49 protein-coding genes, 1 tRNA gene and 1 pseudogene (1 of these 51 running past the window's edge) are annotated in these 57062 nt (G+C 71.6%); 33 read left to right on the forward strand and 18 right to left on the reverse strand.

Annotated features, from left to right (window positions below):
- The first annotated feature begins 542 nt into the window (after positions 1–542).
- Positions 543–881: a transcriptional regulator WblA gene (gene wblA, locus ACFCZF_RS30130; RefSeq protein ID WP_375923958.1), complete on the forward strand. Its 339-nt coding sequence runs from the start codon at positions 543–545 to the stop codon at positions 879–881.
- 60 nt (positions 882–941) lie between these two features.
- Here the strand turns inward: wblA and ACFCZF_RS30135 are convergent, their stop codons facing one another.
- The gene (locus tag ACFCZF_RS30135; RefSeq protein ID WP_376674309.1) at positions 942–2387 is read right to left on the reverse strand and encodes an ArsA family ATPase; all 1446 of its coding nucleotides are present in this window, start codon (positions 2385–2387) and stop codon (positions 942–944) included.
- Positions 2384–3361 (reverse strand): ArsA-related P-loop ATPase, encoded by a 978-nt coding sequence (locus ACFCZF_RS30140; RefSeq protein ID WP_375923954.1) that lies wholly within the window; start codon positions 3359–3361, stop codon positions 2384–2386. The genes ACFCZF_RS30135 and ACFCZF_RS30140 overlap by 4 nt, the downstream gene beginning before the upstream one ends.
- A 106-nt stretch (positions 3362–3467) precedes the next feature.
- On the opposite strand from ACFCZF_RS30140, the gene ACFCZF_RS30145 reads away from it, so the two are divergent.
- From ACFCZF_RS30145 to ACFCZF_RS30165, 5 genes are all read left to right on the forward strand, one after another.
- Complete coding sequence (locus ACFCZF_RS30145; RefSeq protein WP_003975360.1) at positions 3468–3629, forward strand: DUF4177 domain-containing protein; 162 nt, start codon at positions 3468–3470, stop codon at positions 3627–3629.
- The gene (locus tag ACFCZF_RS30150; RefSeq protein WP_210964067.1) at positions 3626–4093 is read left to right on the forward strand and encodes a RidA family protein; all 468 of its coding nucleotides are present in this window, start codon (positions 3626–3628) and stop codon (positions 4091–4093) included. Before ACFCZF_RS30145 ends, ACFCZF_RS30150 begins: the two co-directional genes overlap by 4 nt.
- A gap of 180 nt (positions 4094–4273) precedes the next feature.
- Positions 4274–5302 (forward strand): alpha/beta fold hydrolase, encoded by a 1029-nt coding sequence (locus ACFCZF_RS30155; RefSeq protein ID WP_376674310.1) that lies wholly within the window; start codon positions 4274–4276, stop codon positions 5300–5302.
- 59 nt (positions 5303–5361) lie between these two features.
- On the forward strand, positions 5362–6333 hold the full coding sequence (locus tag ACFCZF_RS30160) for an NUDIX hydrolase (protein WP_375923946.1): 972 nt from the start codon (positions 5362–5364) through the stop codon (positions 6331–6333).
- Complete coding sequence (locus tag ACFCZF_RS30165; RefSeq protein ID WP_376674311.1) at positions 6330–7172, forward strand: MBL fold metallo-hydrolase; 843 nt, start codon at positions 6330–6332, stop codon at positions 7170–7172. The genes ACFCZF_RS30160 and ACFCZF_RS30165 overlap by 4 nt, the downstream gene beginning before the upstream one ends.
- A gap of 64 nt (positions 7173–7236) precedes the next feature.
- On the opposite strand, the gene ACFCZF_RS30170 is transcribed toward ACFCZF_RS30165, so the two are convergent.
- A complete protein-coding gene (locus ACFCZF_RS30170) occupies positions 7237–7911 on the reverse strand; it encodes a Crp/Fnr family transcriptional regulator (RefSeq protein ID WP_003975365.1) in 675 nt (224 codons plus the stop codon).
- 348 nt (positions 7912–8259) lie between these two features.
- Between ACFCZF_RS30170 and nth the strand changes: the two genes are divergently transcribed.
- From nth to ACFCZF_RS30185, 3 genes are read left to right on the forward strand one after another with little or no spacing between them, the layout of a single operon-like run.
- Positions 8260–9186 carry an endonuclease III gene (gene nth / locus ACFCZF_RS30175; protein WP_376674312.1) on the forward strand — a complete coding sequence of 309 codons (927 nt, stop codon included), beginning with the start codon at positions 8260–8262 and terminating at the stop codon, positions 9184–9186.
- Between the two features lie 52 nt (positions 9187–9238).
- Positions 9239–9946 (forward strand): NUDIX hydrolase, encoded by a 708-nt coding sequence (locus ACFCZF_RS30180; protein WP_376674313.1) that lies wholly within the window; start codon positions 9239–9241, stop codon positions 9944–9946.
- Positions 9947–9993: 47 nt separating this feature from the next.
- Entirely contained in the window at positions 9994–11193 is a 1200-nt protein-coding gene (locus ACFCZF_RS30185; RefSeq protein WP_376674314.1) for a MarP family serine protease, read from the forward strand.
- Between the two features lie 43 nt (positions 11194–11236).
- Here the strand turns inward: ACFCZF_RS30185 and ACFCZF_RS30190 are convergent, their stop codons facing one another.
- The 6 genes from ACFCZF_RS30190 to ACFCZF_RS30215 all read right to left on the reverse strand — a co-directional run bounded on the left by ACFCZF_RS30190 (position 11237) and on the right by ACFCZF_RS30215 (position 19608).
- Entirely contained in the window at positions 11237–11428 is a 192-nt protein-coding gene (locus ACFCZF_RS30190; protein ID WP_121748302.1) for a hypothetical protein, read from the reverse strand.
- A gap of 127 nt (positions 11429–11555) precedes the next feature.
- The gene (locus ACFCZF_RS30195; RefSeq protein ID WP_376674315.1) at positions 11556–12581 is read right to left on the reverse strand and encodes an alpha/beta fold hydrolase; all 1026 of its coding nucleotides are present in this window, start codon (positions 12579–12581) and stop codon (positions 11556–11558) included.
- Positions 12578–13066 (reverse strand): phage holin family protein, encoded by a 489-nt coding sequence (locus tag ACFCZF_RS30200; RefSeq protein ID WP_375923934.1) that lies wholly within the window; start codon positions 13064–13066, stop codon positions 12578–12580. Before ACFCZF_RS30200 ends, ACFCZF_RS30195 begins: the two co-directional genes overlap by 4 nt.
- Positions 13067–13179: 113 nt before the next feature.
- Entirely contained in the window at positions 13180–14610 is a 1431-nt protein-coding gene (gene nhaA, locus ACFCZF_RS30205; protein WP_376674316.1) for a Na+/H+ antiporter NhaA, read from the reverse strand.
- A gap of 239 nt (positions 14611–14849) precedes the next feature.
- Entirely contained in the window at positions 14850–16805 is a 1956-nt protein-coding gene (gene acs, locus ACFCZF_RS30210) for an acetate--CoA ligase (protein ID WP_376674317.1), read from the reverse strand.
- Between the two features lie 226 nt (positions 16806–17031).
- Positions 17032–19608: a SulP family inorganic anion transporter gene (locus ACFCZF_RS30215; protein WP_376674318.1), complete on the reverse strand. Its 2577-nt coding sequence runs from the start codon at positions 19606–19608 to the stop codon at positions 17032–17034.
- A 349-nt stretch (positions 19609–19957) separates the two neighbouring features.
- Here ACFCZF_RS30215 and ACFCZF_RS30220 point away from each other — a divergent pair, with 349 nt between their 5' ends.
- On the forward strand, positions 19958–21241 hold the full coding sequence (locus ACFCZF_RS30220) for a hypothetical protein (RefSeq protein WP_376674319.1): 1284 nt from the start codon (positions 19958–19960) through the stop codon (positions 21239–21241).
- A gap of 29 nt (positions 21242–21270) precedes the next feature.
- Here the strand turns inward: ACFCZF_RS30220 and ACFCZF_RS30225 are convergent, their stop codons facing one another.
- Complete coding sequence (locus ACFCZF_RS30225) at positions 21271–22251, reverse strand: ATP-binding protein (protein ID WP_376674320.1); 981 nt, start codon at positions 22249–22251, stop codon at positions 21271–21273.
- 111 nt (positions 22252–22362) lie between these two features.
- Between ACFCZF_RS30225 and ACFCZF_RS30230 the strand changes: the two genes are divergently transcribed.
- Complete coding sequence (locus ACFCZF_RS30230; RefSeq protein WP_376674321.1) at positions 22363–23187, forward strand: oxidoreductase; 825 nt, start codon at positions 22363–22365, stop codon at positions 23185–23187.
- A gap of 391 nt (positions 23188–23578) precedes the next feature.
- Here ACFCZF_RS30230 and ACFCZF_RS30235 read toward each other — a convergent pair whose 3' ends face one another.
- The gene (locus ACFCZF_RS30235; protein ID WP_376674322.1) at positions 23579–24436 is read right to left on the reverse strand and encodes an HAD family hydrolase; all 858 of its coding nucleotides are present in this window, start codon (positions 24434–24436) and stop codon (positions 23579–23581) included.
- 672 nt (positions 24437–25108) lie between these two features.
- Here ACFCZF_RS30235 and ssd point away from each other — a divergent pair.
- The 7 genes and pseudogenes from ssd to ACFCZF_RS30270 all read left to right on the forward strand — a co-directional run.
- Complete coding sequence (ssd, locus tag ACFCZF_RS30240; RefSeq protein ID WP_376674323.1) at positions 25109–26233, forward strand: septum site-determining protein Ssd; 1125 nt, start codon at positions 25109–25111, stop codon at positions 26231–26233.
- Between the two features lie 422 nt (positions 26234–26655).
- Complete coding sequence (locus ACFCZF_RS30245) at positions 26656–27828, forward strand: TadA family conjugal transfer-associated ATPase (protein WP_376674324.1); 1173 nt, start codon at positions 26656–26658, stop codon at positions 27826–27828.
- On the forward strand, positions 27825–28700 hold the full coding sequence (locus ACFCZF_RS30250) for a type II secretion system F family protein (protein WP_376674325.1): 876 nt from the start codon (positions 27825–27827) through the stop codon (positions 28698–28700). Before ACFCZF_RS30245 ends, ACFCZF_RS30250 begins: the two co-directional genes overlap by 4 nt.
- Positions 28697–29494 (forward strand): type II secretion system F family protein, encoded by a 798-nt coding sequence (locus ACFCZF_RS30255; protein WP_376674326.1) that lies wholly within the window; start codon positions 28697–28699, stop codon positions 29492–29494. The genes ACFCZF_RS30250 and ACFCZF_RS30255 overlap by 4 nt, the downstream gene beginning before the upstream one ends.
- Positions 29495–29599: 105 nt before the next feature.
- On the forward strand, positions 29600–29812 hold the full coding sequence (locus ACFCZF_RS30260; RefSeq protein WP_376674327.1) for a DUF4244 domain-containing protein: 213 nt from the start codon (positions 29600–29602) through the stop codon (positions 29810–29812).
- A complete protein-coding gene (locus ACFCZF_RS30265) occupies positions 29799–30200 on the forward strand; it encodes a TadE family type IV pilus minor pilin (protein ID WP_376674328.1) in 402 nt (133 codons plus the stop codon). Before ACFCZF_RS30260 ends, ACFCZF_RS30265 begins: the two co-directional genes overlap by 14 nt.
- A 449-nt stretch (positions 30201–30649) precedes the next feature.
- Positions 30650–30997 (forward strand): annotated as a pseudogene (locus ACFCZF_RS30270) (Rv3654c family TadE-like protein); the annotation flags it as partial.
- A 301-nt stretch (positions 30998–31298) separates the two neighbouring features.
- Here ACFCZF_RS30270 and ACFCZF_RS30275 read toward each other — a convergent pair.
- The gene (locus ACFCZF_RS30275) at positions 31299–33863 is read right to left on the reverse strand and encodes a DEAD/DEAH box helicase (RefSeq protein WP_376674329.1); all 2565 of its coding nucleotides are present in this window, start codon (positions 33861–33863) and stop codon (positions 31299–31301) included.
- A gap of 83 nt (positions 33864–33946) precedes the next feature.
- Between ACFCZF_RS30275 and bldG the strand changes: the two genes are divergently transcribed.
- From bldG to ACFCZF_RS30335, 12 genes are all read left to right on the forward strand, one after another.
- Positions 33947–34288, forward strand: coding sequence for an anti-sigma factor antagonist BldG (gene bldG / locus ACFCZF_RS30280; RefSeq protein WP_003975386.1), 342 nt, complete (start codon positions 33947–33949; stop codon positions 34286–34288).
- Positions 34289–34405: 117 nt separating this feature from the next.
- Positions 34406–34837 carry an ATP-binding protein gene (locus tag ACFCZF_RS30285; RefSeq protein ID WP_376674330.1) on the forward strand — a complete coding sequence of 144 codons (432 nt, stop codon included), beginning with the start codon at positions 34406–34408 and terminating at the stop codon, positions 34835–34837.
- Between the two features lie 361 nt (positions 34838–35198).
- Complete coding sequence (locus tag ACFCZF_RS30290; protein ID WP_376674331.1) at positions 35199–37604, forward strand: sodium-translocating pyrophosphatase; 2406 nt, start codon at positions 35199–35201, stop codon at positions 37602–37604.
- Between the two features lie 205 nt (positions 37605–37809).
- Positions 37810–38400: a small secreted protein gene (locus ACFCZF_RS30295; RefSeq protein ID WP_376674332.1), complete on the forward strand. Its 591-nt coding sequence runs from the start codon at positions 37810–37812 to the stop codon at positions 38398–38400.
- A gap of 49 nt (positions 38401–38449) precedes the next feature.
- A complete protein-coding gene (locus ACFCZF_RS30300) occupies positions 38450–39967 on the forward strand; it encodes a class I SAM-dependent methyltransferase (protein WP_310872041.1) in 1518 nt (505 codons plus the stop codon).
- A gap of 299 nt (positions 39968–40266) precedes the next feature.
- Positions 40267–40464 carry a hypothetical protein gene (locus tag ACFCZF_RS30305; RefSeq protein ID WP_310872040.1) on the forward strand — a complete coding sequence of 66 codons (198 nt, stop codon included), beginning with the start codon at positions 40267–40269 and terminating at the stop codon, positions 40462–40464.
- A 270-nt stretch (positions 40465–40734) separates the two neighbouring features.
- Positions 40735–43590 carry a type I DNA topoisomerase gene (gene topA, locus ACFCZF_RS30310; protein WP_376674333.1) on the forward strand — a complete coding sequence of 952 codons (2856 nt, stop codon included), beginning with the start codon at positions 40735–40737 and terminating at the stop codon, positions 43588–43590.
- Between the two features lie 146 nt (positions 43591–43736).
- A complete protein-coding gene (gene tmk, locus ACFCZF_RS30315; RefSeq protein WP_376674334.1) occupies positions 43737–47276 on the forward strand; it encodes a dTMP kinase in 3540 nt (1179 codons plus the stop codon).
- 190 nt (positions 47277–47466) lie between these two features.
- The gene (locus ACFCZF_RS30320) at positions 47467–48672 is read left to right on the forward strand and encodes a DNA polymerase III subunit delta' (RefSeq protein WP_376674335.1); all 1206 of its coding nucleotides are present in this window, start codon (positions 47467–47469) and stop codon (positions 48670–48672) included.
- Positions 48673–48762: 90 nt separating this feature from the next.
- Positions 48763–50424, forward strand: coding sequence for an alpha/beta hydrolase (locus ACFCZF_RS30325; protein ID WP_376674336.1), 1662 nt, complete (start codon positions 48763–48765; stop codon positions 50422–50424).
- Positions 50425–50542: 118 nt separating this feature from the next.
- Positions 50543–50616 (forward strand) — tRNA-Thr (locus ACFCZF_RS30330).
- Positions 50617–51055: 439 nt separating this feature from the next.
- Positions 51056–51178 carry a hypothetical protein gene (locus ACFCZF_RS30335; protein ID WP_376674337.1) on the forward strand — a complete coding sequence of 41 codons (123 nt, stop codon included), beginning with the start codon at positions 51056–51058 and terminating at the stop codon, positions 51176–51178.
- A 238-nt stretch (positions 51179–51416) separates the two neighbouring features.
- On the opposite strand, the gene ACFCZF_RS30340 is transcribed toward ACFCZF_RS30335, so the two are convergent.
- The 6 genes from ACFCZF_RS30340 to ACFCZF_RS30365 form a co-directional block, all read right to left on the reverse strand.
- A complete protein-coding gene (locus ACFCZF_RS30340; RefSeq protein ID WP_376674338.1) occupies positions 51417–51635 on the reverse strand; it encodes a hypothetical protein in 219 nt (72 codons plus the stop codon).
- Complete coding sequence (locus ACFCZF_RS30345; protein WP_376674339.1) at positions 51632–52222, reverse strand: hypothetical protein; 591 nt, start codon at positions 52220–52222, stop codon at positions 51632–51634. The genes ACFCZF_RS30340 and ACFCZF_RS30345 overlap by 4 nt, the downstream gene beginning before the upstream one ends.
- Complete coding sequence (locus ACFCZF_RS30350; protein WP_376674340.1) at positions 52219–52527, reverse strand: hypothetical protein; 309 nt, start codon at positions 52525–52527, stop codon at positions 52219–52221. The genes ACFCZF_RS30345 and ACFCZF_RS30350 overlap by 4 nt, the downstream gene beginning before the upstream one ends.
- Complete coding sequence (locus tag ACFCZF_RS30355) at positions 52524–52736, reverse strand: hypothetical protein (protein ID WP_376674341.1); 213 nt, start codon at positions 52734–52736, stop codon at positions 52524–52526. The genes ACFCZF_RS30350 and ACFCZF_RS30355 overlap by 4 nt, the downstream gene beginning before the upstream one ends.
- Positions 52733–53086 carry a hypothetical protein gene (locus tag ACFCZF_RS30360; RefSeq protein ID WP_376674342.1) on the reverse strand — a complete coding sequence of 118 codons (354 nt, stop codon included), beginning with the start codon at positions 53084–53086 and terminating at the stop codon, positions 52733–52735. The genes ACFCZF_RS30355 and ACFCZF_RS30360 overlap by 4 nt, the downstream gene beginning before the upstream one ends.
- Positions 53087–54034: 948 nt before the next feature.
- Positions 54035–54586: a Uma2 family endonuclease gene (locus ACFCZF_RS30365; RefSeq protein ID WP_376674343.1), complete on the reverse strand. Its 552-nt coding sequence runs from the start codon at positions 54584–54586 to the stop codon at positions 54035–54037.
- Positions 54587–54862: 276 nt separating this feature from the next.
- Here ACFCZF_RS30365 and ACFCZF_RS30370 point away from each other — a divergent pair, with 276 nt between their 5' ends.
- The 3 genes from ACFCZF_RS30370 to ACFCZF_RS30380 form a co-directional block, all read left to right on the forward strand.
- Positions 54863–55159, forward strand: coding sequence for a hypothetical protein (locus ACFCZF_RS30370; RefSeq protein ID WP_376674344.1), 297 nt, complete (start codon positions 54863–54865; stop codon positions 55157–55159).
- Positions 55160–55389: 230 nt separating this feature from the next.
- On the forward strand, positions 55390–56295 hold the full coding sequence (locus tag ACFCZF_RS30375; RefSeq protein WP_376674345.1) for a glycosyltransferase family 2 protein: 906 nt from the start codon (positions 55390–55392) through the stop codon (positions 56293–56295).
- A gap of 255 nt (positions 56296–56550) precedes the next feature.
- On the forward strand, positions 56551–57062 hold the beginning of the coding sequence (locus tag ACFCZF_RS30380; RefSeq protein ID WP_376674346.1) for a BTAD domain-containing putative transcriptional regulator. 2914 nt of this gene lie beyond the right edge of the window; 512 of the gene's 3426 nt are visible here — the first part of the coding sequence; its start codon is at positions 56551–56553; its stop codon lies beyond the right edge, outside the window.

A 57062-nucleotide genomic window follows, 5' to 3' on the forward strand; every position in this document is an offset into this window, starting at 1 on the left:
ATGCCGGGATTCTCTCCAAGCCCGGTCAGAACTGTTCGAAGGCCCCCGGCCTCGCGGCCGACCGACTTGACGGCATAGCAACGTGAGGTGTCTACGTTCTCATTCGCCGGACACGCGTATATGCCTTGGCCTAAGCTGCACTCAACTGTCACAGCAGTGAGGCCACGTATCAATACGTCCGGCGACCCCGAATCGTTCCGGATCCGCTCGACTTTTTTCTGAGAGGCCCCGCTGGGGGGCGCGTTGGTGTGTACGGGCGCGTGCCACGGCGTGTGGGATGCGTGTCCGAATCCGCCTTGTGTGTCAATTGGTGTCCGTTGCGGCGCAACTGAAACGACTCGTATGCCGGGATCGTCGCGTATGTCGCCAGCTCACTCCCCCGGGTGATCTGCCGCTTACCCATAGTCCGTTCGGGCCATTCAAGATTGGGCCCGAAGGGGGTGTTGCGCTGTGCCCACCTTCCGTAACGTCCTCAACTGGCGGCGGTGAATATGCCGCTGCCGCCGTGGGGGAGCCTCGATTCGGGAGAGGACGGCGCCGGTATGGGCTGGGTAACCGACTGGAGTGCGCAGGCCGCCTGCCGCACTACCGATCCGGACGAACTGTTCGTTCAGGGAGCAGCGCAGAACAGGGCCAAGGCGGTGTGCACCGGATGCCCGGTGCGGACCGAGTGCCTGGCCGACGCGCTCGACAACCGCGTCGAGTTCGGCGTGTGGGGAGGCATGACGGAGCGGGAACGCCGCGCACTGCTGCGCCGGCGGCCCACCGTGACCTCCTGGCGCCGACTTCTGGAGACGGCGCGCACGGAGTACGAGCGAGGGGCCGGCATCGTGTCCCTCGACGACGACGAGATCTACGAGAACTACGCGGCCGTGGGCTGAGCCGGCCCGGGGATCGTTCCCCGGACACGGATGTGCCGGGGCGCGGATGGCCCCGTCGGGTCAGACACCCGTCTCGGGCAGCTCGGGCCGGTCCGTCGCGAGACGGACGCCGATGTCCCGCAGGCCCGCGAGGTCGTGCACGTCGCCGGGCAGCGCGGCCACTTCGGTGACCGCCACCTCGGGATGGCGCGCGGTGAAGCGGTCACGCGTGCGCTGCTCGCGGGCGAGCAGATGCATCCGGTCCGCGTGCAGTCTCAGCAGGCCCGCGGTGAGCTGGTCGACGGATCGCTCCGGTGTGTCGTCCGGCGCGCCGGCCGTGCTCGGAGTGCCGTCTGTCGAACTGTCCGTGCTCGGTGTGCCGTCCGTTGTGCCGTCCGTTGTGCCGTCCGTTGTGCCAGGAGCCTCGGGAGAGGGCTCGGGAGGAGACTCGGGGGAGTCTGAACTGCCGTACGTGTCGGGAGAGTTACGAACTCCAGCTTTCCCGCCGTCCTGATCCACAATGCGGGGCTCCTCAAGATTTTCCCCGGCGAGATTCTCCGCGGCGGCGAGCGCCCGCTCGGCCGACAGCCGGTCGGCGCCGCTGCCGTGGACCCGGTTGAGCACCAGACCGGCGAGCGGCATGTCCTCGGCCGCCAGCCGCTCCACGAAGTACGCGGCCTCGCGCAGTGCGTCCCGCTCCGGGGCCGCGACCACCAGGAACGCCGTGCCGGGCGCCTGGAGCAGCTTGTACGTCGCGTCCGCGCGCGTACGGAAGCCACCGAACATCGAGTCCATCGCGGCCACGAAGGTCTGCACGTCCTTCAGGAACTGTCCGCCCAGCACCTTCCCCAGGACGCCCGTCATCATCGACATGCCGACGTTCAGGAACTTCATGCCGGCCCGGCCGCCGACCTTCGCCGGGGCCAGCAGGACGCGGATCAGCTTGCCGTCCAGGAAGGACCCGAGACGCTTGGGGGCGTCCAGGAAGTCCAGCGCCGAGCGGGACGGCGGCGTGTCGACGACGATGAGGTCCCAGTCGTCCCGCGCCCTCAGCTGACCCAGCTTCTCCATCGCCATGTACTCCTGCGTGCCCGCGAAGCCCGCCGAGAGCGACTGGTAGAAGGGGTTGCCCAGGATCGCCGCCGCGCGCTCGGGATCCGCGTGCGCCTCGACGATCTCGTCGAAGGTGCGCTTCATGTCGAGCATCATGGCGTGCAGCTCACCGCCCGCCGAGTCGTCGACGCCCTTCACCCGGCGCGGGGTGTTGTCGAGCGAGTCGATGCCCATGGACTGGGCGAGCCGCCGGGCCGGGTCGATGGTGAGGACGACCACCTTGCGGCCGCGCTCGGCAGCGCGCAGCCCCAGGGCCGCCGCCGTGGTCGTCTTGCCGACCCCGCCCGAGCCGCAGCACACCACGATGCGGGTCTTCGGGTCCTCCAGCAGCGGGTCGACGTCGAGCACACGCGCGGGGGAGAGGCGCCGCGCGCCCTCCTGGTGACGCGCGGCCGGGTCCGGGCTCGGGCTCATGCGATCCCCTGCTTCCGCAGCTCGGTGGCCAGTTCGTACAGGCCCGCCAGGTCCATGCCCTCGGCGAGCAGCGGGAGTTCGTGCAGCGGCAGGTCCAGCTCGCCGAGGGCACCCCGCTGCTCCTCCTCCAGCGCGTACCGCTCGGCGTACTCCTCGGCCTGCGCCAGCAGCGGATCCACCAGCCGCTCGGCGTGCCCGCCCCGCCGCGCCCCGCCGAGCCCGGCACCGGACAGGGACCGGGCGAGTGCCGTACGCGGTGTGCTCCGTACGAGTTCCAGTTCGGTGGCGTCCAGCACCTCGGGCCGGACCATGTTGATCATGACCCTGCCCACCGGGAGCCGCGCCGCCCGTAGCTCGGAGATGCCGTCCGCGGTCTCCTGGACCGGCATCTCCTCCAGCAGTGTCACCAGGTGCACAGCGGTCTCCCGCGATTTCAGCACCCGCATCACGGCCTGCGCCTGATTGTGTATCGGGCCGACCTTCGCGAGACCGGCCACCTCGTCGTTGACGTTGAGGAACCGCGTGATGCGGCCGGTCGGCGGGGCGTCCATGACGACGTAGTCGTACGCGAACCGTCCGCTCTTGTCCTTGCGCCGCACCGCCTCGCACGCCTTGCCGGTCAGCAGGACGTCTCTGACACCCGGCGCGACGGTGGTCGCGAAGTCGATCGCCCCGAGCTTCTTCAGCGCCCGTCCGGCGCTGCCCAGCTTGTAGAACATCTGGAGGTAGTCCAGAAGCGCCAGTTCGGGGTCGATGGCGAGGGCGTACACCTCCCCGCCCCCGGGAGCGACGGCGATCTTCCGCTCCTCATAAGGCAGCGCTTCGGTTTCGAAGAGCTGCGCGATGCCCTGGCGACCCTCGACCTCGACGAGAAGCGCGCGCTTCCCCTCGGTGGCCAGGGCCAGCGCGAGGGCCGCGGCCACCGTGGTCTTGCCGGTTCCGCCCTTGCCGCTGACGACCTGGAGCCTGCTCACGTATTCGAGCGTAACCAGTCCGCGCGCCGAGTACGCCCGCGGCTGTGGACAACGTCGCCGCGGTCGGCCCGCGGAGGGGCTCCGGGCAACGGCTAGAGTCGGCCACATGACCAAGTGGGAATACGCAACCGTGCCGCTGCTCGTCCATGCCACGAAGCAGATTCTGGACACCTGGGGCGAGGACGGCTGGGAGCTCGTCCAGGTCGTGCCCGGGCCGAACAACCCCGAGCAGCTCGTGGCCTACCTGAAGCGGGAGAAGCAGGCATGAGCGCCGTCGAGGCGAAGCTGGCCGAGCTCGGCCTGACGCTGCCCGAGGTCGTCCCGCCGCTGGCCGCGTACCAGCCGGCCGTGCAGTCCGGCCCGTACGTCTACACCTCGGGCCAGCTGCCCATGGTGGAGGGCAAGCTTCCGGTCACCGGCAAGGTGGGCGCCGAGGTCACGCCGGAGGAGGCCAAGGAACTGGCGCGCACCTGCGCGCTGAACGCCCTGGCCGCCGTGAAGTCCGTCGCCGGTGACCTCGACCGCATCGCGCGCGTGGTGAAGGTCGTGGGCTTCGTCGCCTCCGCGTCCGACTTCACCGGCCAGCCGGCCGTGATCAACGGCGCCAGCGAACTCCTCGGCGAGGTGCTGGGCGACAAGGGCGTCCACGCCCGCAGCGCGGTCGGCGTGGCGGTACTGCCGCTGGACGCGCCGGTGGAGGTCGAGGTCCAGGTGGAGCTCGTCCAGGCGTAGGCGCGAGGGCGAGGGCGAGGGCGCCGGGCGAGGGCGCGTTGCCGGGACGGCAACAAACCTCGCCCTCCTCGCTCCGCCCCCGCAGGATCGGGTTCGGCGCCCCGTACGGGACGCGGCCGGCCGTGTTCGCCGGCTCCGCCCCGTACGGACGCCGAACCGACCGCGTGCGCAGGAGGAGCCATGCCGCAGGAGCCCGTGACCGCTCGACACCCTCTGACCCCTCACCGGCCCGTGCACCGTACGGTGCCCTCGCCGGCCGGCCGGATCCACCTGGTGGAGCAGGGCAGCGGGCCGCTGGTCCTGCTCGTCCACGGCTTCCCCGAGTCCTGGTACTCCTGGCGCCGCCAGCTCCCCGCGCTGGCCGCCGCGGGCTTCCGCGCCGCCGCGATCGACGTGCGCGGCTACGGACGCTCCTCCAGGCCCGACGCGGTGGCGGCGTACCGGATGCTCGACCTGGTGGCGGACAACGTCGCCGTGGTGGAGGCGCTGGGCGAGCGGTCCGCCGTGATCGTCGGCCACGACTGGGGCTCGACCATCGCCGCGCACTCCGCGCTGCTGCGGCCCGACGTGTTCCGCGCGGTCGGCCTGCTGAGCGTGCCGTACACCCCGCCCGGCGGGCCGAAGCCCAGCGAGGTCTTCGCCGGCATGAGCGACCCCGCCGGCCCCTTCGCCGGGCAGGAGTTCTACGTCTCCTACTTCCAGGAGCCCGGCCGGGCCGAGGCGGAGATCGAGCCCGACGTACGCGGCTGGCTCGCCGGCTTCTACGCCGCCCTGTCCGCCGACACCATGCCCGCCCCCGAGGCACCCGACCCGCACTTCGTCGCCCCCGGCGGCAGACTGCGCGACCGGTTCCCGTCCGGCGGACGGCTGCCGTCCTGGCTGACCGAGGAGGAGCTGGACGTGTACGCCGGGGAGTTCGAGCGCACCGGTCTGACCGGCGCCCTCAACCGCTACCGCAACATGGACCGGGACTGGGCCGACCTCGCCGATCACCGGGGAGCCCCGATCACCCAGCCGTCCCTGTTCCTCGGCGGCGGCCGGGACGCCTCCACCACCTGGCTGTCCGACGCGATCGAGGCGTATCCCACCACCCTGCCCGGCCTGACCGCCGCGCACCTCCTCGACGGCTGCGGCCACTGGCTCCAGCAGGAGCGTCCGGAGGAGACGAACCGGCTGCTCACCCAGTGGCTGACCGCCCTGCCCTCCTGACGCCCGTACGGCCCCGGGAGCCACTCGAACATCCGCCCGTCACCGGATAGCCTCCGGCCATGGCGAACGGTCAGGCGAATGATCAGGCGGGTGCTCGGGCGGGTGCTCGGGCGAACGGTCAGTGGTACCCACCTGAGTGGCCGGACCGCATCCGCGCACTGGCGGCCGGCGAGCTCACCCCCGTCACCCCCAAGCGCGCGGCCACCGTCATGCTTCTGAAGGACGCCGGTACCGGCCCCGCCGTGCACATGCTGCGGCGCCGGACCTCCATGGCGTTCGCCGGGGGCGCGTACGCCTATCCGGGCGGCGGGGTCGACCCGCGCGACGACGACCGTGACATCGGCTGGGCGGGTCCCACGCGCGCGTGGTGGGCGGACCGGCTCGGCGTCGACGAGGCGGGCGCCCAGGCGATCGTCTGCGCGGCCGTACGGGAGACGTACGAGGAGGCGGGCGTCCTGCTCGCCGGCCCGACCGGCGACTCGGTGGTCGGCGACACGACCGGCGCGGACTGGGAGGCGGACCGCGCCGCCCTGGTCGACCGTGAGCTGTCCTTCGCGGAGTTCCTGGACCGCCGGGGCCTCGTCCTGCGCTCCGACCTGCTGGGCGCCTGGGCCCGCTGGATCACCCCGGAGTTCGAGTCCCGGCGCTACGACACCTGGTTCTTCGTGGCCGCCCTCCCCGAGGGGCAGCGCACCCGTAACGCCTCCACGGAGGCCGACCGCACGGTGTGGGTCACCCCGGCCGAGGCGGCGGCCGGGTACGACAAGGGCGAGCTGCTGATGATGCCGCCGACCATCGCGACACTGCGCGCCCTCGCGGCGTGCGGTACGGCGGCCGAGGCGCTGGCGTCGGCTCCGGACCGCGACATGACGCCCGTGCTGGCCCGGGCACGGCTCGTCGGCGGCGAGATCGTGCTCTCCTGGCCGGGGCACGACGAGTTCACCAAGCACGTACCGAGCACGGATACGGCCGCGCCTTCCGGTCCGGCGCCGGCGACACCTTCCGACCCGACCGGGGGAGCCCCCGCATGACGGACGCAGCAGCACTGCCCGGACAGCCGCGCGGCGGCGTCCTGTCGGGCCCGGCGACCGCGCGCGCGGTGAACGTCCTGGCGCCCAACGCCTCCGCGATGACCCTGGACGGCACGAACACCTGGATCCTCGCCGAACCCGACTCCGACCTGGCCGTCGTGGTCGACCCCGGCCCCCTGGACGACATCCACCTGCGGCACGTCGTGGACACGGCCGAGCGGGCGGGCCAGCGCGTCGCGCTGACGCTCCTGACGCACGGTCACCCGGACCACGCGGAGGGCGCCGCGCGCTTCGCCGAGCTGACGCGGACGAACGTACGGGCCCTGGACCCGGCGCTGCGGCTGGGCGGCGAGGGGCTGGCCGCCGGTGACGTGATCGAGGTCGGAGGTCTGGAGCTGAGGGTCGTACCGACCCCCGGGCACACGGCCGACTCCCTGTGCTTCCATCTCCCGGTCGATCAGGCGGTCCTGACGGGCGACACCATCCTGGGGCGCGGTACGACGATGGTGGCCCACCCCGACGGCCGTCTCGGCGACTACCTGGACTCCCTGCGCAGGCTCAGGTCGCTCGCGGTCGACGACGGGGTGCACACGGTGCTTCCGGGCCACGGCCCCGTCCTGGAGGACGCGCAGGGCGCCGTGGAGTACTACCTCGCGCACCGCGCCCATCGCCTCGCCCAGGTCGAGACGGCCGTCGAGGACGGCTACGGGACGCCGGGCGAGGTCGTCGCCCACGTGTACGCGGACGTCGACCGCTCACTGTGGCCGGCGGCGGAACTGTCGGTGCGGGCGCAGCTGGAGTACCTGGGCGAGCACGGGCTCATCCAGCTGCCCGACTGACGTCTGCCCTACTGAGGCCTACCCGACCGAGGTCGCCCGATCGAGGTCGCCCGATCGAGCCGCGTCAGCGGGAGCGCTTGGCCAGCCGCTCCACGTCCAGCAGGATCACCGCGCGGGCCTCCAGACGGAGCCAACCGCGCTGGGCGAAGTCCGCGAGCGCCTTGTTGACCGTCTCGCGGGACGCGCCGACCAGCTGGGCCAGCTCCTCCTGCGTCAGGTCGTGCACGACGTGGATGCCCTCCTCGGACTGCACGCCGAAGCGGCGGGACAGGTCCAGCAGGGCGCGGGCGACACGGCCGGGGACGTCCGAGAAGACGAGGTCGGACATGGCGTCGTTGGTCTTGCGCAGGCGGCGCGCGACGGCGCGCAGCAGTGCGGTGGCCACCTCGGGGCGGACGTTCAGCCAGGGCTGGAGGTCGCCGTGCCCGAGGGCCAGCAGCTTGACCTCGGTCAGCGCGGTGCCGGTCGCCGTGCGCGGGCCCGGGTCGAACAGCGACAGCTCGCCGATCAGCTCGCTGGGGCCGACGACGGCCAGCATGTTCTCGCGTCCGTCGGGGGACGTGCGGTGAAGCTTGACCTTGCCCTCGGTGACCACGTAGAGGCGGTCTCCCGGGTCCCCCTCGTGGAACAGTGTGTCGCCGCGGGCGAGGGTCACCTCGCTCATGGAGGCGCGGAGCTCCGCGGATTGCTCGTCGTCGAGCGCCGCGAAGAGCGGGTTGCGCCGCAGAACGTCGTCCACGAGTTCTCTCCTTGTCGACCGGCTCAGAGGATCATGTTCCCCCGGTGTACCAGGGGTCCGTGGTGCCCATTTTGCCGGACAGTCCAAACAGTGTGATCTGTCACAAGGATGCCGCACTGGTGTCCTGGGGTACGCGGCAGGGGTCCAATTGGACGCCGATCTTCGGGGTCCGGGGCAGATGTCGGTGCCGGGCCGTAGGCTGGCCGGGTGTCCAAATCGCCGGTGAGAGCACAGGCCGAGGGGGCTGCGCGGGTGGGTGTACGTCGCGATTCCGCTGTGGGCGAACAGGGCCCTGATGGCGGTAGGAAAACGGCGAAAGCGACAAAGAAGGCGGCACCTGCCAAGAGGGTGACCGCGCAGGAGGGTGCCGTGAAGAAGACCGAGAAGAGCCTCAAGAAGCAGGCGCCCGCCAAGAAGCCCGCCGTCGCCCCGAAGAAGGCCGCCGCCGCCGTCAAGGGCGTCGACCCGGCGAAGACCGTCGCCCCGAGCACGCCGCGCGGCGAGTCGCGCACCGCGCTGGTCCGCCGCGCCCGCCGTATCAACCGCGAGCTCGCGGAGGTCTACCCGTACGCGCACCCGGAGCTGGACTTCGAGAACCCGTTCCAGCTGGTCGTGGCCACGGTGCTGTCCGCCCAGACCACCGACCTGCGCGTCAACCAGACGACACCCGCCCTCTTCGCCAAGTACCCCACCCCCGAGGACCTGGCCGCCGCCGACCCCGAGGAGGTCGAGGAGATCCTGCGCCCGACCGGCTTCTTCCGGGCCAAGACCAAGTCGGTCATAGGCCTGTCCAAGGCCCTGGCGGAGGACTTCGGCGGCGAGGTCCCCGGGCGCCTCGAAGACCTCGTCAAACTGCCCGGCGTCGGCCGCAAGACCGCCTTCGTCGTGCTCGGCAACGCGTTCGGCCGGCCCGGCATCAGCGTGGACACGCATTTCCAGCGCCTGGTGCGCCGGTGGCAGTGGACCGCCGAGACCGACCCGGACAAGATCGAGGCCGCCGTCGGCGCGCTCTTTCCCAAGAGCGACTGGACGGACCTCTCCCACCACGTGATCTGGCACGGCCGCCGGATCTGCCACGCCCGCAAGCCCGCCTGCGGTGCCTGCCCCATCGCCCCGCTCTGCCCGGCGTACGGCGAGGGCGAGACGGACCCGGAGAAGGCGAAGAAGCTGCTCAAGTACGAGAAGGGCGGCTTCCCCGGCCAGCGTCTGAACCCTCCGCGGGCCTACCTGGAGGCGGGCGGGAAACCGGCGCCGCCGCTGGGGGCGGCCGGGTGACGGAACGATCTCGGTGGCGTCGGGCGTTGGAATCGGCAGAACGGGGGTGGCTATGACGCGGGCGAGCGACACACAGGGGCACATCCGGGGCGGGATCCTCAGCAAGGAGGGTCTGCCGGGCTGGCTGAATCCGGTGGTGCGGGCGGTCGAGACGGTGCGCCCCGACCAGTTGAGCCGCTTTCTGCCACCGGAGGACGGAGCCGGGCGCCAGTCCGCCGTCCTGATCCTCTTCGGCGAGGGCGAGGCCGGCGGCGGCCCCGAGCTGCTGCTCATGGAGCGGGCCGGCTCCCTGCGCTCGCACGCCGGTCAGCCGGCCTTCCCGGGCGGCGCCCTCGACCCCGAAGACGGCGATCCGCTGGGCGACGGGCCGCTGCGGGCCGCCCTGCGCGAGGCCGAGGAGGAGACCGGACTCGACCCGGCCGGCGTGCAGCTCTTCGGTGTCCTGCCCAAGCTCTACATCCCGGTCAGCGGCTTCGTCGTCTCACCGGTCCTGGCCTGGTGGCGCGAGCCCACCCCGGTGGGCGTCGTCGATCCGAACGAGACGGCGCGCGTCTTCACCGTCCCCGTGGCGGATCTCACGGACCCCGCCAACAGGGTCACCACCATCCACCCGAGCGGTCACCGGGGTCCGGCATTCCTGGTCGAATCGGCGCTCGTGTGGGGCTTCACCGCCGGCATCATCGACCGGTTGCTGCACTTCGCGGGCTGGGAGCGGCCCTGGGACAGGGAGAAGCAGGTCCCGCTGGACTGGCGGTCATGACAGGGTGACCGGTGTGAGCGTAGGACGACAAGGCGGGGCCTGAATCGGTGAACGTGCTGGACATCCTGTTGCTGCTGGCCGCCGTCTGGTTCGCGATCGTCGGCTACCGCCAGGGCTTCGTCGTCGGCATCCTGTCGGTGACCGGTTTCCTCGGCGGCGGGCTCATCGCCGTCTATCTGCTCCCGGTGGTCTGGGACGCCCTGACGGACAACGCGGAGGTGAGTACGACCGCGGCCGTCGTCGCGGTCGTCGTCGTCATCGTCTGCGCCTCCGTCGGCCAGGCCCTGACCACGCACCTCGGCAACAAGCTGCGCCGGTACATCACCTGGTCCCCGGCCCGCGCCCTGGACGCCACCGGCGGCGCCCTGGTCAACGTCGTGGCGATGCTCCTGGTCGCCTGGCTGATCGGCTCCGCCCTCGCGGGCACCACGCTGCCGACACTCGGCAAGGAGGTCCGCAGCTCCACCGTGCTGCAGGGCGTCTCCAGGGCGCTGCCCGCACGGGCCGACACCTGGTTCGCGGACTTCTCCTCCGTCCTCGCGCAGAACGGCTTCCCGCAGGTCTTCAGCCCTTTCTCCAACGAGCAGATCCCCGAAGTCCAGCCGCCCGACCCGGCGCTGGCGAACAGCCCGGTCGCCACCCGTGCCAAGCGCTCCATCGTCAAGGTGATGGGCACCGCCCCCGACTGCGGCAAGGTACTGGAGGGCACCGGCTTCGTCTTCGACGACCGCCGCGTCATGACCAACGCCCATGTCGTGGGCGGCGTCGACGAGCCCACGGTGCAGATAGGCGGCGAGGGCAGGAAGTACGACGCGACGGTCGTCCTCTACGACTGGCGGCGCGACATCGCCGTACTGGACGTGCCGGAGCTGAACGCACCCGCGCTGCGGTTCACCGACGAGGACGCGGCCCGCGACGACAGCGCGATCGTCGCGGGCTTCCCGGAGAACGGGGCGTACGACGTCCGGGCCGCGCGCGTGCGCGGGCGCATCACGGCCAACGGCCCGGACATCTACCACCGCGACACCGTCCGCCGCGACGTCTACTCGCTGTTCGCGACCGTCCGTCAGGGCAACTCCGGCGGCCCGCTGCTGACGCCCGAGGGCGAGGTCTACGGCGTGGTCTTCGCCAAGTCCCTGGACGACGCCGAGACCGGCTACGCGCTCACCGTGGACGAGATCCGCGAGGACATCGCCAAGGGCCGCACCGCGAACCAGCAGGTGGACAGCGACAGCTGCGCTCTCTAGGAACGGGAACGCTGGGGCGCGTGTCGCGCGGGCGTCGGCTCGGTCAGCTCACGCCGCGTGGATGGCGCAGGCGCACGGAGACCCAGCGGGCCCGGCGGCGCAGGATGCGCGGAATGCCCACCCGTAGGTCCGCACCCGCCAGTTGCGGGGTGCCTCCTCGTCGGTGGGTGCTGCTCACGCCGCTCGTGGAGCGGCCGTCGCGTGCTACGTCACTGTAGTCGTGCGTCCAGCCCATAACCGGACGTGTGCCCCCGCCTGAAGGTCGATAACCGTTCTCAGGGCGCCCAATTGGCCTATGCGTCGGGCAAGTGGCCGTTCATAGGACAAGCGTTCAAGTTGGGATACCGGGAGCGTTCGTTCGGTCACCGATCGGGTTCGGGATCCTTCAGCCAATTGATCAGTTCGGTGGAGAACGCGACCGGATCCTCTTCGTGCGGGAAGTGCCCGAGACCGTCGAACAGCCGCCAGCGGTAGGGCGCTTCGACATACTGCCCGGACCCGGCCGCGCTCCGCGTCCGCATCACGGGGTCCAGCGAACCGTGCAGATGCAGGGTCGGCACGCGCACCGGCCGCTTCATCCGGCGGTAGAACTGGATGCCGTCCGGACGCGCCAGGGAGCGCACCATCCAGCGGTACGGCTCGACGGAGCAGTGTGCCGTGGAGGGGATGCACATGGCCCGGCGGTAGATCTCCACCGCCTCGTCGTCCAGGGGACGCGGCCCCGACCAGTCGTGGATCAGCCGGCCGACCAGCGCGCCGTCGTCCGCGGTCAGTTGGCGCTCCGGGATCCAGGGGCGCTGGAAGCCCCAGATGTACGACCCCGCCCGGGTCTGACGGACGTCCCCGAGCATCGCCGAGCGCCAGCGCCGGGGATGCGGCATGGACGAGACCGCGAGCCGCCGCACGAGCTTGGGCCGCATCGCGGCGGCCGTCCAGGCCAGGTAGCCGCCCAGGTCGTGGCCGACCAGCGCGGCGTCCGGCTCGCCGAGCGAGCGGACCACGCCGGTGATGTCGAGGGCGAGGCCGGCGGGGTCGTAGCCGCGCGGGGTGCGGTCGCTGCCGCCGACGCCGCGCACGTCCATGGCGACGGCGCGGAAACCGGCGTCCGCGAGTGCCACCAGCTGGTGCCGCCAGGTCCACCAGAACTGGGGGAAGCCGTGCAGCAGCAGTACCAGCGGCCCGTCACCCAGTTCGGCGATGTGGAAGCGGGCGCCGTTGGCGGCGACGTCCCGGTGGGTCACCTCGCGCCCGCCCGGGATGTCGTGCCGTACGACCGAGGTGGGTTGTTGCGCCGAGGGGGATTGTCCCGAGGGGTGCCCCGAGGAGGAGTGCCCCGAAGGGGACTGTTCCGAAGGGGACTGTCCCGGAGGGATGGAGGAGCCCGTCATGAGGACGAGCGTGCCACAGCCTCGATGGCTTCGGGGGACCGGTCCGCGGGCAGTTCCGGCCGCGGGTGCGGCTTGGCGTTCTGCAGGACGCCCGCCGACTGCTTCACGGACGCGGCGACCTTCTGCGGGCCCTTGCCCTTCTTGGCCTTCTTCGCGAAGACGATGCCGATCAGCGCGAGGAGGGCCGCGAGGAGGACGTTCGCCGCGAAGGACAGCAGGAAGCAGACCGCCAGGTTCCAGTCGCTCCAGGTCCGGATGGCGTAGGCCAGCGCGAAGCTCAGCATCGGCAGCGAGAACAGGAGAACGGCCCCGGCCAGCGAGAACGCGCCGCCGCTCGTCGCCCCGCGCTTGACGTCCTGCCTCAGCTGCGCCTTGGCCAGCGCGATCTCGTCGTGCACGAGCGCCGACATTTCGGTGGTCGCCGAGGCGAACAGCTGTCCGATGCTGCGTTCGGTGCCGACCGGGCTGCCGTCGGGTGCGCTCATCGCGGTCTCCCTCTTCTACTGGCTCATCTGCGTACGGTTCCGTGGCGCTCGTGTGCCGCCCGCCTACTGCGGCCCGACCGCGTCCGGTCCGTCTTTTGTACCGTCTCGTCAGATCATGCCGGACGGTCGCCCTCATCGCCTGCCCCGCCGGTCACTTCGGCAAGCCCGTGGCGTTCCTGGGTCTTCTCCTGGGCGAGCCGGCGGTGCTCGGCGGCCTTCTTCTCGTGGATGGCGGCCATGCGCAGGTGGTACGCCGGGTCGTCCTCCTCGTAGATGTCCGGGATGCCGCTGAGGTCCTCGTCGCGCTCCTCGGCCTCGGTCATGCGCCGGTACTTGGCGTTCCGTACCTTCAGCAGCACCGTGGCCAGGAGCGCCGCCATCAGGGAGCCGGTCAGGACGGCGGCCTTGACCTGGCCGGTCATCGCCGCGTCGCCCTCGAAGGCCAGCTCGCCGATGAGCAGCGAGACGGTGAACCCGATGCCGGCCAGGGTCGCCACCGCGAAGACGTCGGCCCATTCCAGGTCATCGCTGAGCGAGGCCCGGGTGAAGCGCGCCGTCAGCCAGGTGCCGCCGAAGATGCCCAGTGTCTTGCCGACCACGAGCCCGAGCACGACGCCGAGGGTCTCCGGCTTGGTGAACACGTCGGCGAGCGCGCCGCCCGAGAGCGCGACACCCGCGCTGAACAGTGCGAAGAGCGGTACGGCCAGGCCCGCCGACAGGGGGCGCACGAGGTGCTCGATGTGCTGGCCCGGGGAGTGCTGCTCGCCCTCACGGGTGTGGCAGCGCAGCATCAGGCCCATCGCGACGCCGGCGATGGTGGCGTGGACGCCGCTGTTGTACATCAGTCCCCAGATCACGAGGCCGAGCGGCACGTACACGTACCAGCCGCGTACGCCCTTGCGGAGCAGCAGCCAGAAGACGCCGAGACCGACGACCGCGCCGCCGAGCGCGGCGAAGTTGAGCGACTCGGTGAAGAAGACCGCGATGATCAGGATCGCGAACAGGTCGTCGACGACGGCGAGGGTCAGCAGGAAGGCGCGCAGGGCGCTCGGCAGGGACGTACCGATGACGGCCAGTACGGCGAGGGCGAACGCGATGTCGGTGGCGGTGGGCACGGCCCAGCCGGCCAGCGAGCCGCCGCCGGCGGTGGCGGTGACGGTGTAGACGAGCGCCGGTACGGCCATGCCGCACAACGCCGCCACCACCGGGAGCGCGGCGGCCTTCGGGTCCTTCAGGTCACCGGCGACCAGCTCGCGCTTCAGCTCGATGCCGGCGACGAAGAAGAAGACCGCGAGCAACCCGTCGGCGGCCCAGTGCGCGACCGACAGGTCCAGGCCGAGGGCCTCGGGACCGAAGTGGAAGTTGCTGACGCTCTCGTAGCTGTCGCTCAGCGCCGGTATGTTCGCCCACACCAGCGCGGTGACCGCGGCGATGAGCAGCAGGACACCGCCGACCGTCTCGGTGCGCAGCGCTTCCGCGACGTAGTTCCGCTCCGGGAGGGACAGACGCCCGAAGGCTTTGCGGGGGGTGCGGGGCGCGGTCACGGGGAGAACCTCCGGTTGGTGGGCAGCACGAAACGCTTGCCGACCAGACTTCCCGGCACACCATGAGGATCTTCGAGAGGGGTTTCTTCGAGGATCTTGTTGAGTCTCTTACGCGTTCCTTAGCCTACCTAACCTGCGGCACGGGCGCCGGGTGATCTCCGCGACGGTGCGTAATGGGGCACTCCGCGCGAAAAGGGCACCCGGCGTGGTTCTCGCCGGGTGCCCTCGGAGCAGGTGGCTCAGTCTTCGCTGGACGCCGTCGGGAGCTTCGTCTGGATGAGGTCCATGACGGTGGAGTCGGTCAGGGTGGTGACGTCTCCGAGCTGCCGGTTCTCTGCGACGTCGCGCAGCAGGCGGCGCATGATCTTGCCGGAGCGGGTCTTGGGCAGTTCGGCCACCGGCAGGATCCGCTTGGGCTTGGCGATGGGGCCGAGGGTGGCGCCGACGTGGTTGCGCAGGTCGGCGACCAGGTTCTCGGTCTCCGCGGCCGAGCCGCGCAGGATCACGAAGGCCACGATGGCCTGCCCGGTCGTCTCGTCCGCCGCGCCGACCACGGCCGCCTCGGCGACCGACGGGTGGGAGACGAGGGCGGATTCGACCTCGGTGGTGGAGATGTTGTGCCCGGAGACGAGCATCACGTCGTCGACGCGGCCCAGCAGCCAGATGTCGCCGTCGTCGTCCTTCTTGGCGCCGTCGCCCGCGAAGTACTTGCCCTCGAAGCGCGACCAGTACGTGTCGATGAACCGCTGGTCGTCGCCCCAGATGGTGCGCAGCATCGACGGCCACGGCTCGGTGAGGACCAGGTAGCCGCCACCGCCGTTCGGCACTTCGCCTGCCTCGTCGTCGACGACGGTGGCACAGATGCCGGGCAGCGCGCGCTGGGCGGAGCCCGGCTTGGCCTCCGTGACGCCGGGCAGCGGTGTGATCATCATCGCGCCGGTCTCGGTCTGCCACCAGGTGTCGACGACCGGGGTGGCGTCGGCGCCGATGTTCTTGCGGTACCAGACCCAGGCCTCGGGGTTGATCGGCTCGCCGACCGAGCCGAGGACGCGCAGGGACGACAGGTCGAACTTCGCGGGGATGTCGTCGCCCCACTTCATGAACGTCCGGATCGCGGTGGGCGCGGTGTAGAGGATGGAGACCTTGTACTTCTGCACGATCTCCCAGAAGCGGCCCTGGTGCGGGGTGTCCGGGGTGCCCTCGTACATGACCTGCGTCGCGCCGTTGGCGAGCGGGCCGTAGACGATGTACGAGTGCCCGGTGACCCAGCCGACGTCGGCGGTGCACCAGAAGACGTCGGTGGCCGGCTTGAGGTCGAAGACCGCCCAGTGCGTGTACGCCGTCTGCGTCAGGTAGCCGCCGGAGGTGTGCAGGATGCCCTTGGGCTTACCCGTCGTACCGGACGTGTACAGGATGAACAGCGGGTGCTCCGCCTCGAACGCCTCCGGCGTGTGCTCGGCGGACTGCCGCTCGACGGTCTCGTGCCACCACTTGTCGCGGGAGTCGTCCCAGGCGACGTCCTGGCCGGTGCGGCGGACGACGAGTACGTGCTCGACGATGCCGGCGCGCTCGGCGGCCTCGTCGACGGCCGGCTTGAGCGCGGACGGCTTGCCGCGCCGGTAGCCGCCGTCGGCGGTGATGACGACCCGCGCGTCGGCGTCCTGGATGCGGGTGGCGAGGGCGTCGGCGGAGAAGCCGCCGAAGACCACCGAGTGGGCGGCGCCGATCCGGGCGCAGGCCAGCATCGCGATCGCCGTCTCGGGGATCATCGGCATGTAGACGGCGACTCGGTCGCCCTTGCGCACGCCCAGCTCCAGCAGGGCGTTGGCGGCCTTGGAGACCTCGTCCTTGAGCTGGGCGTAGGTGAGGGCGCGGCTGTCGCCGGACTCGCCCTCGAAGTGGATGGCGACCCGGTCGCCGTTCCCGGCCTCCACGTGCCGGTCCACGCAGTTGTAGGCGACGTTGAGCTTGCCGTCCTTGAACCACTTGGCGAACGGCGGGTTCGACCAGTCCAGGGTCTCGGTCGGCTCCTCGGCCCAGCTCAGCCGGCGGGCCTGCTCGGCCCAGAAGCCGAGCCGGTCGGCCTTGGCCTGTTCGTACGCCTCCGCCGTGACGTTGGCGTTCGCGGCCAGGTCGGCGGGGGGCGCGAACCTGCGCTCTTCCTTGAGCAGGTTGGCCAAGGATTCGTTGCTCACGACATCTCCCATTCTCAGGGTTGTCCGTTGTGTCCCAGGCCACAGCTCATCAGACCCGGGGGGCCGATGACAAGGGTCGACGGGCAATTGGTTTAGACCTGTCTGACACTCGCCTGACTTCGTGGCCAGTGGTCATCCGTACCCACGGACGCCGACGGCGCGGGGTTCAGTGTCTGTAACACCGCTCACACTCCCCGCGCCTCGGCTCGCCGTAGTGCTCAGGCGGTCAGGCGGTCAGGTCGGTCTCCAGCACCAGCTCGAACACCCCGTCCCCGGCGTCCTCGGAAAGCAGGTACGCCTGGGCCTCGCCCACGTGGAAGTACATGCCGTGCAGCTCCAGGTCGCCCGCGCCCAGTGCCCGGGACACCGCGTCGTGGGCACGCAGGTGCTCCAACTGCTGGACCACGTTGGCCAGGCAGAGCTGCTCGGCCGCGTCGGCGGGCCGGCGTCCGGCCAGGCGGGTCCGGGGCGTCTCGTCCTCAGGCATGCGTTGCAGGCTCGGCAGCCCGTGCCGCAGCCACCGCTTGAGCGGGGTCTGCGCGCCCCCGGGCTCGGCGCTGAGCAGCGCCTGCATGGCCCCGCAACCGGAGTGCCCGCACACCGTGATGGACCGAACCTTCAGGATGTCCACCGCGTACTCGATCGCGGCGGCCACCGAGTCGTCGCCGCTCTCCTCGCCGGGCAGCGGCACGAGGTTGCCCACGTTGCGCACGACGAAGAGGTCACCGGGGCCGCTGGAGGTGATCATCGACGTGACCACCCGGGAGTCGGCGCAGGTCAGGAACAGCTGGGAGGGCTGCTGTCCTTCGCGGGCCAGCCGGGCCAGCTCACCGCGCACCAGCGGGGCGGTGTTGCGCTGGAACGCGCTGATGCCACGGGCCAGTTCCCGTCCGCTGGGTCCGTTGGGGCTGCTCGGTCTGCTGGGCGCGCCGGCCGTGCCGGCCGTGCCGGCCGTGCCGGGCGTGCCGGGCGTACCGGCCGTGCCGGGCGCGTTGGGCCGTCCGGCAGGTCCGTTGGTTTCGTGGGATCCGTGGGATCCGTGGGATCCGTGGGATCCGTGGGATCCGTGGGATCCGTGGGGTCCGTTGGTTCCGCTCGGTCCGGTCGCCGCGTCGGCGTTCGCGCCGGAGGCGTCCCGCCGGTCCGTGCCGGGCGGGGGTGCCGACTGCTGGGGTGCCGGCCGCGGGGGCTCGCACTGGTGATTGCGCCAGGGTGTCCAGGGGCGGCAGCGGCAGCCGTCCAGGTCGGCCGGTTCGGAGATGCGGGTGCCGGGCCGGCGGCCGGTGATGTCGACGGAACCGCCCTGCGCGGTGTGCGTCCGCTGCCAGTCCTGCAGCGTCTCGTACGCCGCGTGGTCCATGAACGAACCGTCCAACGCCACGACGGCATCGGCCCCTTGGGGCACATGGTGCAGGACCCGGCTGAGCCTCGGCACCGCGAGGAAGGTCAACTGGCCTCGGACGTGTACGTGATGGACTCCTTCCGTCTCGTCGTGCGTGATCCGGGTGCGGGTCAGGCGGTGCAGGGCGACGCCGACGGCCACGGCGATGCCCAGCGCGACGCCCTCCAGGACCCCGAGGAACACCACGCCGCAGGTGGTGACCGCGTAGACCAGCACCTCACGGTGGCGGGTCACCGTGCGGATGTGGTTCAGCGACACCATCTTGAGGCCGACGGCCATGACCAGGGAGGCGAGCGAGGCGAGCGGGATGAGCTCCAGGGCCGGGACCATCAGCAGTGCGGCGATCACTACGAGAACGCCGTGCAGCATCGTGGAGTTCCGGCTGACGGCGCCCGCGGCCACATTCGCGGAACTGCGCACGGCCACACCGGCGATGGGCAGCCCGCCGAGCGATCCGGAGACGATGTTGGCGGCGCCCTGGCCGAGCAGCTCGCGGTCCAGGTCGGAGCGCTTGACGCGCCCGGTCAGACCGGGCCGGGCGGCGGCCAGCTTGTCCACGGCGACCGCGCCGAGCAGGGACTGCACACTGCACACCAGCGTGGTGGTGAGGACGGCCGCGACGAGTCCGAGCACCGGGCCGTCGGGCAGCGTGGCCAGAGCGTGGCTGCTCCAGGACGGCAGGTCGACCTTGGGCAGGCGGAGCCCGGCGAAGGCCGCGACCGCGGTGGCGCCGGCGACGGCGATCAGGGCGGCGGGGAGCTTGCCCAGGAGCCGGCCGGCCCGGCCGGGGACGCGCGGCCAGAGCAGCAGCAGGGTCAGGGTCAGCACGCTCACCGCCACGTCGGCGGGGCGCAGGTTCGCCAACTGGGCGGGCAGCGCGACCAGGTTGTCGGGCACGGAACTCTGCGGGGTGCCGCCGAGGACGATGTGCAGTTGGGCGACGGCGATGGTGACGCCGATGCCGGCAAGCATGCCGTGCACGATGGCGGGGCTGACGGCGAGCGCGGAGCGTGCCACGCGCAGACAGCCGAGGCCCAGCTGGGCGAGCCCGGCGAGAACGGTGATGGCACAGGTCGTACGCCATCCGTAGCGCACGATGAGGTCGGCGGTGACCACGGTGAGTCCGGCGGCGGGGCCGCTGACCTGGAGCGGGCAGCCGCCGAGCCGGCCGGCGACGATCCCGCCCACGGCGGCGGCGACGAGGCCGGCCTGGAGCGGGGCGCCGGTGGCGAGGGCGATGCCGAGAGAGAGGGGCAGGGCGATCAGGAAGACGGCGATCGACGCCGAAAGGTCGGCGCCGGCGACGCGGAAGCGCCGGGGGCCGCCGGGCGGCGGGCTGTGAGGTGGGTGGACGTGCTCGGTGCGGGCCGAATCGGCGCGGGCGGGGACGCAGGCAGACATGTTTTCCCGTCTCCTCCGGGGCTGCGCGGTCGCGGTCATGGTCGGTCCCCCGCTGGACGGGGGCGGTTCGCGGCCGTGGGTCACGGCGTACAGCGGCGGGATGCCCGAGCGCTCGGTTGTTGCGCTCTGTAAACAGATCGTAATGCAGAGTAAAGAAGAGGCATAGACATTACCCGCGAATGGAGTAATAGACCGCTCAACGGGGTGAATCGAGCTTTTCATCGGCTTGTCGTACTAATTCCTTCTCGCATTCGTGCCACCTTGACGGCGCTGACGGCACGTCCCGGCTCAGCACCCGACATCGCCCTCGTCGGCGTTGGCCCGAGAGAAGGAAGAAGGTGGGCGGAACATGGCCGCCACCCGCAGGATCGCCGCGCGCACCGCGATCGCCGTCGCGGTCTGCGCCGCGTCGCTCGCCGGTTGCGCGATCGGCAGCAGTAACGGTTCCGGCGAAGGGACGCACGGTCCGCAGAAGGAGAAGGGGAAAGCGGCACCGGCGCCCAAGAACGCGGTCCGGCTCATCGGCGACGGATCCACCGCCTACACCGGAGCCCAGCCGCACCTGCCCCGCCCCGAACGCCTCAAGCCCGGGCAGAAGCCCCCGCAGTTCGTGGTGTTCTCCTGGGACGGCGCGGGCGAGGACAGCCAGCAGCTGTTCTCCCACTTCCGTGAAGTGGCCAAGGAGAACGACGCGACGATGACGTACTTCCTGAGCGGCGTGTACATGCTGCCGAAGGAGAAGCGGGACCTGTACCGGCCGCCGCAGCACTCCCCGGGCCGCTCCGACATCGGCTTCAACGACGAGGAGGGCATCGCCGACACCGTCAAGCAGCTGCGGCTGGCGTGGCTGGAGGGCAACGAGATCGGCACCCACTTCAACGGCCATTTCTGCGGGCCCGGCGGCGGGGTCGGCGAGTGGTCCGTCGAGGAGTGGAAGGACGAGATCAACCAGGCCAAGCAGTTCGTGAAGACCTGGAAGACCAACACCGGGGCGAAGAACGCGGCACCCCTGCCCTTCGACTACGACAAGGAGCTGATCGGCGCCCGCACCCCGTGCCTGGAAGGCCAGAAGAACTTCGTGCGGGCCGCGAGTGAGATGGGCTTCCGCTACGACAGCAGCGGCGTGAACAACCAGGTCTGGCCGAAGAAGAAGCAGGGGCTGTGGGACCTGTCGATGCAGCTCGTGCCGTTCCCCGGGCACACCTTCGAGCAGCTCACCATGGACTACAACTTCATGGTCAACCAGTCGGGCACCACCACCCAGGGCGACCCGGACAAGCACGAGCTCTGGGGCGACCAGATGCGCGACGGCCTGCTCCAGGGCTTCCAGCGGGCCTACGACGGCAACCGTGCGCCTCTGATCATCGGCAACCACTTCGAGTCCTGGAACGGCGGCACCTACATGCGTGCCATCGAGGAGGTCATCGAGGGGGTGTGCACCAAGGACGAGGTGCGCTGCGTCTCCTTCCGGCAGCTCGCGGACTGGCTGGACGCCCAGGACCCGAAGGTGCTGAAGAAGCTGCGCACCCTGGACGTCGGTGAGGCCCCGAAGAAGGGCTGGGCGTCCTTCCTCTCGGCCGCCCCCGCACCGGCGCCGAAGGGCGTGCCCGGGGCGCCGGCCGCCAAGCAGTAGCCGAGGCGGCGGGAGCGGTGAGGGCGCCGTCACGCCGGGGCGACGACTCCCTCGCCGAGGACGAACCCGGGGTCGACCTGCGCCGCCAGGTCGGCCCCGGTGCGCTCGTTGCCCCAGCTGTGGGCGTTCTTCACGTGGAAGTGGACCATCTGGCGCGTGTAGCGCTCCCGGTCCCGCAGCTCGTACGTCGCGTCGACGGCCGTGTGCAGGACGCCGAGCGCACGGCGGTTGGCGTCCTCCAGGAGCTCGAACCGAGGTGGCCGGCCCTTCTCCATGGCACGCACCCAGTCCGAGTGCCCGACGGTCACCAGCAGGTCGTCCCCCACCTGTTCACGGAGGAAGTCGAGGTCGTCCGGCCCCTGCACCTTGTTGCCGACGACCTTCAGGGCGACACCGAAGTCGCGGGCGTACTCCTTGTACTGGCGGTAGACGGAGACCCCCTTCCGGGTCGGCTCGGCGACGAGGAACGTGATGTCGAAGCGGGTGAACATGCCGGAGGCGAACGAGTCCGAGCCGGCGGTCATGTCGACCACGACGTACTCGTCACGGCCGTCGACCAGGTGGTTCAGGCACAGCTCCACCGCTCCCGTCTTGGAGTGGTAGCAGGCGACTCCCAGGTCGGCGTCCGTGAAGGGCCCGGTGACCATCAAACGGACGGCCCCGCCGTCCAGTTCCATCGGCCGGGCGCAGGCGTCGTAGACCGGGTTGTCCTCGCGTACCCGCAGCAGGCGCGAGCCCTCGCCGGGTGGGGTGGTTTTGATCATCTTCTCGGCGGAGGCGATGCGCGGGTTGGTGCCGCGCAGGTACTTCTTGATCAGCGGGAGGTGCTCGCCCATCGCGGGCAGCCCGGCCGCCTCCGCCTCGTCGAGCCCCAGCGCGGCCCCCAGGTGCTGGTTGATGTCGGCGTCGATCGCGACGACGGGTGCCCCGGTGGCGGCGAGATGACGGACGAACAGGGAGGACAGGGTGGTCTTGCCGCTGCCGCCCTTCCCGACGAAAGCAATTTTCATGTTCACCAAGCGTAGTAGCGCGGTAGCTGTAGGTCGCACGAGAGTCCGTGGCTACGTGAAGAAGACCACTCGTTCGTGGGGTGTGGCGCCGGGATGCGTAGGGTCGTACTCATGAGTACGACAGGCGCGACCGCCGATCCGCTCGCGGCCCTGGGCGCACTGCCCGGCGTGGCCGAGTCCGTGGAGTCCGTACGCAAGGCCGTGGACCGGGTCTACGGCCACCGGGTCATGCGGCGCCGCAGCAACGAGATCACCTCCGAGGCGGCCCTGCGCGGCGCCCGGGGCTCGGCGGCGCTGTCCGGGGCGGACTGGGCCCTGGAGGAGGTGCGCAGGCGGACCGACTTCAGTGGCGACGACGAGGCGCGTGCGGTGGGTGCGGCCCTGCGGCTGACCGCCGAGGCGGGCCAGCTGCTGTCCATCTGGCGGCAGTCCCCGCTGCGGGTTCTGGCCCGGCTGCACCTGGTGGCGGCCGCGGACAAGGCCGACCAGGTGGGACGGCCCCGCCAGGAGGGCGAGCCGGTGGACGAGCCGCTCGTGGAGCTGCCGCTGCCCGGCGCCGAGGAGGCGCACGGCCGCCTGGACGGCCTGGCCGCGCTGGTCATGGCGGGCGGGTCCGCGCCGGCGCTGGTGACGGCGGCCGTCGTGCACGGCGAACTCATGGCGTTGCGTCCCTTTACGACGCACAACGGTCTGGTCGCGCGCGCGGCCGAGCGCATTGTTCTGATCAACAGCGGTCTGGACCCGAAATCGGTCTGTCCGGCCGAGGTCGGCCATGCCGAGCTGGGACGCGCGGCCTACTTGGCGGCGCTCGACGGCTATGTCTCCGGGACCCCGGAGGGCATGGCCGCCTGGATCGGCCACTGCGGCAGGGCGGTCGAACTGGGCGCGCGCGAGTCGACGGCGGTGTGCGAGGCGCTCCAGCGCGGAGCGGCGTAAGAGGGCGCGAGAGAGGCGTACGGGAGCGCAGGAGAGGCGTACGAGCGGCGTACGAGACGGAGAAATGCGGCGGTACGACTGCTCGTACCGCCGCTGGCACGGCCACCGGGTTACCAGGCGTCCTCGATGTGTTGCCCATCAGGTCGGGAACTTTGCCCGTCACCTGGTGCGGCTGGCCCGTAATCGACGGGTCGACGTCGCGTGGGTGCCCGATGTTCATGCTCGGTCCGTGGGGCCAAATGCGTTCTTAAGGTGATCCTTTCGGATGTCCCTGGTCTCGCGGGCCGTTGATTCCTTTGTACTCCTGCCCCGAAGCAAGCGGAAGTGCCGACCGCACTTCTTTACTTTTGCGCTCATACGCGGGTGAAAGGGTGGATCCGCTTCGGCGGGTTCAGGCCGCTGCGGACCGCCGTCGGCTCGCGTACCAGACGAGGCCCGCGGTGGCCGCGGCGGCGCCTATCGCGGCGGCGGCGACGAGCGCCGGGCGCGGGGGCACCGAGAAACCACGGATCCGTTGCTTGAGCCGTACCGGACGGTGGAAATCGAGAATCGGCCACTCGCGCGCGAGAGCCTCGCGGCGCAGAGCCCGGTCCGGGTTCACCGCATGAGGATGTCCGACTGACTCCAGCATCGGCAGGTCGGTCGCCGAGTCGCTGTAGGCGTAGCAACGGGTCAGGTCGTACCCCTCGGACTTGGCCAGCTCCCGGATCGCCTCCGCCTTGGTCGGGCCGTACGCGTAGTACTCCACCTCTCCCGTGAAGCAGCCGTCGTCGCCCACGATCATGCGGGTCGCCACCACCCGGTCCGCGCCGAGCAGCTCACCGATCGGCTCGACGACCTCGGCGCCCGACGTGGAGACGATCACGACGTCGCGGCCGGCGGTGTGATGCTCCTCGATCAGTGAGGCGGCCTCGTCGTAGATGATCGGGTCGATCAGGTCGTGCAGGGTCTCGGCGACGAGTTCCTTGACCAGCTGGACGTTCCAGCCGCGGCACAGCGCGGAGAGGTACTCGCGCATCCGCTCCATCTGGTCGTGGTCGGCTCCGCCCGCGAGGAAGACGAACTGGGCATATGCGGTACGCAAGACTGCCCTGCGGTTGATCAGCCCGCCTTGGTAGAACGACCTGCTGAACGTGAGCGTGCTCGACTTCGCAATGACCGTCTTGTCCAGGTCAAAGAAGGCGGCTGTGCGGGGCATGGAGTGCCGCAAGGAGTGGGGCAAGGAGTGGTTTTCCACGACCCCGAGCATAGGCGCAGCCCATTCGGCGTAAGGTGGGGCGCGTGGGTTTGCCTGAGATGGCTCTCGGGTACACCATGGAAGTCACGGATCGTTCGCGACCGTGCTAACCCGGTCCGACTCCTCCCCCCCCGAGTCGGCCGTGGAGACGACCCCCGCTCTCCCCCCCGGCGGGGGTCGTCGCATGTCCGGGTGGGTTTTTCCTCTCCTCCTGTCCCCGGTTTCGGGTTGTGGTGCCGCGAACTCGCGGCGATATGTCATGTGCATGACTGCCTACGCAGAGTAGTTGTCGGACTGCTCTGCGGAAGTCGTACACGGGGTGGAGCGGAGCGCGTCGGGGCTCACCGGTTTGAGTGACGCGATATTCACAATCGTTGAGTTGTCCACAGTTTTTGACCAAGATCCACACGATTTTCCGGATCGCTGCACCGTGATTCCCATGCGTCCGGGCGCGGCACCGACTTCCACGGCCGGTTTCGTTTGCCGGATGCGTATGGCCGGGTTCGACCGATGTTCAAGCCGACGTGCAAGTCGGTGTCCAAGTCGGGCGTTCACGTCGGCCGTTCATGTGGGGACCGTTTGCCGGTTCTTCACACGGTTGGGAATCGCGGGGCCGCAAGGGCTGCGCGAGGTCACAGAAGTCGGGCGCGACCGCGGGAGTCGCGGCGAAGGGGGACGCGAGTCATGACCGGAACCATCACCCACGATCCGCCGCCCGCCGCCGGAGGGCGGCAGAGCGGACCACTGATCGTCACCGAGGACAACGAACTCCTCGACGACCTGCTGCGCCTGTGCGCGGCGGCCGGCGCCACGCCGGAAGTGCACCACTCGGTGCCCGCGGTGCCCTCTGCCTCCGGACCGCGGGGTGGCTGGGAAACCGCGCCGCTCGTGCTCGTCGGCGACGACGCCGCGCGACGTGTACGCGGGGCCGTGCGGAGACGAGGAGTGGTCCTCGTGGGCCGTGACCAGGACGATTCGGGGGTCTGGCAGCGGGCCGTCGAGATCGGCGCCGACCACGTCCTGATGCTGCCCGACGGCGAACAGTGGCTGGTCGACCGTATCGCCGACGTCGCCGAGGGCGTCGGCCGGCCCGCTCTCACCGTCGGCGTCATCGGCGGCCGAGGCGGCGCCGGAGCGTCCACGCTGGCCTGCGCACTCGCCGTCAGCTCCGCACGAGAGGGGCTGCGCAGCCTCCTGGTGGACGCCGACCCGCTGGGCGGCGGCCTCGATGTGCTCCTCGGCGGGGAGACGGCCGAGGGGCTCAGGTGGCCCGCCTTCGCGGCCTCGCGGGGGCGGGTCGGCGGTGGCGCCCTGGAGGAGTCGCTGCCCGAGCTGCACTCACTGCGGGTGCTCAGCTGGGACCGGGGCGACTGCGTCGCGGTGCCGTCCCAGGCCGTACGGGCGGTGCTCGCGGCGGCCAGGCGCCGCGGCGGCACGGTCGTCGTCGACTTGCCGCGCCGGATCGACGACGGCGTCGCCGAGGTCCTCGCCCAGCTCGACGTCGGACTCCTCGTCGTCCCGGCCGAATTGCGGGCCGTCGCGGCGGCCGGCCGGGTGGCCACCGCGGTCGGCATGGTCCTGCGCGACCTCCGGGTCGCGGTACGCGGGCCGTACGCCTCCGGACTCGACGACCGCGAGGTGGCCCGGCTGCTCGGACTGCCCCTGGTCGGCGAGGTGCCCGTCGAGTCCGGGCTCCTGCGCGCCACCGAGAGCAGGCGCCCCCCGGGAGCGTCCGCACGCGGGCCGCTCGCGCGCTTCTGCAGGGAGTTCTGGGAGCGGGCGCTGGTGGAGACGGGAGGGGACGCATGAGGGCGCTGACGGGATCTGAGAGGGCGACCGGTGGCGTGTGGGCCGGCGCGGCGAGCGGTGAGAGGGGGGTCGACGTGGGTGCGGGGGTGTCTGCCCGGGCCCCCGGGGCGCCCGAAGGGCGGTCTGCGGGAGAGGGCCCGGGCGGCCGGACTTCCGGGACGCCCGCGGGGTCGGCTGCGCGGATGGTCCCGGGCTGGGTTTCTCGGGCGTCCCCTGGAGGGGCTTCCACTTGGTCCGCGGGGTCGGCTGTTGGACGGTTTCCCGGGACGGCCGTGGGACGGTTTCCCGGGACGGCCGTGGGACGGTTCCCCGGGACGGCCGTGGGACGGTTTCCGGGTTCGGCTGTTGGACGGTCCCCGGGGGCGGCTTCCGGACGGACGTCGACGGCGACCTCCGGAAGGGGGCCGGGCCCGGCTGCCGGGATGCTCGACGGCGTCCGGCGGTGGCTCGCCGAGAGCGGGGCCGAACCGACGCCCGCGCGTGTGGCGCAGGCCCTGCGGGAGCAGGGGCGCGTGCTCGGGGACGCGGAGATCCTCGGCGCCGCCGAGCAGTTGAGGTCGGAACTCGTCGGCAGCGGGCCACTGGAACCGCTGCTCGCCGACCCGTCGGTGACCGACGTACTGGTGTCCGCACCGGACCGGGTCTGGGTGGACCGGGGCGGCGGCCTCGAACTGACGACGGTCTCCTTCCCGGACGCCGGTGCGGTACGGCGGCTCGCGCAGCGCCTCGCCACTGTCGCGGGGCGCCGGCTGGACGACGCCAGGCCGTGGGTGGACGCCCGGCTGCCCGACGGCACCCGGCTGCACGCGGTACTGCCTCCGGTCGCCGTCGGCTGCACATGTCTGTCACTACGGGTGGTGCGGCCGCGCGCGTTCACCCTCGACGAACTCGCGGCGGCGGGCACCGTGCCGCCCGGCGGTGACCGCGTACTGCGCGCCCTGCTGGGAGCACGGCTGTCCTTCCTCGTCAGCGGTGGCACCGGCAGCGGCAAGACGACACTGCTGAGCGCGCTGCTCGGGCTCGTCGGACCGGACGAGCGCATCGTGCTCGCCGAGGACTCGGCGGAGCTGCGGCCGGACCATCCGCACGTCGTCCGCCTGGAGACCAGACCCGCCAACCAGGAGGCCGCGGGCCTGGTGACCCTGGAGGACCTGGTGCGGCAGGCGCTGCGCATGCGACCGGACCGGCTGGTCGTCGGCGAGGTGCGCGGCCCCGAAGTGGTCCATCTGCTCGCGGCGTTGAACACCGGCCACGAGGGCGGCTGCGGGACGGTGCACGCCAACGCCGCCGCCGACGTACCGGCCCGGCTGGAGGCGCTGGGCACGGCCGCGGGCCTCGACCGGGCGGCCCTGCACAGCCAGCTCGCGGCTGCCCTGTCGGTGGTCCTGCACTTGGTACGGGACAGGTCCGGACGGCGCCGGATCGCCGAGGTGCACGTACTGGAGCGCGACCCGTCGGGGCTGGTGCGGACGGTGCCGGCGCTGCGGTGGGGAGCGGAGGCCTTCGTGGCCGAGCGCGGGTGGGAGCGGCTGCGGGAGCTGCTCAGCGGTGACGGGCTCGACACGCGAGCCGTCGGACGGGAGGTGTACAGGTGACGGGGACGGTTGGGCTGTCGACGGGCGTGGCCCTGGTGTGTCTGGGGGCGGCGGCGTGGTCGGCCGGGAGCGGGTGGCACTCCGGGGCCCGGCGCGCGCGGCTGGTGCTCGCCGACGGCGTGGCGGCCGGCACCGGGCCACCCGCACTGCGCCGGGTGACGGACGGGCTGCGGCGTGTCCGTGGCCGGCTGCGGCCCGAGTGGTGGTCGTTCGCGGCCGGGCTGCTGTTGGCGGTGCTGGGGAACTCGGTGCTGCCGGTCATCGCGGGGGCGGCCGGGGTGCCGGTGCTGCGGCGGACGCGGCTGGCCGGCCGGGCACGGCGGGCCCGGGAGCACCAGCGGGACGGGGTGATCGCGTTGTGCGGGGCGCTCGCCGGGGAGGTGCGCGCGGGGCGGCAGCCGGGCGAGGCGCTGTTGTGTGCCGCCCACGACTCCGGAGGGCTCGGTGAAGCGCAGGCGACGGTGCTGGCGGCGGCCCGGTTCGGCGGGGACGTCCCGGGGGCGCTCGCGGCGGCGGCGCGGCAGCCGGGTGCCGAGGGGTTGCGGGGGCTCGCGGCGTGCTGGCGGGTCGCCGTGGACCAGGGTGCCGGGCTGGCGGCCGGGCTCGACCGGCTGGAGGGCGCACTGCGCGCCGAACGGGACCAGCGCTGCGACCTGCGGGCCCAGTTGGCGGGCGCTCGCGCCACGGCGGTGATGCTCGCCGGCCTGCCGGTCCTTGGCCTCCTGCTCGGCTTCGCCCTCGGTGCCGACCCGCTGCACGTGCTGCTGCACACCGGAGCCGGGCTGGGCTGTCTGCTGGCCGGCGGGGTTCTGGAGGGCCTGGGCGTGTGGTGGGTGACGCGGATCGTGCGGGCTGCGGAGGCGGTGTCGTGAACGGGGAGGTTGTCCACAGGCTGGGGGCAGTGGTGGGGACGCTGCTGGTGGCCGGATGGCTGGCGCGCACGGTCGGGGCCGCACGGCGGGAGCGGAAGGTACGCGGGCGACTCACCGCGCTGCTGACCCCGCGACCGGACCGCGCCGTCCCACGACGCGCCGAGGTGCTGGGCGCCGTGCGCGGATGGCTGCCGCTGGTGGGCACGGTGGGTGCCGGCTGGGCCCTGGTCGGGGGTGGTGCCGGAGTCGTGGTGGGGCTGCTGGGCGCGGCAGCGCTGTGGCGTTGGCGCTCCCGACGGTCGGCCTCCGGTACGGCCGCTGCGGAGACCGTTGCCGCGGAAGCCGCTCGCCAGATGCCGTTGGCGGCCGATCTGCTGGCCGCGTGCATCGCGGCGGGTGCCGGACCGGTGGCCGCGGCCCAGGCGGTGGGCGACGCCCTCGGCGGGCCCGTCGGAGAAGCGTTGGGGCGCGGCGCCGCCGAGGTCCGGCTCGGCGGTGAACCGGGCGGTTCCTGGCGGGGCTTGGCCGCGATTCCGGGCGCCGGGCCGCTGGCGCGGCTACTGGAACGGGCCGACGTGTCCGGCCTGCCCGCGGCCGGTCCGGTCGCCCGGCTCGCCGCCCAGGCCCGTGCCGACTGGGGTCGCGCCACGACCGCCCGAGCCCGCCGGGCGGCCGTCATGGTCACCGCGCCGGTGGGGCTGTGCTTCCTGCCCGCGTTCATCGCGGTGGGCGTACTGCCGGTGGTGATCGGGCTCGCGAGCGGGGCGCTGGGAGACGGAGGACGTGGCGGCTGACGGAACGGAGAGGGCGGGCGGGCGCCGGGCCCGCGAGTGAGTCGACCGACGACGGGACGACGGGACGAGCAAGTGGCAACGGGAACGGACCTTACGGGGGTTGCGATGTATCAGGCGGTACGGGCACGGCTGAGTGCCCTGGTGCGCGGAGCAGTACGGGTGGCGCGGCGGGACGGCGGGATGGTCACTTCGGAGTACGCGATGGGGATCGTCGCCGCGGTGGCGTTCGCCGTGGTCCTCTACAAGGTGGTGACGAGCGGCGCGGTCAGCGCGGAGCTGCAGGGCATCGTGAAGCAGGCACTCGATGCGCGGATGTGAGCGGGCAGCGAGGGCGGGAGCCCGCAGAGGCCTCGCCGGCCATTCCGACAGGGGATTCGTGACGGCGGAGACGGCCGTGGTGCTGCCGGTGCTGGTGGTGTTCGCGATGGCGCTGGTGTACGGGCTGCTTGTGGTGGCCGCTCAGATCCAGTGCGTGGACGCGGCCCGGACGGGCGCCCGCGCGGCGGCCCGTCAGGATCCGGCCGACGCGGTCGTCGAGGTCACGAGAGAGGCGGCACCGCGCGGGGCGCGGGTCACGGTCAGCCGGGAGGCGGGCCAGGTCCGCGTGACCGTGGTGGCCGAGCCACCGGCGTTGCAGGGGCTGCCCTTCGAGGTCCGGGAGGAGGCCGTGGCTTCGGTGGAGCAGACGGCGGGGGCGGGGCCATGACGGGCGGTGTCCTGCCCCGGTCGGAGCCCGGCCGATGCGTTGACGCTGGCGCTGGCGCTGGCGCTGGCGCCGGCTCGGGCGCCGGCTCGGGCACTGGATCCGGCGCTGGCTCGAGCACTCGGTCCGGCTTGGTCTCGGGCTCGGGCTCGAACTCGTGCTTGGGCACTGTCTTCGGCTCGGGCTCTGCCCCGGGCTCTGGCTTCGGTTCGGACTCGGGCTTCGGCTTCGGTTCGGACTCGGGCTTCGGCTTCGGTTCGGGCTCTGCCCCGGGCTTCGGCTTCGGTTCGGGCTCCGGCTCCGGCTCCGGCTCCGGCTCAGGGTCCGGCTCGGGCTCCGGGTCCGGGTCCGGCTCGGGCTCAGGGACCGGGACCGGCTCAGGGTCCGGGCCCGGGTCGGGCTCTGCCTCGGGCACTGGCTCCGGCTCCGGGTGTGGTTCCGGTTTCGGGGGCGGCTCCGACAGAGGGTCCGCAACGGTCTGGAGCGTCGGCGCCGTCGCCGTTCTGTGCCTGGTGTTCGGCATCGTGCTGGCTCTGGGACAGGCCGTCGTAGCCCGGCATCGCGCGGCCGGCGGCGCCGATTTGGCGGCGCTCGCGGCGGCGGACCACTGGGCACGGGGCGGCACGGCCGCGTGTGCCAGGGCGGACCAGATCGCGCGGGCCCAGGGGACGCGGCTGGTGCGGTGCGTGCTCACCGGTCAGGTCTCGGACGTGACGGCGGCGTCCGGCCGAGGTCCGTTCGCGGCGGAGGTCCGGGCGAGAGCGGGGCCGGCGACGGACGTACCGGGGACGGACGTACCGGGGACGGGCGCCCCGGTCGCGGGTGCCCCAGGGGAGGTCGTCTCGCTGGCGGGTGTCCCGGGGGCGGGCGCCCCTCTAGCGGGTGTCCCAGGGGTGGTCGTCTCACCGGCGGGTGCCCCGAGGGAGGTCGTCTCACCGGCGGGCGCCCCGGAGGCGGTTGCCCCTGGGACGGGCGCCCTGAGGCGGCTGTCCCACTGACCGGTGCCCCGGCGTCCGGTGTCCCGGCGACCGGTGTCCCGGCGTCCGGTGTCCCGGCGTCCGGTGTCCCGCCGAGGGAGCATCTGGCCGAGGTGGCGCCTACCTATCCGGCCTCCGTACCGGCCGCCTCCGTACCCGCCGCCTCCGTACCGGCGGCGGGGCCCAGCTCCGGATCCCGATCCAGATCCGCCCCCGCTTCCGCGCCCCGGTCCGCCACCCCCTCCGCCGCTCCCCGCAACAGCACCGTGAGAAGCCGTACGGCTCCCCGCTTGTGCAGCGGCTCGTTGCCGTTGCCGCACTTGGGGGACTGGATGCAGGACGGGCAGCCGGCGTCGCACTCGCAGGAGGCGATGGCCTCCCGGGTGGCCGTGAGCCACTCGCGGGCCGTGTGGAAGGCGCGCTCGGCGAAGCCCGCGCCGCCGGGGTGGCCGTCGTAGACGAAGACGGTCGGGAGGAGCGTGTCGGGGTGCAGGGGGACCGACACGCCGCCGATGTCCCAGCGGTCGCAGGTCGCGAACAGGGGCAGCATGCCGATCGAGGCGTGCTCGGCGGCGTGCAGGGCCCCGCCGAGGATCTCCGGGTTGACCCGGGCCGCGTCCAGCTGATCCTCGGTGACCGTCCACCACACCGCGCGGGTGCGCAGCGTCCGAGGAGGGAGGTCCAGCTTCGTCTCACCCAGGACCTCGCCGGTGATGAGGCGCCGGCGCAGGAAGGAGACCACTTGGTTGGTGACCTCGACGGAGCCGTAGCACAGTCGCCCGTCGCCCCAGGGGACCTCGATGTCGGTCTCCAGGACCGAGATCGCCGTCGTGTCGCGGGCGACCGTCGAGTAGGCGGGGGTGGCCTGCTCGACCAGCGCGACGGAGTCCTCCAGGTCGAGGGAGCGGACGAGATACGTGCGGCCCTGGTGGAGGTGTACGGCGCCCTCGTGGACCGTGGTGTGGGCGGCGCCGGCGTCCACCGTGCCCAGCAGCCGGCCCGTCCCCGCCTCGACGACCTGGACCGGCCGTCCGCCCTCCCCGCGGATGTCGGTCAGGTCGGCGGCCCGCTCCCGGCGCGTCCAGTGCCAGGCCCGCGTCCGGCGGCGCAGCAGCCTGGCCGCCTCCAGCTGGGGAAGCAACTCCTCGCAGGCGGGGCCGAACAGCGTCAGGTCCTCGTCGGTCAGGGGCAGCTCGGCCGCCGCCGCGCACAGGTGGGGGGCGAGGACGTACGGGTTGTCGGGGTCGAGGACCGTGGACTCCACGGGCTGGTCGAACAGGGCCTCGGGGTGGTGGACGAGGAAGGTGTCCAGCGGATCGTCGCGGGCCACCAGCACCGCGAGGGCTCCCTGCCCGGACCGCCCCGCCCGGCCCGCCTGCTGCCACAGCGACGCCCGGGTGCCCGGGTAGCCGGCGATCACCACGGCGTCCAGGCCGGAGATGTCGAGGCCGAGTTCCAGGGCGTTCGTCGCCGCGAGGCCGAGGAGTTCGCCGGAGTGCAGGGCACGTTCCAGGGCGCGTCGCTCCTCGGGGAGATAGCCGCCGCGGTACGCCGCCACGCGCCGGGGCAGCGAGCGGTCGACCTCGGCCAGACGTTCCTTGGCGATCACCGAGATCAGCTCGGCGCCACGCCGGGAGCGTACGAAGGTGATCGAACGCATCCCCTGCACGGTGAGGTCGGTGAGCAGGTCGGCGGCCTCGGCGGTGGCCGTGCGGCGGACCGGCGCGCCCTTCTCGCCCTCCATCTCGGTCAGCGGCGGCTCCCAGAGGGCGAACACCAGTTCACCGCGCGGTGACGCGTCGTCGGCGACCTCGACCACCGGCAGGCCGGTGAGTCGGCGGGCCGCCACCGAGGGCTCCGCGGCGGTGGCGGAGGCGAGCAGGAAGACGGGCGACGCGCCGTAGCGGGCACACAGTCGGCGCAATCTGCGCAGCACCTGGGCGACATGGGAGCCGAAGACGCCGCGGTAGGTGTGGCACTCGTCGATGACGACGTATTTCAGCGATTTCAGGAAGGAGGACCAGCGCGAGTGGGACGGCAGGATGCCGCGGTGCAGCATGTCGGGGTTGGTCAGCATGTAGGTGCCGTACTGGCGGATCCACTCGCGTTCCTCGAACGGCGTGTCGCCGTCGTACACGGCGGTCCGTACGGATGTGCCCAGAGGTTGTGAAAGTTCCTTCACGGACCGGCACTGATCGGCGGCCAGCGCCTTGGTCGGAGCCAGGTAGAGGGCGGTGGCGCCACGCCCGTTGGGGGCCTCGGATCCGTCCAGGAGCGTCGACAGCACCGGCACCAGATACGCCAGGGACTTGCCGGACGCGGTGCCCGTGGCGACGACCACCGAGTCGCCGTCCAGGGCGTGCTCGGCCACGCGTGCCTGGTGGGCCCAGGGGTGTTCGATGCCCGCGGCCCGCACCGCCGCGAGGACCTCCGGTCGAATCCGGTCCGGCCAGACGGCATGACGGCCCGCACGCGGGGGCAAGTGCTCCGTATGAGTGATGCGCGCAGCCCGGCTCGGTCCCGCGGCGAGCCGGTCCAGGAGCATGCCTGGTTCCGGCCTGGAGCCGGGCTCCGCCGGGGGTCGATCGGATCGGTGATTCTTGGCCATCGGCACCGAGTCTGTCACCGGCGTGACGGACAATGGGACCAAGGCGTCGTGCACGCCTGCCGGTAAGTGATTGAATGCCATCGCGGCTGGCGAACCGTCCTGGGGGCTTCAAGCCGAGGTGTCCCGAAGGGCGACCCGCTCGATAGCAAGGTGCTGGAGGATCCGTGGACCTGTCCCTGTCGACCCGTACCGTCGGCGATCGTACGGTCGTCGAGGTCGGTGGCGAAATTGACGTATACACCGCGCCCAAGCTGCGAGAGCAGCTGGTCGAGCTCGTGAACGACGGGAGTTTCCACCTCGTCGTCGACATGGAGGGCGTGGACTTCCTCGACTCCACCGGGCTCGGCGTGCTGGTCGGCGGACTGAAGCGGGTGCGTGCCCATGAGGGCTCGCTGCGCCTGGTCTGCAACCAGGAGCGCATTCTCAAGATCTTCCGTATCACCGGCCTCACCAAGGTGTTCCCCATTCACACCTCGGTCGAGGAAGCGGTGGCGGCCACCGACTGACGACCGGTCCCGGGCCCCTGGGCCCGGGACGGCAGTAGAACAAAGTAGAACAAGGGGGGTCCGGGCTGTCGGCGGCCCGGACCCCCGAAAGCACGCCCGTAGTTCCGAGGGGGATGCATGGCCACCGTTGAACTCCGCTTCAGCGCGCTGCCCGAGCATGTCCGCACCGCCCGTCTGGTGGCGGCGGCGGTGGCACGCAGGGCCGGAGTGGACGAGGCCGTCCTCGACGAGGTCAGGCTCGCCGTCGGCGAGGCCTGCACCCGGGCTGTGGGTCTGCATCAGCACGTCGGCATCACGGCGCCGGTCAAGGTGTCGCTGATCGAGGAGGAGAAGCAGTTCTCCATCGAGGTCGGCGACGAGGCGCCGCACGCGGTACCCGGGGCCGGAAACCCGGGCACCGCCGCCGACGCACTGGAGGCCGAGGAGGACGAGATGGGTCTCGCGGTCATCAGCGGACTCGTCGACGACGTGGAGGTCACGGCCGGCGAGGACGGCGGACTGATCCGCATGACCTGGCCGACCGCACCGGCGGTGCTGCCGCCGGTCTGACACCCACTTCGCCGACCCGAAGTCGACCGTCTCACCGTCTCACCGTCTCACCCGAAGGGCCCTACCTCGTAGGGCCCTTCGTCATGTGTCATGTGCGGAAGCCGAGGTCCACGCATACAGTGGTGCCGAGCGGGCGTTAAGTGAATTCATTCACGATCAGCCGTGCGGTCAATCGTGCGACCAATCGTGCGGTCAATCGCGCGGAAAAGGATCACGACGTTAATGCCAGAAGGGCATTACTACTTCTGGGCCCCTTGTGGTTGACAGGCCAATTCCTTTTGTCGTGCACTGTTTTGATCAGGTTCCGGTACCTACAATCCCGTCCACATCTTGAGCTCAGCCCAAGCGTCAAGGAGGACGAATGGCGGAGCTTTCCACCCCTCATCAGTTGGGCGATACCTCGACCATCGCAGCCGCCGTGCTGACCGACTCGAACCGCGCCCTGGTCGCGGTCATCGCGGTCGTCGCGCTGGCCGCGCTGGTGCTCGCGGGTGTCCTGGTGCGCCAGGTACTCGCGGCGGGCGAGGGAACCGACAGCATGAAGAAGATCGCGGCGGCCGTCCAGGAAGGCGCGAACGCCTATCTGGCCAGGCAGCTTCGCACGCTCGGCGTATTCGCCGTCGTCGTGTTCTTTCTGCTCATGCTGCTGCCCGCGGACGACTGGAATCAACGGGCCGGACGATCGATCTTCTTCCTGATCGGCGCGGCGTTCTCGGCGGCCACCGGCTATATCGGCATGTGGCTCGCCGTGCGCAGCAATGTGCGCGTCGCCGCGGCGGCGCGGGAAGCGACACCGGCCCCCGGCGAACCGGAAAAGGATCTCACTCTCGTCTCGCACAAAGCTACGAAGATCGCATTTCGCACGGGCGGCGTGGTCGGCATGTTCACGGTGGGGCTCGGCCTGCTGGGTGCCTGCTGCGTGGTGCTGGTGTACGCGGCCGACGCGCCGAAGGTGCTGGAGGGCTTCGGCCTCGGTGCCGCGCTGATCGCGATGTTCATGCGAGTCGGCGGCGGCATCTTCACCAAGGCCGCCGACGTCGGCGCCGACCTGGTCGGCAAGGTCGAGAAGGGCATCCCGGAGGACGATCCGCGCAATGCCGCGACCATCGCCGACAACGTGGGCGACAACGTCGGCGACTGTGCGGGCATGGCGGCCGACCTCTTCGAGTCGTACGCCGTGACCCTGGTGGCCGCGCTGATCCTCGGCAAGGTGGCCTTCGGCGACGCGGGACTCGCGTTCCCGCTGCTGGTACCGGCGATCGGCGTGATCACCGCCATGATCGGCATCTTCGCGGTGGCGCCCCGGCGGTCCGACCGCAGTGGTATGAGCGCGATCAACCGGGGATTCTTCATCTCCGCGGTGATCTCGCTGGTGCTGGTGGCGGTGGCCGTCTTCGTCTACCTGCCCGGGAAGTACTCGGAGCTGGACGGCGTCACGGACGCGGCGATCGCCGGCCGGGACGGCGACCCGCGGATCCTCGCACTCGTCGCGGTGGCGATCGGCATCGTGCTCGCCGCCCTGATCCAGCAGCTCACCGGCTACTTCACCGAGACCACCCGGCGCCCCGTCAAGGACATCGGCAAGTCCTCGCTCACGGGGCCCGCCACCGTCGTCCTGGCCGGGATCTCGCTCGGCCTCGAATCCGCCGTCTACACCGCCCTGTTGATCGGCCTCGGCGTCTACGGGGCCTTCCTGCTCGGCGGTGCGTCGATCATGCTGGCGCTGTTCGCGGTGGCGCTGGCCGGCACCGGCCTGCTCACCACGGTCGGTGTGATCGTCGCCATGGACACCTTCGGGCCGGTCTCCGACAACGCGCAGGGCATCGCCGAGATGTCCGGCGACGTCGAGGGCGCCGGCGCCCAGGTGCTCACCGACCTGGACGCGGTCGGCAACACCACCAAGGCCATCACCAAGGGCATCGCCATCGCCACCGCCGTCCTCGCGGCGGCGGCCCTCTTCGGGTCGTACCGCGACGCCATCACCACCGGCGCGGCGGACGTGGGCGAGAAACTCAGCGGTGAGGGCGCGCCGATGAGTCTGATGATGGACATCTCACAGCCCAACAACCTGGTCGGGCTCATCGCGGGCGCGGCGGTCGTCTTCCTCTTCTCGGGGCTGGCGATCAACGCGGTCTCGCGGTCGGCGGGGGCGGTGGTCTACGAGGTGCGGCGGCAGTTCCGGGAGCGGCCCGGGATCATGGACTACACCGAGAAACCGGAGTACGGCAAGGTCGTCGACATTTGCACCAGGGACGCACTGCGGGAACTCGCCACGCCCGGGCTGCTCGCCGTGATGGCGCCCATCTTCATCGGGTTCACGCTCGGTGTGGGAGCGCTCGGGGCGTTCCTGGCGGGCGCGATCGGCGCGGGCACGCTGATGGCGGTGTTCCTCGCCAACTCCGGTGGTTCCTGGGACAACGCCAAGAAACTCGTCGAGGACGGTCACCACGGCGGCAAGGGCAGCGAGGCCCACGCCGCCACCGTCATCGGCGACACCGTCGGCGACCCGTTCAAGGACACCGCGGGTCCGGCGATCAACCCCCTGCTGAAGGTCATGAACCTGGTGGCGCTGCTCATCGCGCCGGCGGTCATCAAGTTCTCCTACGGCGCCGACAAGAGCATCGGCGTACGGGTCGCGATCGCCGTCGTCGCGTTCCTCGTCATCGCCGCGGCGGTCTACGTGTCCAAGCGGCGCGGAATCGCGATGGGAGACGAGGACGACGGCGAACGGGAGCCCAAGTCGGCCGATCCGGCGGTGGTTTCGTAGGCCCGAGCCCGGAGCGTCGTGGAGGCGCAGGTCAAAGGGTGGGCGGACGGCGCGTGTTGACGCGTCGTCCGCCCGCGTCGTGCGTGCGTGCGCCCCTCACCGTGAGCCTTCTCTCTCTTGGTGCAAATGGCTGCAATACGGTCTTAATGGATGTTCGTCCTGCGAGTGTCCCCCATCCGGCGTGTATGTTCCGGGGCCGAGAGCCATGGAAGGGACCAATCCGGTGAACAAGAAGCTCGCGGCCGCACTGTCCGGCGGTGCGGTACTGGTACTGGCGCTGACGGGATGCGGCAGCAGCGACGACAACGACAAGCTGGACTCCTGGGCGAAGGACGTCTGCGACGCCGTCCAGCCGCAGGCCAGGAAGATCGAGGCGGCCAACGCGGCGATCCAGAAGGAGACCTCGGACAACAGCACGCCGGCCGAGGTCCAGAAGACCGACGCGAAGGCGTTCCAGGACATGTCCGACGCCTACAAGGCGATGGGCAGCGCCGTCCAGAAGGCCGGGGCGCCGGACGTCGACGGCGGCGAGAAGAAGCAGAAGGACGCGGTCACAGAGCTCAACGGCCTCTCCTCGTCGTACGCCTCCCTGAGGAAGCAGGTGGAGGACCTCGACACCAAGGACCAGGCGAAGTTCGCCGACGGTCTCAAGGACATCGCCACCGAGCTGAACAAGCTCAGCAAGAGCGGCAACGACGCGCTGAAGACCCTGGAGGAGGGCGACGTCGGCCAGGCGATGGCCAAGCAGGAGAGCTGCAAGTCGGCCTCGGTGACGCCGTCGGCCGCGGCCGGCTGACCTCTGCCGCACGGGGGCGGGGCGGGGGCCGCAGGGCCACAATGGGGGTGTGAGTAACGCCAGCCTGTCCCCCCTGCCCTCCGCCGACCGCCCCGACGTGACCGCCCGGCTGCGGGACGCCCTGCTCGGGGCCTCCTTCACCGCCGACGGACTGCTGGAGCTGCTCGGCGCCCCCGCCTACGCGGCGCTGTCGCGCAGCGAGACCGTGCCCGCGCTCCGGGCCACCCGCGGCGACACGCCGCTCGAACTGCTCGTACGGCTGTTCCTGCTCCAGCAACCGGTGCCCCACGCGCGCGTGGCGGACGTCCTGCCCGTCGACGCCTGCCTGGAGAGCGGGTGGCTCGTCCGCGCGGGCGACGACGAGGTGGCGGCCACCGTGGACGTACGGCCGTACGGCGGGCCCGGCGGCGAGGACTGGTTCATCGTCTCCGACCTGGGCTGCGCGGTCGGCGGCGCCGGCGGCATCGGCAACCGCGCCGAGGGCGTCGTCCTCGGCGTCGGCGGCGCGTCCATGACGCTGGCCGGCCTCACCGTCCGTACGCCCGTCTCCGCCGCCCTCGACCTCGGCACCGGTTCCGGCATCCAGGCGCTGCACGCCGCCCGGCACGCCACGCGCGTGACGGCGACCGACCTCAACCCGCGCGCGCTGCACATCACCGCGCTCACGCTCGCCCTGTCCGGGGCCCCGGCCGCCGAACTGCGCGAGGGCTCGCTCTACGAGCCGATCGAGGACGACGAGACGTACGACCTGATCGTCTCCAACCCGCCGTTCGTGATCTCGCCCGGCGCCCGCCTCACCTACCGCGACGGCGGAATGGGCGGGGACGATCTGTGCCGCTCGCTCGTTCAGCAGACGGGGGAGCGCCTGAACGAGGGCGGGTTCGCGCACTTCCTCGCCAACTGGCAGCACGTGGAGGGGGAGGACTGGACGGACCGGCTGCGCTCCTGGGTGCCGCGCGGCTGCGACGCCTGGATCGTGCAGCGCGAGGTGCAGGACGTCACGCAGTACGCCGAGCTGTGGCTCAGGGACGCGGGCGACCACCGCGCCGACGCGGCCGAGTACCAGGCGCGGTACGACGCGTGGCTGGACGAGTTCGAGACGCGCAAGGTCAGGGCCGTCGGCTTCGGCTGGATCACCCTGCGCCGGACCGGGTCCGCCGAGCCCTCGATCACCACCGAGGAGTGGCCGCACCCGATCGAGCAGCCGCTCGGCGAGACCGTGCGCGCGCATTTCGACCGGGTCGACTACCTGCGCGCCCACGACGACGCCGCCCTGCTCGAGGCGCACTTCACACTGGCCGGCGAGGTCGTCCAGGAGCAGGTCGGGCTGCCCGGCGCCGAGGACCCGGAGCACGTCGTCCTGCGCCAGAACCGCGGCATGCGCCGGGCCACCCGGGTCGACACCGTCGGCGCCGGTTTCGCGGGCGTCTGCGACGGCACCATGAGCGCGGGCCGCATCCTGGACGCCATCGCCCAGCTGGTGGGCGAGGACCCGGTGGCGCTGCGCGACCGCACGCCCGCCCAGATCCGGCTGCTGGTGGAGCAGGGGTTCCTCGAACCGGCGTAGACACGCGTCGGCGGTCCCCGCCGCCCGGACCCGCCCTCGTACGGGAAGACGGGAAGTACGAGGGCGCCGTACGGGAAGTACGAGGGCGCCGTACGGGAAGTACGAGGGCGCCGTACGGGAAGTACGAGGGCGCCGTACGGGAAATACGAGGGCGCCGTACGGGAAGAACGAGCCACGGGCAGGGGCACACCGAGTCCGTCGGCTCCCCGTTCACCTCGGGTTCGCCTGCCCGCCGCCCGCGCGTGCCAGCCTCCCGGAGGCTGAACACTCGCGGGTTGGAGAAAAGGGGCACGGGGACCATGGAAAGCGGGCCGGCGATCTTCGCGGGAATGGTGTTCGCCCTGTTCGGGGCCGGTCTGCTGGTGTGGACCGCGACGCGGGTCCGGCACGGCCGGCCCGTCGCGCACGGTGTGAGCCCCGTCGCATCGGCGACCGTCGCGAGCGTCGCCGCCGTGGTCGCGCTGGTCCTCGGGGCATGGTGCCTGACGCACGTGTGAGAGGCCGGTTCCGGACCCCGGCCGCATCCCCGCCCGCGTAATCGGCGGGTCGCGCTCCGGATGCACGCGTCAGGGCCGGTAAACACTCCGGGCGGCAGGAACAGGGTTCGTCGGGTTACCGTTCGAGTGGCCGTTGCGGGCTTTTCCCGTTTGACACGGGGGCGGGAGGTACCGTCACACTCCGCAGCGTCACGACCGAAGCGCAGCACGACCCGACCCCGGGAGCACTGCCTGGGGAGGCCCCAGCGTCGACCGGAGAGAAGAGCGAAGTTGTCCCCGACCAGCGAGACCGCGAACGGCGGCCGCCGACTCGTCATCGTCGAGTCGCCTGCCAAGGCGAAGACGATCAAGGGCTATCTCGGCCCTGGCTACGTCGTCGAGGCGAGCGTCGGGCACATTCGCGACCTTCCCAGCGGTGCGGCGGAGGTGCCGGAGAAGTACACCGGCGAGGTCCGCCGCCTCGGTGTGGACGTCGAACACGACTTCCAGCCCATCTATGTGGTCAACGCCGACAAGAAGGCGCAGGTCAAGAAGCTCAAGGACCTGCTGAAGGACTCCGACGAGCTCTTCCTCGCCACCGATGAGGACCGCGAGGGCGAGGCCATCGCCTGGCACCTCCAGGAAGTCCTCAAGCCGAAGATCCCGGTCAAGCGCATGGTGTTCCACGAGATCACCAAGGACGCGATCCGGGCCGCCGTGGCCAACCCGCGCGAGCTCAACCAGAAGCTCGTCGACGCCCAGGAGACCCGCCGCATCCTCGACCGCCTCTACGGCTACGAGGTCTCGCCGGTCCTCTGGAAGAAGGTCATGCCGAAGCTGTCGGCCGGCCGCGTCCAGTCCGTCGCCACGCGCCTCGTCGTCGAGCGGGAGCGCGAGCGCATCGCGTTCCGTTCCGCCGAGTACTGGGACCTGACGGGCACCTTCGCGACCGGCCGCGCGGGGGACCAGTCCGACCCGTCGTCGCTGGTCGCCCGCCTCCAGACCGTCGACGGACGGCGGGTCGCACAGGGCCGCGACTTCGACTCCCTGGGGCAGATCAAGAGCGCGAACACCCTCCACCTCGACGAGGCGAACGCCCGCGCGCTCGCCGCCGCGCTGGAGAACACGCGCTTCGCCGTCCGCTCCGTCGAGTCCAAGCCGTACCGCCGCTCGCCGTACGCCCCGTTCCGTACGACGACGCTCCAGCAGGAGGCGAGCCGCAAGCTCGGCTTCGGCGCCAAGTCGACCATGCAGGTCGCCCAGAAGCTGTACGAGAACGGCTACATCACCTACATGCGTACGGACTCGACGACCCTGAGCGACACGGCGGTCACCGCCGCCCGCGCCCAGGTCACGCAGCTGTACGGCGCCGACTACCTCCCCGCCCAGCCGCGGACGTACGCCGGCAAGGTCAAGAACGCGCAGGAGGCGCACGAGGCGATCCGCCCCTCCGGCGACCGCTTCCGCACGCCCGCCGAGACCGGTCTGACCGGCGACCAGTTCAAGCTGTACGAGCTGATCTGGAAGCGGACCGTCGCCTCCCAGATGAAGGACGCGACCGGCAACAGCGTCACCGTGAAGATCGGCGGCGCGGCCTCCGACGGCCGGGACGTCGAGTTCAGCGCCTCCGGCAAGACGATCACCTTCCACGGCTTCCTGAAGGCCTACGTCGAGGGTGCCGACGACCCGAACGCCGAGCTGGACGACCGCGAGCGCCGGCTGCCGCAGGTCGCCGAGGGCGACGCGCTGACGGCCGAGGAGATCACGGTCGACGGCCACGCCACCAAGCCCCCGGCCCGCTACACCGAGGCGTCGCTGGTCAAGGAGCTGGAAGAGCGCGAGATCGGCCGCCCGTCGACCTACGCGTCGATCATCGGCACGATCCTGGACCGCGGCTACGTCTTCAAGAAGGGCACGGCCCTCGTCCCGTCCTTCCTCTCCTTCGCCGTGGTCAACCTCCTGGAGAAGCACTTCGGGCGGCTCGTCGACTACGACTTCACCGCCAAGATGGAGGACGACCTCGACGCCATCGCCCGCGGCGAGGCGCAGGCGGTGCCGTGGCTGCGGCGCTTCTACTTCGGCGAGGGCGCGGGAAGCGGCGGCGCGGCCGACGCGGGCAACGGCGACGGGGACCACCTCGGCGGCCTCAAGGAGCTGGTGACGGACCTGGGCGCGATCGACGCGCGCGAGGTGTCGTCCTTCCCCGTCGGCAACGACATCAAGCTCCGCGTGGGCCGCTACGGCCCGTACGTCGAGCGTGGCGAGAAGGACTCCGAGAACCACCAGCGCGCCGACGTCCCCGAGGACCTGGCGCCGGACGAGCTGTCCGTCGAGCTGGCGGAGGAACTGCTCGCCAAGCCGAGCGGCGACTTCGAGCTGGGCACCGACCCGGCCACCGGCCACGCCATCGTCGCCAAGGACGGCCGCTACGGCCCCTACGTCACCGAGGTGCTCCCCGAGGGCACCCCGAAGACCGGCAAGAACGCCGTGAAGCCGCGTACGGCCTCGCTGTTCAAGTCGATGGCGCTGGACACGGTCACCCTGGACGACGCCCTGAAGCTCATGTCGCTGCCGCGTGTCGTCGGCGCCGACGCCGAGGGCGTCGAGATCACCGCGCAGAACGGCCGCTACGGCCCGTACCTGAAGAAGGGCACGGACTCCCGGTCCCTCACCTCCGAGGAGCAGCTCTTCTCGATCACGCTGGAGGAGGCGCTGGCGATCTACGCCCAGCCCAAGCAGCGTGGCCGGGCCGCGGCCAAGCCGCCGCTGAAGGAGCTGGGCACCGACCCGGTCAGCGAGAAGCCGGTCGTCGTCAAGGACGGCCGCTTCGGCGCGTACGTCACCGACGGCGAGACCAACGCGACTCTGCGCTCCGGCGACAGCGTCGAGGAGATCACCCCGGAGCGCGGCTACGAGCTGCTCGCCGAGAAGCGCGCCAAGGGGCCCGCCAAGAAGACGGCGAAGAAGGCCGCCGCGAAGAAGGCCCCGGCCAAGAAGGCGACGGCGAAGAAGACCGCGGCCAAGAAGACGACGGCGGCCAAGACGACGGCCGCGAAGAAGACCACGGCCAAGACCGCCACCAAGAAGACGGCCACCACGAAGTCGGCCGCCAAGAAGGCGACCGCGTCGAAGACTTCGGAGGACTGACTTCCTTTCCTCGACGCTTCGCGGACTCTCCCGCAGTGTTCCGCGCTCTTCGCGAAACGAACGCCCCGGCATCATTTCGGTGTCGGGGCGTGCGTACGTTCGGCCGGGCACGCCGGACTGTCACTGACGACCGATAGGCTGAACGCATGACGCGAGCCGAGCAGCCAACGGCCCCTCACCCCGCCCCGGACGACGCCCTGGTCGCGGACTCCCGCGAGCGCGCCGTCCGCGCCCTGCTGCGCCGCCCGCAGCTGAGGCGGTTGTGGAGCGCACAGCTCGTGGGGGGTGTCGGCGACATCCTCGCCCTCCTGGTGCTGGTCCTCCTCGCCGTCCAGGCCGCGATCGGCGCGGGCTCGTTCGGCGGTGGTTACCGGGGCGTGGCATTCGCAGTGGCGACCGTTTTCGGCGTACGCATCCTGGCGACGCTGCTCTTCGGTGCCGTACTGCTGGGGCCCCTCACCTCACTCACCTCGCAGGACGGTCCGCTCGACCGGCGCTGGACCATGGTCGGCGCCGACGGGCTGCGGGCCGGGCTGCTGATCGTCGCGCCCCTGTGGATCGACTGGACGCCGGACGACGCGCTCGCCGTCCTCCTGGTGACCGTCTTCGTCACCGGCGTCGCCGAGCGCTTCTGGACGGTGTGCCGGGAGAGCGCGGCGCCCGCGCTGCTGCCCGCCCCGCCCCCGGAGGGCGCGACGGTACGACCGCTGCCCGACCACATGGACGCGCTGCGCCGCCTGTCGCTGCGTACGAGCTTCGTGGCGGTCCCGCTGGCCGGCGCCGTGCTGGTCGTCGCGGGACTGCTGAACAACCTGCTGGGCGCCGGTGTCGACTGGTTCGCCGAGCATCAGGCGGCGCTCGGTTCGTATGTCGCGGCCGGGCTGTTCGCCGCCTCCCTGTCCGTGGTGACCTTCCTGGAGCTGCCCGGCGTCCGCACCCCGCGCGCGCGGTCGCCGCTGGAGGGCATGCGCCGTCCGAAGAGCGACTCGGGCGTCGACAAGGGCCGCACCGGCGCCCTCCCGCTGCTGGTGCTCGCCTGCGCGGCGGTCGCCGCCGTGGTGGCCGCCGCGGTCGCCGTGGCGGTGCTGCACGCCAAGGACCTCGGCGGCGGCCCCGTGCTGTACGGACTGATGGTGGGCGCGCTGACCGGCGGTGTCGTCGTCGGCATCCGCACGGCCCCCGCCCTGCTGCCCTCACTGTCCCGTCGGCGGCTGCTGGCCCTGGCGATCGCCTTCGCCGGCGTCGCCCTGCTGGCCGCCGGCCTCGTCCCGGACGACACCACCGTGCTGCTGCTCCTCGCGCTGGCCGGAGTCGGCGCGGGCGTCGCGGCCAACACCGGGCACACACTGCTCGACCAGGAGACCGAGGATCACCGCCGGACGCGCACGACCGAGCACCTGCACGCGGTCGTCCGGGTCTATGTGGCGCTCGGCGCGGTCGTCGCGCCGGTGGTGGCGGCGGCGATCGGACCGCACCGCCTGGAGAACGGCAAGTTCGTCTTCGCGCACGGCGGCGCCGCGTTCGTGCTGATGCTGGTCGGCGCGCTGCTGCTGCCGGTGGCCGCGCTGGTGCTGGCCAAGGTCGACGACCGTTCCGGCGTACCGCTGCGGCACGACCTGCGGGACGCGCTGCTCGGCGGCGACGACCCGGTGCCGACGCCCGCGACCAACGGATTCTTCATCGCCCTGGAGGGCGGCGACGGTGCGGGGAAGTCCACCCAGGCCGAGGCACTCGCCGAGTGGATCAGGGGCAAGGGGCACGAGGTCGTGCTGACGCGCGAGCCGGGGGCGACCCCGGTGGGCAAGCGCCTGCGCTCCATCCTGCTGGACGTGTCGAGCGCCGGTCTGTCGCACCGCGCGGAGGCGCTGCTGTACGCCGCCGACCGCGCGGAGCACGTCGACACCGTGGTCCGGCCCGCGCTGGAGCGCGGTGCCGTGGTCATCTCCGACCGGTACATCGACTCCTCGGTGGCCTACCAGGGCGCCGGCCGCGACCTGTCGCCGACCGAGATCGCCCGCATCAACCGCTGGGCGACCGACGGGCTCGTTCCGCACCTGACCGTCCTGCTGGACGTCGCACCGGAGGCCGCGCGCGAGCGGTTCACCGAGGCGCCGGACCGGCTGGAGTCGGAGCCCGCCGAGTTCCACGCGCGCGTGCGCTCCGGTTTCCTGACCCTGGCCGCGGCCGACCCCGGGCGCTACCTCGTCGTGGACGCGGGCCAGGAGCCCGAGGCCGTCACCACCGTCGTGCGCCACCGGCTCGACCAGGTGCTGCCGCTTTCCGAGGCCGAGGTCAAGGCCCAGGAGGAGGCACGCCGCAAGGCCGAGGAGGACGCGCGCCGCAAGGCCGAGGAAGAGGCCGCGCGCAAGGCCGAGGAGGAGCGCCTGGAGCGCGAGCGCCTCGAACAGCTGGAGCGGCTGCGCGCCGAGGAGGAGGAGCGCAAGCGCCGCGAGCTGGAGGAGGCGCAGCGGCGCGAGGCCGAACGGCAGGCCGAGGAGGCCCGGCAGCGGGCCGAGGAAGCGCGCCGGAAGGCCGAGGAGGAGCGGGCACGGCTCCTCGCGGAGGAGAAGGCACGGGCCGAGGAGGAGGCGCGGCGCCGGGCCGAGGAGGAACGGCGGCGCAAGCAGGCCGAGGAGGAGGAGCGCCTGCGCGCCGAGGCCGAGGCCCGGCGCCTGGAGAAGCAGCGCAAGGCCGAGGAGGCCCTGATGCGGGCCGAGGAGGCTCGCCGGGCGGCGGAGCAGGCGGCGGCAGCGGCCGCGGCGGGTCCGAGGCCGACGGCGCCTCCGGCGGCGGACGCACCCCGGCCGAGGCCGGCCGCTCCGGCCCCGTCGGACGCGGTGACCGTGCCGACGCCGGTCGTGACCCCGACGAACGCCTCCGGCGGACCGGTCGAGGACACGGCGGTACTGCGGCCGGTGCGGGACTCGGGTGACCCCGCCGACGCTCGGGACTCGGCCGGCTCGCCGGACGACCGGGGCGGCGCCGAGGACGGCACCCGGGGTGGGCGCGGCGACGACGGCCGGGCGTCCGGGGTGTCCGAGGCGCGCGCACCCGAGTCCGAGTCCGAGTCCGAGACGACGACCGAACTGCCCAAGCCGACGGTGCCGCCCGGCACGACGGGCGCGGCGGACGAGACCGCGGTGCTGCCGGCGGTGGAGCCGCGGGCCGCCGACGAGACGGTGGTGCTGCCGCCTGTGACGCCGCGGGCCGCCGACGAGACGGCGGTGCTGCCGCCTGTGACGCCGCGGGCCGCCGACGAGACGGCGGTGCTGCCGCCCGTCACGCCGGGAGCCGCCGACGAGACCGCGGTGCTGCCCCCCGTACGCGGGGACGACCCCGCCGACCGGGTCCCGCCGGGCTACTTCCGGGAGGACGGCCCGGCCGCTCGCCCCGACCGGTCCGAGGAACCCCAGGACCGCACGCGCGAGCTGCCCCAGATCGACCCCGACCAGGCACCGCCCCGCAGGCGCCGCTCGGACTGGGCCGAGGAGACACCGCTGGACGACCTGCCGACCCTGGCGGACGAGCTGCTCGGCCCGCGTGACGGCGATCACGACGGAGGCGGCCGGGGCGATGGCGGCCGTGGTGACGGTGGCCGGGGCGATGGCGGCCGTGGCGACGGCAGGCGTGGCGACGGCCGTGACGGTGGCGAGGGCCGTCGGGGGAAGGGGCGGGGCCGAGGCTGACGGGTCGCCCCCGGGGTTCCCGTCCTCGCTCGACCTCCGCGTGCCGCTCCCGCTCCCGCTCCCCCCCGGGGGGCCCCGGGCGTCCCCGGCCTCCGTTGTCAGTGCCGCCCCGCACAATGGAGGACGCGACGCGGAGTGCGGAGCAGCGCGGCGGAGTACGACGGAACGTGACGGAAGGGCGGCGTGACCCATGACCGTGTGGGACGACCTCGTCGGGCAGGAGAAGGTGAGCGAACCGCTCGCCGCCGCTGCCCGGGACGCCGACGCCTTCGTCACCGCCGCCGCGGCCGACGGCCCGCTCCCCGAGACGTCGAGCATGACGCACGCCTGGCTGTTCACCGGCCCGCCCGGCGCGGGGGTGGCGCAGACGGCGCGGGCCTTCGCCGCCGCGCTGCAGTGCGTGAGCCCCGACCGCGCACTCGGCGGGGTCCCCGGCTGCGGCTTCTGCGACGGATGCCACACGGCGCTCGTCGGCACCCACGCGGACGTCAGCACGGTGGTCGCCATGGGTGCGGAGATCCGCGTCCCGGACATGCGGGACACGGTCCGCAAGTCGTTCACCTCACCCGCGAACGGCCGCTGGCAGATCATCCTCGTCGAGGAGGCCGAGCGGCTGAACGAGAAATCCGCCAACGCCGTCCTGAAGGCCGTGGAGGAACCCGCCCCGCGTACGGTCTGGCTGCTGTGCGCCCCGTCCGTCGAGGACGTCCTGCCCACGATCCGCTCCCGCTGCCGCCACCTGAACCTGCGCACCCCGTCGGTCGACGCCGTCGCCGACATGCTCGTACGGCGCGAGGGCGTCGAGCCGGACGTCGCCGCCGCGGCGGCCCGCGCCACCCAGGGCCACATCGACCGCGCCCGCCGCCTGGCCACGGACCCGGCCGCCCGGGGCCGCCGGGCCGCCGTGCTGAAGCTGCCGCTGCGGGTCGAGGACGTCGGCGGTGCCCTCAAGGCGGCCCAGGAACTGGTCGACGCCGCGGCGGAGGACGCCAAGCAGCTCGCCGAGGAGATGGACACCAAGGAGAGCGAGGAACTGAAGGCCGCCCTGGGCGCGGCACAGGGCGGCCGGCTGCCGCGCGGCACGGCGAGCGTGATGAAGGATCTGGAGGAGAACCAGAAGCGCCGCAGAACGCGCACCCAACGCAACAGCCTCGACCTCGCCCTGACCGACCTCACCGCCTTCTACCGCGACGTCCTCGCCCTCCAGCTCGGCTCCCGTGTGGCGATCGCCAACGCCGACGCCGAGGAAGCCCTGGATCGTCTCGCCCGCGGCAGCTCACCGGAGTCCACCCTGCGCCGCATCGAGGCGATCGCCGCCTGCGGGGAGGCCCTCGACCGCAATGTGCCGCCGCTTCTCGCGGTCGAGGCGATGGCGATGGCGCTCAGAGCGGGCTGACGCTCCGAGGCGGGGTTGACGACGTAACTCGTACGAGGCACGTCGAGCACACACAGCATCGATGAAGTCGCGGAGAGTTACGCTCGCTGAATGCACACAAGGCGCACCCACCGCAGGGCCCGCATCGGCAGGACCCGGATCGGCAGAACTCGTACCGGCAGGACTCGTACCGGCAGGACCCGTACCGGAGCCATGCTCCTGGCCGCCGCGCTGCTCGCCACCGCCTGCTCGGCCGGGGGCGCGTCGACGTCGGCCGGTTCGGCGGCGGAGGCGGCCGGATCGACGGAGGCGGCGAAGGCGTCCCTGGCCGCGTTGCCGCAGGCCACGCCCTCCGCGCTGGCGCCGTACTACGAGCAGAAGCTGAGCTGGCGCGACTGCGGTGTCCCCGGCTTCCAGTGCGCCACCATGAAGGCCCCGCTCGACTACGCGAAGCCGACCGAGGGAGACGTCCGGCTCGCCGTGGCCCGCAAGAAGGCCACCGGCCCGGGCAAGCGGCTCGGCTCGCTGCTGGTGAACCCGGGCGGACCGGGCGGTTCGGCGATCGGCTACCTCCAGCAGTACGCGGGCATCGGCTACCCGCAGGAGGTCCGCGCCCAGTACGACATGGTGGCGGTCGACCCGCGCGGCGTGGCCCGCAGCGAGCCCATCGAGTGCCTCGACGGCCGCGAGATGGACGCGTACACGCGGACGGACGTCACCCCGGACGACGAGGCCGAGGCGGACAAGCTGGTCGACGCCTACCAGGAGTTCGCCGAGGGCTGCGGAGCGGACGCGCCGAAACTGCTGCGTCACGTGTCGACCGTCGAGGCGGCCCGCGACATGGACATCCTGCGGGCGGTGCTCGGCGACGAGAAGCTGACCTACGTCGGCGCCTCCTACGGCACCTTCCTCGGCGCGACGTACGCCGGCCTGTTCCCGGACCGGGCGGGCCGCCTGGTCCTGGACGGCGCGATGGACCCGTCACTGCCCGCACGCCGGCTGAACATGGACCAGACGGCGGGCTTCGAGACGGCGTTCCAGTCCTTCGCGAAGGACTGCGTACGGCAGCCCGACTGCCCCCTCGGCGACAAGGGCACCGCCCCCGACCAGGTCGGCAAGAACCTGAAGGCCTTCTTCGACGACCTGGACGCCAAGCCCGTCCCCACCGGCGACGCGGACGGCCGCAAACTCACCGAGTCACTGGCCACCACCGGCGTGATCGCGGCGATGTACGACGAGGGTGCCTGGCAGCAGCTGCGCGAGTCGCTGACCTCGGCGATGAAGGAGAACGACGGCGCCGGCCTGCTGGTCCTGTCCGACAGCTACTACGAGCGCGAGGCCGACGGCGGCTACAGCAACCTGATGTTCGCCAACGCCGCCGTGAACTGCCTGGACCTCCCCGCCGCCTTCACCTCCCCGGACGAGGTGCGAGACGCGCTCCCCGACTTCGAGAAGGCGTCCCCGGTCTTCGGCGAGGGCCTCGCCTGGTCCTCCCTGAACTGCGCGTACTGGCCGGTGGAGCCCACGGGTGAGCCGCACCGCATCGTGGCCGCCGGCGCCACCCCGATCGTCGTGGTCGGCACCACCCGCGACCCGGCCACCCCGTACCGCTGGGCCGAGGCCCTGGCCGACCAGCTCTCCTCCGGCCGCCTCCTCACGTACGAGGGCGACGGCCACACCGCCTACGGCCGCGGCAGCACCTGCATCGACTCCGCGATCAACACCTATCTGCTGCGCGGCAGCGCACCGGAAGACGGCAAACGCTGCTCGTAGCGCCCTGGCGACCGCCCTTCCCGCCCCGGAGCCCGAGCCTCCGGGGCGGGTACGAGGCACCCTCGGAAACTGTGTAGACTTACCGACGTTGCTGATCGCACCATGGTGCACAGCGCACGCCGCCTTAGCTCAGATGGCCAGAGCAACGCACTCGTAATGCGTAGGTCTCGGGTTCGAATCCCGAAGGCGGCTCTATCGAACCCCAGGTCAGGGCTTTGACCTGGGGTTTCTTGTTTCGGGTGACCTTGGAATCCGGGCTAATCGGGCACCTGTGTTCTACGCATCGCAATGCGTAGGTCTGGGATCGACTGGCAGTGGGCACTTGGGTCCACAGGGCTGTGACCTCGCTTTTTGCTCTGTGCTGCCGGTCAGCTCGGGTCTGTCGGTTTCGGTGTGGTGGCCATGTGGTGGCCAAGCGTGCAGCGATTGTGTAAATGGGTCCCGATCTGCTGTGCGGTCACGGGCGTGTTTGGGGCCGCAGAGTCGTGCCATCCGGACAATTCCACGATCAACGCGTTCCACCTGGGGCACGATCGACAGGAGCCGCCGCAGCGGTACAGCCAGCGGTGATGTTCACCGATACCAGGTCGCGACGTCGGCTGGGCGGCCGGTCGAGGATCGCCGGGCCGCAGTGCTTCAGCGCCGCTTCTTCGCCCTGGTCCACAGCAACAACCCGGACATCCGGTCCGAACCCGTCGGAGCCATGCCCGTCATGTGGAACAGCGATGAACGGGCGGACAGCAACCGCGGCTGAGCGAATGGCATCAGAGGGAGACGATCAGTGCCAACACGGCAGTCAGGTAGTGGCAGTGGCTCGCCAGGCGCTGGTGACGCACCCTTCCTCCCAGTGCCACCATCCCTCGGCCTCGCCGTGCTCCCAGAGGTGGTTACTGGCCTGCACAAGGTCTGACTCCTTGTTGGTGAATGCTCGAGTCCCTGGCCCTGGGCCAGCGGTGGAGTCGCTGAGCCCCGAGCCATCTAAGGGGTGCCGCTCAGGCAGACTTGGCAGTCATGCCGCGTTCTCGGGCGAGGAGCTCGACGATCTCGTGGAGACGGAACTTCGGGTCGGGAGCCTCGGCGATCATTTCGATGAGCAGGTTGTTGAAGTCGTCCAGTGCGGGGCTGCCGAGCCCAGCCGCGTTCATCGCGGCGTGCCCTTCCCGGAGTTGCGCGATGATGCGGGCGGCGTCGGCGCTGACGGCGGTCGTCATGCCGACATTTCCGCCCGCTCGGACCCGGTCTCGCAGAGGACACGGGTGAGCGTGTCCCACACCTGGTCGGGGTCCCCAATCTCCAGGATCATCCCGGCTGCCACGTCGAGGGCCTTGTCGATACGCCCGCCGTTGTTCTCCTTCTCTACGTCGATGGCGCGCAGTGCGCGGACAACGTGGGGGCGGGCCGCCGCATGGGCGGCGGGCAGCCGGTCGGTGGCGTTCGCCAGGTCCCAGCCAGCCGGGACCTGGTATGCGGCCGGGCAGTCGTCGTAGGTGACGACCCTGGGAGTGCCTTTGCCGCTGCCCAGGTGGACGTCCAGGCGGAGCTGGGACGCTTCCCGGAACAGGGCGGTGATGCCCGGTCCCATGCCGTCGAGGATCACCTCGCGGACGGCGTACCCGTGCCGGCGCAGCAAGACGCGGGCGAGCCAGACGGCGGTGCCGGGATCAGTGAGGTGCCTGTCGTAGACGAGGGTGGCGGTGCCGTCGGCGGCACTGAGGTCGCGGATGTCGGCGGCCTTGCCGGGGGAGGTGGTTCCGCGTCGGACCGTGAGGGCGAGGTCGAGGGGGATCGTGGCGGTCACAGCGTCACCCCGGTCTGCTTGGTGGGGATACGGGTCGTGACGAACGGCGCTGGCATGCCAGGCACCGGTACTCCGAGCGCCTGGGCGAGCAGGTGCCGGGCGGCAGTGTGGTGCTCCAGTTCGCTGCGCCCGGTCGGCATGGTGAGCCGCAGCTCACCCGTCTTGCGCTGGACGATGACGGCACCGAAGAACGACCGGTCGATGATCGGGGGGTCGGTTAGGGTGACGCCCAACTCGTTGATGAGCACGGGCAGGGGGGTGTCCATCAGATGGTCGGTGGACGGCTTCGTGGCGGAGACGGTCACAGCGTCACCTCCGTGGCCTTGTCGGTGTACAGCTGGCGGAGGCGGAGGAAGATGTCGTCCGCGAGTTCCTTGGCCTTCTCCGGGGTGTACACGTCCGGGAGGGACTTCCGCATCGCCTCGTCGACCGCCCCGGGGAGGACGGCGGCGAGCCGGTCGAGGAACGCGGTGGGGGTGGCGGTGGTGGCCTTGTCTGAGCCGGAGAAGGTCATACCGGCATCACGCCCTGGTGGGCGAGGAGGGCGCGTGCGGCCCACAGGCGCGTGGCGGGAGCCTGTCCGGCGGGGACAGCGAGGAGACGGGTGCCGTCCTTGAGCTGCAGGTAGTGCCCGTACAGGCCGTCGAATGGACCTTCCAACTCCACGACCTGGATGCCATGCGCAGCGGTGAGCACCTCGAACACGGTGGTGGGGTCGTTGACGACAGCCATGATTCGGGCGGAGTCCTGCTCGACACGGGCCTGCATTCCTGCGTCGGAATTGAGGGCTTCGGGCTGTGGAGGCAGAGAAGCTAGGTGCTTGGTGACGCCGACGGGAGTAACACCTGTTGCTGTTTTCGCCATGGTCTTGCTCCTTCAACTCAGGAGTTGGGTCCAGACCTCGGGACCGTTGACGTAACCGGCCGAGGGCGTTCTGCTTTTGGTGGTAGTCGCCCTGGCGAGGGCGGAACAGGCGTCCTTCTCCGTTCGGGGGACGCTGCCCCTGAGACCGAGTACCGCACTGCTACGAAGCGCGTAGAGTGGGCCCTTTTTCGGGATCTGGGTGACTGCTAAGCCGTGACGAGGACCGCGGTATCGACGTCGACCGGTGCGGCCTCGGTGAGCTCGACGTCGAGGCTCGGGGCGCAGGGCTTCATCGAGACGGGACCGAGGCCGTGGGCCTTGAAGATGCGGGTGATCTCGGCGAGGTCCGGGGCCTACCGCGAGGACGGGGTGCGGAAGACGCGCCATGTGCCCTATGCGCTGGCGGGCAGCTTGTCGAGGACCTTCTTCGCGGCGCGCTCGCTGCGGTCGGTGCGGCAGGCCTGGTCGGCGGCGAGCGCGTATTCGCGGGCGGCGGCTTCGTTCTGCTCGACCGGGGGATCTCGTCGACCTCGTCCAGGTCGGCCGGGTTCAGGACCTCGACGATCGCGGTCTTGGCTTGGTCGGCAATGAGGGCGGCGGGGGCGACGACGGAGCGGACCGCGTCGGTGATGGTGCCGACCTTGCCCCGCACCGGATGAACGGTGCGGGGCATGCGAGGAGAGCGACTTCGCGTCGCTGGGTCGGTGCGCTGGACGCCCTATTGTCGCCGGGCCGGAACTGGAGTCTCGCCCGACGGGTCCCGGCCCAGCCCGCCGCCGGGCCTCCCTGGGACCAGAATGGGGCCGGAAGGACAGGGAAGCCCCGGGAGGGATCACCCAACCCCGAGCGCCCCAATGCGTGGAGCTCTTCAGCCGCGGTTTCGATGATCGTGCCCTCGCCGACCGGGTGCCGGGCCTCTTCCTTCTTCGGGGCGCGTTTTCACCAGACTCAGTGCGTGTCGGGCTTCGGGTCCGGCAGGGGGAGTTCGTCGAGGTCGAGGGTGAAGGTGCGGCCGTCGGCCAGGGGGATGGGGAGCTTGCCTGTGCCGTATGCGCGGGTGTGGGCGGTGCTGTAGCCGCTGGAGGTGGGCTCGGTGTGCAGGACGACTTCCCGGGCGTATGGATCCACGACGAGGTAGACGGGGATGCCGTACCGGCCGTACTTCGCGGTGCAGTCGTCGTAATCCTTGCGTGCCGAGGACGTGGAGACGACCTCCGAGATCAACAGGACGTCCTCGAAGCTGTAGCGCTTGCCCTCCTTGTGCGCGTCCTCGCGCAGGATGGCCAGGTCGGGGGCGGAGTTCTCGTCGGCGGGGAAGTCGATGTAGACGTCCGAGGTGACCTTTGCGTGACGGCCGAGGGCGAGAGAGTCGATCTGCATCGACCTGATCGTGCTGGAGTGCTCTTCGCTCTGCGGGGTCATGATGATCTTTCCGTCGGCGCCGAAGAACACCACGTATCCCGCGGGGAACTCGGTGTGCGTGATCGCGTCGACACTCATGGACGGTGCTCCTTCCCGTGTGCCGTCATGATACGGCGGACAGAGCCGTCCCACGGGCGGACTTCCGTGGCGTGCGCGCACCACGAGGGGGAACCGGTCCGCACGAGCGGACGCCGTGATGCGGGGGCGTGCGCCGGGCCCGTAGGTGTTCAGACCCAACAGCTGGCGTTGGGTGGCTTTCAGGCGCGGCGGGCACCTTCCGGGTGGCCATGGGGTGGCTGGACACCTTCGGACGTTGCGGTACGAGGTACCGGCGTCCGGTACGAGGCATGTGATGTGATCAGGCACACCGGCATCTGGCGGCATCAGTCGTCACCAGGGCCGGGCGGGCTGGAGCACCAGGTCCGCCGCTGTCCCGCCTGGGTCCGCCGGGTCACCCTGGCGATGCCGACCCACGCCTTCCTCGCCGTCGTCCGCGCCGACGAACACGCACACCGGCCCACACTGGACGACGTGATCCCGTTTGCCTGCCACGAGATCTGCCGCCTATTCATCGCGCTCGTCGTCCGGCCGCCCGCGACACGGCCCACTCACTTGCCTCGTCCGACTGGCGCGGCCGCCCACCAGGCATGATCATGCATCAGTCACTACCGGAGGCGAACCGCATCCCTCACATCAAGATCACGAGTTCTGAACCGTTCCTTGCGGTTCTCCGTACCAGTGGCCGGTGGCCAGTGGCCGGCGACCATGACCACGCGGCCAGTGCGGCGAACCGCGGGGCCGCGGAGGGGCGTACGCCGGGAATCGCGGTCGTGAACGGTTAGCATCGCGCACACGCTGTCGGCCGGGGACGAGGTGAGGGCATGGGCGAGTACACGGGTGGTCCGAGGATCGCCGTCGCCGTGGTGACCATGGGGAACCGGCCCGCCGAGGTCGACGCCCTGCTGGAGTCCGTGGCCAAGCAGGACGTTCCGCCCGCGCGGATCGTCATCGTCGGCAACGGTTGCCCGCTGCCCGAGTTCGCCGCGCGGCTGTCGTTGCCCGGTGAGGTCACGCCCATCGAGGTCGACGAGAACCTGGGCTGTCCCGGCGGGCGGAACGTGGCGCTCGCGCGGCTGCGGGAGTTCGGCGACACCGACGTGGTCGTGGAGCTGGACGACGACGGGCTCCTCGTGGACGCCGATGTGCTGCGCCGGGTGGGGGAGCTGTTCGCCGCCGACGACCGGCTCGGCATCGTCGGCTTCCGGATCGCCGACGAGCACGGCGAGACACAGCAGCGGCACGTCCCCCGGGTCGGCGCCTCCGACCCCATGCGGGGCGGGTACGTCACCGGGTTCCTCGGCGGTGGGCACGCGCTGCGGTCGACGATGCTCGACGAGGTCGGCGACTGGCCCGCCGAGTTCTTCTTCGCGCACGAGGAGACCGACCTGGCCTGGCGCGCGGCCGACGCCGGATGGCGCATCCTCTACGCGCCCGAGCTGCTGCTCCAGCACCCGAAGACCTCGCCCGCACGGCACGCCGTCTACTTCCGGGTCAACGCCCGCAACCGGGTCTGGCTGGCCCGCCGCCGGCTGCCACTGCCGCTGATCCCCGTCCACCTCGGCGTGTGGATGCTGCTCACGCTGGCGCGCAACCGGTCGCTCGGCGGGCTGCGGGCCTGGTTCGGCGGGTTCGCGGAGGGCCTGCGCAAGCCCGCGGGGGAGCGGCGGCCGATGCGCTGGCGCACGGTGGGGCGGCTCACCCGGCTGGGCCGGCCGCCCGTCATCTGAGCAGGACAGAGAGCCCCGGTCGTTCACCTCTGACGAACGGGGCCCTCATACGTCCCCGGACCCGGCCGCAGCGGCGACACTCCCCCGAGCAACGCGTTCTACGCGCGCACCCCCGGGCCAGATCCGATGATGTGATCACATCAGACCTTGCCAACGGATCGCTAACATGTGGCCAACGGTTCTTCGTTGACGAGGGGTCGCCGTGACGGAGACGGCCGTGGCGGAAAACCGCCGTGAGGAAGGTGGTAGGGCGGAGTGAGGCGGTACCGCCTGCGGTTCGGGCTGCTGGGGCCACCGGTCCTGTACGCCGCCGATGCCGCCGTCCCGGTGGCCGATGCCGCTCCCGTTCCCGTCCCCGTTCCCATCCCTGTCCCCGTCCCCGTCCCCATTCCTGTCGCCAGTCCCAAGGCCCGGGCCCTGCTCGCCGCGCTGCTGCTGGAGGCGGGGCGGGCCGTGTCCGTCGAGTCGCTCGAGGACGCGCTGTGGGGCGGCGCCCCGCCGGTGTCCGCGCGGGCCTCGCTGCACAATCACGTGACCCGGCTGCGGCGGCTGATCGACGAGCCCGGCCGGCTGCGCACCGTACCGTCCGGCTACCTCCTGCGGGTCGAGGAGGGCGAGGTCGACGTCCACGTCTTCGAGGCCGCCGCGAGCGAGGCGCGCGCCGCGCACGCCGACGGCGACTGGGCTCGGGTCGTGCGCGCGGGCTCGGCCGCACTGGCGCTGTGGCGGGGCGCGCCGCTCGCCGGGCTGCCGGCCGAGGTGGGCGG

Origin of the sequence: Streptomyces sp. NPDC056296 (genome assembly GCF_042268605.1) — a bacterium.
GTDB lineage: Bacteria > Actinomycetota > Actinomycetes > Streptomycetales > Streptomycetaceae > Streptomyces.

What these genes read in the sequence shown, in the direction of transcription:
- wblA (WP_375923958.1), top strand. Translation starts at nt 543, where the DNA reads ATGGGCTGGGTAACCGACTGGAGTGCGCAGGCCGCCTGCCGCACTACC.
- ACFCZF_RS30135 (WP_376674309.1), bottom strand. Translation starts at nt 2,387, where the DNA reads ATGAGCCCGAGCCCGGACCCGGCCGCGCGTCACCAGGAGGGCGCGCGG.
- ACFCZF_RS30145 (WP_003975360.1), top strand. Translation starts at nt 3,468, where the DNA reads ATGACCAAGTGGGAATACGCAACCGTGCCGCTGCTCGTCCATGCCACG.
- ACFCZF_RS30150 (WP_210964067.1), top strand. Translation starts at nt 3,626, where the DNA reads ATGAGCGCCGTCGAGGCGAAGCTGGCCGAGCTCGGCCTGACGCTGCCC.
- ACFCZF_RS30155 (WP_376674310.1), top strand. Translation starts at nt 4,274, where the DNA reads ATGCCGCAGGAGCCCGTGACCGCTCGACACCCTCTGACCCCTCACCGG.
- ACFCZF_RS30160 (WP_375923946.1), top strand. Translation starts at nt 5,362, where the DNA reads ATGGCGAACGGTCAGGCGAATGATCAGGCGGGTGCTCGGGCGGGTGCT.
- ACFCZF_RS30165 (WP_376674311.1), top strand. Translation starts at nt 6,330, where the DNA reads ATGACGGACGCAGCAGCACTGCCCGGACAGCCGCGCGGCGGCGTCCTG.
- ACFCZF_RS30180 (WP_376674313.1), top strand. Translation starts at nt 9,239, where the DNA reads ATGACGCGGGCGAGCGACACACAGGGGCACATCCGGGGCGGGATCCTC.
- ACFCZF_RS30190 (WP_121748302.1), bottom strand. Translation starts at nt 11,428, where the DNA reads ATGGGCTGGACGCACGACTACAGTGACGTAGCACGCGACGGCCGCTCC.
- ACFCZF_RS30195 (WP_376674315.1), bottom strand. Translation starts at nt 12,581, where the DNA reads ATGACGGGCTCCTCCATCCCTCCGGGACAGTCCCCTTCGGAACAGTCC.
- ACFCZF_RS30200 (WP_375923934.1), bottom strand. Translation starts at nt 13,066, where the DNA reads ATGAGCGCACCCGACGGCAGCCCGGTCGGCACCGAACGCAGCATCGGA.
- ACFCZF_RS30215 (WP_376674318.1), bottom strand. Translation starts at nt 19,608, where the DNA reads ATGTCTGCCTGCGTCCCCGCCCGCGCCGATTCGGCCCGCACCGAGCAC.
- ACFCZF_RS30220 (WP_376674319.1), top strand. Translation starts at nt 19,958, where the DNA reads ATGGCCGCCACCCGCAGGATCGCCGCGCGCACCGCGATCGCCGTCGCG.
- ACFCZF_RS30225 (WP_376674320.1), bottom strand. Translation starts at nt 22,251, where the DNA reads ATGAAAATTGCTTTCGTCGGGAAGGGCGGCAGCGGCAAGACCACCCTG.
- ACFCZF_RS30230 (WP_376674321.1), top strand. Translation starts at nt 22,363, where the DNA reads ATGAGTACGACAGGCGCGACCGCCGATCCGCTCGCGGCCCTGGGCGCA.
- ACFCZF_RS30235 (WP_376674322.1), bottom strand. Translation starts at nt 24,436, where the DNA reads ATGCTCGGGGTCGTGGAAAACCACTCCTTGCCCCACTCCTTGCGGCAC.
- ssd (WP_376674323.1), top strand. Translation starts at nt 25,109, where the DNA reads ATGACCGGAACCATCACCCACGATCCGCCGCCCGCCGCCGGAGGGCGG.
- ACFCZF_RS30245 (WP_376674324.1), top strand. Translation starts at nt 26,656, where the DNA reads ATGCTCGACGGCGTCCGGCGGTGGCTCGCCGAGAGCGGGGCCGAACCG.
- ACFCZF_RS30260 (WP_376674327.1), top strand. Translation starts at nt 29,600, where the DNA reads ATGTATCAGGCGGTACGGGCACGGCTGAGTGCCCTGGTGCGCGGAGCA.
- ACFCZF_RS30265 (WP_376674328.1), top strand. Translation starts at nt 29,799, where the DNA reads ATGCGCGGATGTGAGCGGGCAGCGAGGGCGGGAGCCCGCAGAGGCCTC.
- ACFCZF_RS30275 (WP_376674329.1), bottom strand. Translation starts at nt 33,863, where the DNA reads ATGGCATTCAATCACTTACCGGCAGGCGTGCACGACGCCTTGGTCCCA.
- ACFCZF_RS30285 (WP_376674330.1), top strand. Translation starts at nt 34,406, where the DNA reads ATGGCCACCGTTGAACTCCGCTTCAGCGCGCTGCCCGAGCATGTCCGC.
- ACFCZF_RS30290 (WP_376674331.1), top strand. Translation starts at nt 35,199, where the DNA reads ATGGCGGAGCTTTCCACCCCTCATCAGTTGGGCGATACCTCGACCATC.
- ACFCZF_RS30295 (WP_376674332.1), top strand. Translation starts at nt 37,810, where the DNA reads ATGGAAGGGACCAATCCGGTGAACAAGAAGCTCGCGGCCGCACTGTCC.
- ACFCZF_RS30305 (WP_310872040.1), top strand. Translation starts at nt 40,267, where the DNA reads ATGGAAAGCGGGCCGGCGATCTTCGCGGGAATGGTGTTCGCCCTGTTC.
- tmk (WP_376674334.1), top strand. Translation starts at nt 43,737, where the DNA reads ATGACGCGAGCCGAGCAGCCAACGGCCCCTCACCCCGCCCCGGACGAC.
- ACFCZF_RS30320 (WP_376674335.1), top strand. Translation starts at nt 47,467, where the DNA reads ATGACCGTGTGGGACGACCTCGTCGGGCAGGAGAAGGTGAGCGAACCG.
- ACFCZF_RS30325 (WP_376674336.1), top strand. Translation starts at nt 48,763, where the DNA reads ATGCACACAAGGCGCACCCACCGCAGGGCCCGCATCGGCAGGACCCGG.
- ACFCZF_RS30340 (WP_376674338.1), bottom strand. Translation starts at nt 51,635, where the DNA reads ATGACGACCGCCGTCAGCGCCGACGCCGCCCGCATCATCGCGCAACTC.
- ACFCZF_RS30355 (WP_376674341.1), bottom strand. Translation starts at nt 52,736, where the DNA reads ATGACCTTCTCCGGCTCAGACAAGGCCACCACCGCCACCCCCACCGCG.
- ACFCZF_RS30360 (WP_376674342.1), bottom strand. Translation starts at nt 53,086, where the DNA reads ATGGCGAAAACAGCAACAGGTGTTACTCCCGTCGGCGTCACCAAGCAC.
- ACFCZF_RS30365 (WP_376674343.1), bottom strand. Translation starts at nt 54,586, where the DNA reads ATGAGTGTCGACGCGATCACGCACACCGAGTTCCCCGCGGGATACGTG.
- ACFCZF_RS30375 (WP_376674345.1), top strand. Translation starts at nt 55,390, where the DNA reads ATGGGCGAGTACACGGGTGGTCCGAGGATCGCCGTCGCCGTGGTGACC.